Genomic DNA, 56,533 nt, shown 5'->3' with positions numbered 1-56,533 from the left:
TTGGCAAGATGTCAGTCGAACGCACAACCGGACGACCGTCTGCCGTGCGAGTGCGTTCGATCACAACAGCCTGTGCGCCCTCGGCAAGGCCGAGCGCGGTCCGCACCGTTGCCGTTGGAAGGGTAATCTTGGCGGTCCGGTCGACGGTCCCAGGCACGTGCCCCTCGGACCGAATGAGGTCGGTCACCCCGAAGTTCGCGTTGAGGTTGTTCCGTAGGAACGGCGCGCCGGCGACGAAAGTGCCGACTCCGCGAGTCCGCAGGAGCACTCCTTCTAACTCGAGCATCCGAATCGCCTCTCGCAGCGTCGCGCGACTCACGGCCAGCATCGCCGCCAGCGCCGGTTCGGGGAGCAACTGGTCACCCGGCTTCAAGTGCCGATCGGCGATCACTTCGAGAACGGCTTCGCGTACCAGGTCCGGCAATGTTCGCCGGTCGCGTGTGTGAAGTCGCCGCAAGGCTTTGTTAGACATCTGACATCAGTCATTTTCCACAGAATCCTCGTAAGTCCTGCTAACCGTATGGGGGTCTGGCGGGCAGCGCCTCGCTCGATCATGGCAGACCCGTCCTCAGTCGCGCTCCGGATCTCACCCTCGACGTCCGACTGACCAGGATCCTCGACCACCGGGGTGAGCGATGGAGTCGGGGATTCGCAGGACATCCTGCCCCGAGCCATCCCTTCTCGGGCTTGCGGCTATGTCGATCTCGCACCGGCCCGTTCGACTATCCACGAAACGAGGAAGAGAGGAGGACCGTGCATGGGCCGGCGTCTTAGCCATCCAGCATTCCTCGCCCAGTCCGTCTGCTGAGGTGGAGCATCGCGCTTCCTCAAGCGCAGGCGCTGAGCTCATCGCTAGGATGACCGGCAGAGCCCAACGAAAGGAGGGATACCCATGCGGAAGATCATCGAATCCACCTTGGTGACGCTCGACGGCGTCATTGAAGACCCAGCGGGATGGGTCGGACGCTACCTCGACGATGGGTTTCAGAAGGGCGCGTTTGAGCGGCTTTTGGAGAGCGACGGCATGTTGCTGGGAAGACGGACATATGAAATGCTGGCGAGGGATTGGGCCGGCCAACCCGGCGATTTTGCCGATCGAATCAACAGCGTCCGCAAGTACGTCTTCTCGTCGACCTTGCACGAGGCCGCTTGGAACAACTCGACCATCATGAAAGGCGACGTCGACGTCGTGGACTTGGTGAGCAAGCTTAAACGGGAAGCTGGCACAGATCTTGCCATATACGGCCATGGCCTCCTTGCACAGACTCTGCTGCAACACGGCTTGCTCGATGAGGTGCGGCTTTCATCTTTCCCCTCTTCGTGGGCCGCGGTAGGCTCCTCTTTCGGGAGGGCGAAAACATGCGGATGCGACTGATTGGCGCGACGAGCTTGCCGACCGGAGTCGTCGCGCTGCGCTACCAACCCGTCGCAGCGATGGGAGCAGCGGCGTCTGGGGCAAGATACCAGTAGCATGTTACGTCTGCCTCCTGATCTCATGACCGACCACTTTTCGTCCGCCGCGCGGAGGCGGTGGCCGATCGATACGTTCGGATGCGAACTCAGATTTGAACTCAGCAGGCGGTGCGATAGCCTAGGGGACCGCCACTGAGGGCGCGAGCATAAGAAGCCACATTCCTTGGCGGTAGAATGGGATCTCGCAACCGAACCCACAGAGAGGCTGAGATGAGCGCCGAAACAGAGTTGGGCATCGTCGCCTTTTCATCTGCCAAGGAGTGGAAACAGTGGCTTGCCAAGAACCACGCCAGGTCGAACGGCATTTGGCTCCGGTTGTTCAAAAGAGACTCTGCGGTCTCTACGGTCTCTTACGATGAGGCCCTGGACGAGGCGCTCTGCTGCGGGTGGATAGACGGACAGCTCAAGAGGTACGACGAGAGGTCCTGGCTGCGCAAGTTTACTCCCCGACGACCTAAGAGTGTTTGGTCAAAGAGAAACAGAGAGCGCGCCGAGCGCCTTGCTAAAGCCGGAAAAATGCGTGCAGCAGGGGTCAAAGAGATCGAGGCAGCCAAACAGGACGGTCGCTGGAACGCCGCGTACGACCCGGCCAGCAAGATGAGAGTGCCCGATGATTTGCGTCGAGGACTCGCCGAGAACACGAGAGCCCACGCCTTCTACACCACGCTGAACAGAACCAATGTGTATGCCATTGCCTGGAGGTTGCAGACCGCGAAGACGCCGGGAACGCGGCAGAAGCGTCTCACCAGAATCCTGGCGATGCTGGCCCAGGGACAGACGTTTCATGGCTGAGCACGCAGCCTTTCTGAGGGGCATTAACGTCGGTGGGCGTCGGGTCAAGATGGATGACTTGCAGCAAGCATTCAAATCGCTTGGATTTGCGGATGTCACAACATACATCGCGAGCGGCAACGTGGTCTTTGCGACCCGGGGGCAAAGCGCCACAGCGTTACGAACGCGAATCGAGCAAACACTGAGGAATCGGTTTGGCTTTGACGCTGGCGTGATCGTTCGCACGATCGGAGACCTGCAGGCGCTCGTTCACAGAAGGCCGTTCAGACAGGTACGCATCACACCCAAGACCAAACTCTATGTAACGTTTCTGGCCCACAAACCACAGACCGCGCTCAAGACCCCGTATAGATCGCCCGACAAAGACTTTGCCATTGTCTCTGTTTCAGATCGAGAGATATGCAGCGCTGTCACCCTTTCCCCCGACACCGGCACCCCCGATCTTATGACATTTCTAGAGAAGCAATTCGGCAAGGATATCACCACGAGGAACTGGGCGACGATTCTGAAACTGGTTGAGGGTCACAAAGCCGAAGCGATCGGATAGAGCAGGCAAGGATGCAACCGTGACGGCCACCCCTGCGCGTCCTTTCTCCGCGATCCGGGCGACCCGAACAAAGCCGGCGCCCCCAATGCCCAGCGACCGCGCCCACGCTTGATTGGTGGGCGGAATCGTCACGTCACGCGAGCCGCGCAAACACCTCCGTAATCCGGTCCAACGCACGCCGAGCGTTGGTATCTCCAGCGAGGTCCCGGGACAGACAGCTCCGCATGTTCGCCACGAACAGGCGGACGCCGATCTTTTCCAGTGCCGCCTTCGCCGCAAAAAGCTGCTGGGCCACGACCTCGCACGAGGCCCCCTCCTCCAGCAGGCGCTGCAGCCCGCGGATCTGTCCTTCCACTCGGCGGAGCCGCGCCACCAGAGCCTCGTGCTCTAACCGCACCTCGTCGTCCACTTGAACCAGCGTGTTCGCCTTCTCAGTTGTCGACAAGCGTCCCATGCTCAAAACCTCCAACGGTACGCGACGCCGAGCGAGTCCTCGCTCAGGTTGATGTTCGCGGTGCCGCCGCCGAACGCGGCGGGGATCGGGCCAGTGACCGAGTTCGCAAACGCGTGCATGTAGGCTACCGTCAGTTCCTGATTCGGCGACGGCGTCCACGTCAGGCCCACGGTCACGTGGTCCGTGACCACGCCCGGGGCCAGAATGTTAAAGAGCACACTTGCTCATCGACGTCACGGTCTGGTACGTCGCCCCGAGGGTCACGGTGGGACTGACCTGGCCGGTCCAGCCGATGCGCACACCCCAGCCGGTGGCGGTGTCCTGGCCGTTGTTCGTCACGTGCCCGGCGGCCGTCGAGATCGCGGCGTTGTCAAAATTCTGCAGGCCGTACGCTGAGAACATCTGATACGCAAAGTTCACCGACACACCGATCGCGTTTGACGGGTTGATCTTCCACGCGAATGTCGGCGCGATGATGAGCTGCTCGAGATCCACGCCCGCCGGCGTCGTCCCGAACAGCGGAATCGCCGTCGTGTATGAGGTATTCATGCCGCCATTACCGTACACCGAAATGCCGAGCGACATGGTGTCGTTCAGCATGCGGTTGTAACCGAACTGCGGGATATAGAAATCGTTGTACCCGTTCCCGTTGTAGGTCCCGTTCGCACCGGCACCGCTGCCAGTGATCACCGCACCCCGTTGCGGCCGGAAATAAGTCACCCCAAGCACGGTGCAGTTGCCGATCAGGACCATGCCGGCTGGATTGGTCGCGGCGGCCATGCAGTCTTGCGGGTAGGCGACGCCGGCGCCGCCCATCCCCGACTCGTACAGGCCGTATCCGTGGCTAAAGTACCCGTCCGTCGCATAGGCGGAAGGCGCAGCGAACGCAACCGCAATGACCAGGGCGACCAACGAGAGCCCAGTACTGAACGTTGTCTTCATGGAACTCCCCCCAATAGCGTTTGCCTCCGCTCACCGCTCCACCCGGTTACGCCGCCCGCGCGACCTCGTGCCGCCCATGAGGTACGTGGTCGCGCGCCTCGCGACTGTCATGAATCCACTGCGGCCCGGACGACCTTTCTGCTCAGGGTCCTGTGCGATTCTCTCCGATCGTGCGGGTCCGGCGGCCCAGGGCCCTCCCCTCCCCTCTCCTCTCCGGCCGCGCCTCCGCCCGTCAGGCCGCGTGTTCGCCGGGTGCGTGGACCTTGGCTTTCAGCCGCCGGTCGGGATCCGTGTACGCGAAGTACCAGTCGAACACCGGTTCAAGTGTCCCGCGCAGGCTCAGCCAGTAGATGTGCGCCATCATCATCTTCATCATGTGGTTCAGCCGGCTCGGCGGACACTTCAGGACGGGCGCCGTGTATGATCCAATGACGAACGTGCCCATGCCGTACGCCAGGTCAACTGCACAGTGCGTCCGGCCGTGGAACTTCAGCGGCGCGCCCTCCAGCAGGCCCGCCACGACTTTCGCCTCGAGATGAGCGCCCACGCCGGCCTTGGAGGTCGGCAGATTAGTGCCGTCGCCGATCGCGAACGCGTCGTCGACTCCCTTGATACGCAGCGTCTCCTTGTCGGTCACCACGAAGCGGTTGGCATCGAGAACGGCGGCCGGTTCGTACGCGATATCCGCGCCAACGAACGGCGGAATCAAGATCGGCAGGTCGTACTGAATCTCGTCGCCTTCGATCGAAGAGATCGTGCGGGTCGCGGGATCGATCCGGTCCAGATCGAAGAACGGGAAGATCTCGATCCCGCGTTTGCGCATGATCGGTTCGACGATCTGGTTCATCGGCTCCGCCGGGTAGGCGCGTGGATACGGTGAGATGAACACGAGCCGCGTCTTGCCTCGCAGGCCACGCTTGTGCAACAACTCCTCGAGCAAGAGCATGCCTTCCACCGGCGACGGCGGACACTTGATCAGCGGCGAGCTTTGTCCCAGCACGATGGTCCCGCCGCGGAAGGCATTGAGATGCGCCCACACCTTCTGGGCGTGGGCGATGCTGCTGTGGTAATCGCCGAACTGCCGGTTGACCTCGACGAGCCCAGGGATCTGCCCGGGATCGGTCCGCACACCGGTTGCGACGACGACCGAATCGTAGTCGTACCAGCTGCCAGCGCCCGTGGCGACAGTGTGCGCGGCGAGATCGATGCGCGTCACCGCCTCTTCGATGAATCGGACGTGGCGCGGCAGCAGCCGTCGTTCGTCGCGCACGATGCGCGGGTTCGCATTCTTGAACGCGACGTAGAGGAGCGCCGGCTGGAACATGTGCACCGCCGACTGGCTGATAACGAGGACCTCGAATCGCCGCCGGTCGAGCGCATTGGCCAGAATCGTCGCCCCGGCCCCGCCGCCGACGATCACCACTCGTTTCATGGGTATCGCCTCATCGCCTCAGAATGCGGACGACGGCCACGATCTTGTCGGCCTGGTCCTCAATGGACACGATCTGGTTGCGCGTTTTCGCCGCCCACGCCTGGACGTCGGGCTTGACCCCGGGGTCGGTCGCCCAGAGTTCGATGACGTCTCCGACCTTCGCGCGCCGGTAGGCGAGCGCAAGATCGGTAATCGGCCCGGGGCACGACGAGCCCCGGGAGTCGACAAACGTCCGTGGTGCGGCTGCCGGTGTGCCGTCCATCGGTATCACCTCAGATGAAGAGGGTTTGGCCACCGCCGGCCATCTCGAGGAACGTGGCGGCGCCAACGACATCGTCGACGAGGTCGTTGAAGTCGGCCTTGTCAAGTCCCATGACCCCGGCCATCATCGAGCACACGTACACCTCAGCGCCCAACTCCTTGGCCTGCCGCAGCATCGCATCCCACGGCTCGACGCGGGCCGCCTTCATACCCTGCGCCAGCGCCGGGGCCATCGAAGCGAACTCCGCGGGAAACGGAAGGTCGTGGGGCGTCTTGGTGAATCCGAGCAGCCCGAACCCCGTCACAAAGATGTTGACCTGCATCTCCATCGCCGCCGCGGCCTGTGCGATCACCCCAAGCGGAATGAACTTGTCGGCGGTGCCGCTGAACATGATGATCGAGACCTTGCCGGTCGCCACGGACCCGGCACTTTCTCTCGACCCGACATCCAACGTCTTACTCATCGCAGCGCCCCCTTTTCGATCGGCGCTATTGCGCCGTCACAGCAAAAGTAGCATACCCCATACGGTATGGACTATCGGGCGGTCGATGTATTCAAGTGTGATGTCGCGACCTCAACGGACGCCGTGCTTGAACGCACGCTGCCAACCCGTCCGCGTCGGCAGGCCGGTCGCGGACGACCGGTCCTGATGGTGGGGGGCCCGCCCGTAACCCCAACCACGGGGGGTCAAACCTGCGGGCCGTGCGCGTCGCCCATTGCGCGGTCGCCGCGTCAGGATCGTGCGAGGGGACGGCTATGGATCAGGCCACAGCCCGATAGCCTCCGGACCACGGCCCGGGAAACTTAGGCCAGAAGGGGCCAGGTGCGAGGTCGCCTCTAGTTCGGTCTACACGCTTCCCTCACCAGGACACCTCGGCGATGTTGTCTGTCTGCCACCCCCAACGTGCCGACTCGGCGAGGGCGTACATCAGAGATCCCAATTTCGACTCTAGTTCCCTGCGCCTACCGCCTTGAGGGCCGCATCGAGTTGGGGGTCCGCGCCATCCGACACGTCTTGTACTGTGAGCGACACAACCTGGTCTGGGCCAATCCCAACGCCCTCAACCTGCTCGTATTGGGGTCCGTTGACTTCCGCGATCGTCACACCCATCCCTCCGGCCGGTAGGAGCAAGGTAATGGTTTCTCCGAGGGCGCCCTGCGTCTTCTCACCGATCAGCGTTGCCCGGTGAGCGTCATGGAGTGCGAGGCTGAGCACTTCGCCGTTCGAAGCCGTATTACCATCCGTCAGCACAACAAGCGGAATCTGCGCCAGGAGCGGAGTCCCCGTCGCAACAAATTGAGAAGGGCCCTCATGACTAACGGCATGCGCAAGGAGCGTGCCGGTGGGCAGAAGCGTGCCTGCGACGCCTTGCATCTCCGAATACAGGCCTCCGCCATTCTCTCGAAGGTCCAAGATCACACCTCGAAGCGAGCCCTGCGCTTCAAGTGACCTTACCGCACTCCGAAATTGATCCGCGGCGCCCGTGGTGAACTGGAACAGGTGCAGGTACGCGATGCCCGGGCGAACCATCTCCGTTGACAGAACCGGAGCTTCGATCGCTTGCCGCGTTGCGGTGAGCATGACATCGCGTCCCTTCCGCCTGAGGGTGAGCGTGACCGTCGACCCGATCGGCCCCCGCACGATCCTGGCCACATCAAGAGGCGTGACAGCTGGGGCTATCGGTGTGCCATCGACTTGAACGATCTGATCGAAGCGCTGAAGCCCCGCAACGGCGGCTGGAGACCTTGGGAACACCGCCGCAACGTACACCATCAGGATTGTCCCAGCGCTGTCCTTGATTGATGCCAACAGAGAACCGACGCCAGCATAGCCAGGTTTGCCGGCATACCGGTCCTGCCATTCTTTGAATTGCGCGGGATCAAGATAGAAGGTGTGCGTATCGTGAAGCGATGCCAGCATGTCTCGCGTTGTCTGATACGCGAGCGTTCCGTCGTTCGCGGTGTCGGCCTGGGCAGCCCTGGCGAAATCCTGTCGGAACACTCCCTCCGCCTGAGCGCCGAGCGTACCGTCAGGAATCTCAGGTAGGTCCTCGTGGGTGGTCTTACGCAGCGAATCGACGGCGGCGTTCAGCAGCGTGACAGGTTGCACCGCCTTCACGTACCGTTGTTCCAAGACGTGCAAGGCCGCAATCGCCAACCCAGCATCCGCGTTGGCTCCCAACGCCGGACTTGCCGATGCGAGGAGACCAGCGAGCACGACGCTCAACATCATCTGTAGCGCTCGGGGCTTCATAGTCATTCCCCCTCTACCACACGAGCCACCATCGCGGGCGCGCTCGGGATCCGGGGCCGGTAGCATCCGACATTTATGCCCAAGGGCATGTCTCCTCAGTCGAGGCGCATCCTCTCGATCGCCCCAACCATCCAGTGGGTTTTCGGGAGATCCACGGTCGTGGTCTGGCTCTTACCGCCGCACCTCGTCGAGGTCGACGCCGTTCCGGAACCAAGAGGTTGCCACGAAGTGTCGGAGGGAATGCGGACATCCGGCTGTGTTCGGCGAGCCCCGCTCGCTGAGGGGCCGTGAGCCCCTGGCCGATCGCCGATCCCCTCCGTGAGCCGTTTGCCCGTCGGCTCGGGTTTGGGGCTCACCGATGGCTGAAAGCGTCATCTAGCAAGCATGGTGGGCGCGCGAGGACTTGAACCTCGGACCTCTTCCGTGTCAAGGAAGCGCTCTGACCCCTGAGCTACGCGCCCGGTTCGTCTCGGATTCTACGGTATCGTCCCCACCCCGTCAAGGAACGCGCCCGCGCGGGGCGGAACGCTGCGCGCGCGCTTGCGGTGGGTCAAGGCGTCGGCACGCGACGCGGCGAACTATCATCCGGATCGCGTGTCGGTGGGACACGATGTGGTCGAACAAATGACAACGCTGCTCAGGGTCCTGGCGATCTGCCTGGCGACGGCGCTCGTGGCGCCGGTCGCAGCGCTCCCCCAGTCGTATCCGATCAGTCCCTCGGCGACTCCCCTCGTGCGGACAGGGTTGGATGTCTTCCTCGAGAATCCGCCCGACGTCGTGCGCGGCAAGCGCGTGGGGCTGATCACGAATCCGAGCGGCGTGGACGCGCGTCTCCGCAGCACGGCGGACCTCCTCGCCGCGGACCACGATATCCACCTCGTCGCGTTGTTCGGCCCCGAGCACGGCGTCCGCGGCGACCAGGGCGCCGGCGCCCTAGTGAAAAACAGCGTGGATCCCAAGACCGGCCTGCCCGTCTATAGCCTGTACGGGGCGACGCGCAAGCCCACCGCAGCGATGCTCCGCGGCATCGACGTGCTCGTCTTCGATATCCAAGACGTCGGGGCGCGGTTCTACACATACATGTCGACGCTCGCCGTCTCGATGCAGGCGGCCGCGGCGCAAGGCATTCCGGTCGTCGTGCTGGACCGGCCCGACCCTCTCTCGGGCGACCTCGTCGCCGGCCCGGTGCTCGATCCGAAGTGGACCTCGTTCTTCGGCCTGTACCCGATCCCGATTCTGTACGGGATGACGATCGGCGAGCTGGCGCGCTTCTTCAACGGCGAGTTCGGCATCGGCGCAAACCTGGTCGTGGTCCCGATGGAGGGCTGGCATCGATCGATGTGGTTCGACCAGACCGGGCTGCCGTGGGTCATGACGTCCCCGGGCATCCCGCACTATCGGACGGCGGAGTTGTACCCCGTCACGGGGCCGATCGGCGACACGAACCTGTCCGTCGGGGTGCTGACGACCGAGCCGTTCGAGCTGGTTGGCGGCACCTTTATCCAGCCGTGGCATCTGCGCGCCGGGCTCGAGGCGCTGCGGCCGGGCGGCGTCGCGTTTCGGGAAGACTACTGGCGGGGCGAGCCGTGGACCTCCACAGGCGGACCGGAGTTCGGTGGCGTCGAGATCCGCGTCACGGACCGGGCCGTCTACCGACCGGTAGATCTGATGCTGCAAATTCTGTACGTGGTCCACCAGCTCTATCCCAGCCAGTTCCGTTGGGGCGCCGCCTTCGGGGGCCAGTACACGTTCGACCTCGACATGGGCACGAACCAGGTGCGCTTGGGGCTCGCCGCCGGCCGCACGCCGGAGCAGATCGAAGCGCCATGGGAACCGGGCCTCGCGCGATTCCTCAAGGCCCGGGAACGATATCTCCTCTACCACTGACGGACGCGTCGCGCTGTCCCGGCAGGCGCCGGGGCCGAGACCTGGTCGCCCGACCTCGTCACCCCGTCGGCGGGTCAGAGCAGCGGCTCGATTGTCTGACGCACCTCCGCGGACGACACGACCGGCACGATCTCGAACTCGATGAGGTCGCTCCAAAACGCGACCCATTGGTGCAGCAGGCGCGCGTCGTCACACTCCATGATCTGGAAACACCGGTCAAAGTTCGCCTCGATCCAGCTCCCAACGTACTTCAGGCCGTCCGGGATGCCGCGGCCTTCGTCGCGGAGACGACGGTACACCGCCCGCGCGTCACGGTTCCGGAAGCGTTCAACGATCATGAACTGCATGATGCGTCCCCCGCGCGTGATGTGACGGCGGCGCGCCGCCGTCCTCAGTGGGCTTCGACCGCCTCCTTCTGCTTTCGCGCCTCGGCGGTCACCTTGTCCGCGATATGCGACGGCACTTCCGCGTAGTGCGAGAACTCCATCTCAAAGGTGCCGCGCCCCCCCGTGAGCGACCGGAGGTCTGACGCGTACCGGAGCATCTCCGCTATCGGCACCTGCGCGCGGACCGTGGTGGTCCCATCGCCGCCGGGTTCCATCCCTTGGATATGCCCGCGCTTCGCGTTGAGGTCCCCGATGATGTCCCCCATCTCGTCTTCCGGCACGTGCACCGCGACGGTAGCGACCGGCTCCAGCAACACCGGTTTGGCCTCCTGCATCGCCTTCTTGAACGCCATCGAGCCTGCGATCTTGAACGCCATTTCGGATGAGTCTACGTCGTGGTAGGACCCGTCGACGAGGGTGACACGGATGTCCACCACAGGGTAGCCGGCGACGATGCCCTCGTCCATCGCGTCCTTGACGCCCTTCTCGACGGCAGGAATGAACTGTCGCGGGATCGCGCCGCCGAACACCTTGTCCACGAACTCGTAGCCACCGCTCCTGGGCTTGGGGTCGAGTTCGATCCAGCAGTCACCGTACTGGCCGCGGCCGCCCGTCTGCTTCTTGTACTTGCCCTGGACGCGCGCGTGCGCGCGCACGGTCTCGCGGTAGGGCACACGCGGCACCGACAGCACGACGTCCACGCCGAATTTCCGCCGGAGCCGATCGGCGACGATCTCCAGGTGTGACTCCCCCATGCCCGAGAGGATCGTCTGGTGCATCTCCGCGGCACGCCGCACATTGAGCGTGTGGTCTTCCTCAACGAGTCGGCCCAGCGCGGTACCGAGTTTGTCCTCGTCCGCCTTGCTCTTCGGCTGGATCGCCATTGAGATCGCCGGCTTCGGGAACTCGATCGACGGAAGGGTCAGCGCCTTGTCCTTCTCCGCGAGGGTATCGCCCGTCCCTGTGTCGGCGAGCTTGGCGACCGCGCCGATGTCGCCGGCCGGCACCTCCGCAACCGGCTCCTGCTGCTTGCCGCGGATCAGCAGCAACTGGCCGATGCGCTCCGTCTTGGCCTTGCCGGCGTTCCACACTTGCGCATCCGATCGAAGCGTGCCGGAGAAGACACGCAGGTAGGAGAGCTTGCCGACGTAGGGGTCGGCCATCGTCTTCCACACCTGGGCGGCGAGCGGGGCGGTCGGGTCCGGGGTCAGCGCGACAGCACCGCCTTTCGCGTCGCGCGCGGCGGCGGGCTCGCGCTCGGTCGGCGCGGGCAGCAGGCGCACCAACTCGTCGAGCAACGGCGCCACGCCGCGCCCCCGGTTGGCGGCCACACAGAATACCGGCACGAGCGACGCGGCGCGGACGCCCGCGCGGAGCCCGTTCGCGAGGGTTTCGTCGGACAGCTCGCCTTGTTCAAGGTACGCCTCCGTCAGCGCCTCGTCGGTCTCGGCGACCGCCTCCGTAAGCCGCTCCCTCGCCGCCTTGGCCGCCGCGAGGACGTCGGGCGGGACCTTCTCGATCGGGATCGGCCCGGCGTCACCGTACGCCTTCATCGTCAGCACGTCCACCACGCCGTTGAACGACGCCTCGCTGCCGATCGGCCACTCAAGCGCGACGACCTGTCGTCCGAACTTCTGCTGCAGATCCTCCAACACCCTCGGAAACGCCGCGTTCTCGCGGTCCATCCGCGTCACCGCGATGATCCGGCTGGCCCGCGCCCGCGCGGCGATCGCCCAGACCTTGTCGGTCTGCACCTCGATGCCGGCCACCGCGTCCACCGCAAGCAGCACGCTCTCCACGGCGGCCAACGCACCGGTCACCTCACCGATGAAGTCGGGATAGCCCGGGGTGTCGATGAGGTTGATCTTGTGATCCTGCCACTCCAGCGGGGCCAGCGCCGCGCTGACCGTGATCTTGCGGCGCACTTCCTCGGGGTCGAAGTCGGTCGTGGTTGTCCCGTCCTCGACCCGGCCGAGGCGATCGATCGCTTTCGCGGCAAACAGCATCGCCTCGACGAGCGAGGTCTTCCCGGTCCCGCCATGGCCGGCGACGGCGACGTTCCGAATGCGATCACTCGGGTATCGCTTCACGGTACGTCCTCCCTGTTCGGGCGTTTTAGTAGCCCAGGGCCGTATCGACGACGTTGCGGAGTGGCTGTCCCGTCAAGTACCTCCGAAGGTTGTCGCAAAACAACGCGATCATCTGGTCGGTGTACCCGGGGAATCCCCCCGAGGTGTGAGGTGACACGATCAGATTCGGCGCGGTCCACAGCGGGCTCGTGGCGGGGAGGGGTTCCTGCACGAACACGTCCAGCCCCGCGCCCCCGAGCCGCCCGCTGCGCAGGGCGTCGATGAGGGCCGGCTCGTCGATGATCGGGCCGCGACCGATGTTCACGAGGAACGCGCCGCGCGGCAACAGCCCGAGCTCGCGCGCGCCGATGAGACCGCGGGTCTCACGGGTCAACGGCAGCGTCACCGCCAGCACATCCGAGACCCGCAGCACATCGTCGAGCCCGCTCGGCGGCAACACGCGCTCGACGCCCTCGACAGCCGCCGGGTGTCGCCGCGTACCCCAGACGCGCATCCCAAATGCGGCGGCGCGCCGGGCGACCGCCTGTCCGATCGTGCCGAGCCCCAGAACGCCGATGGTGTGTCCGGCGAGCAGCCGGTGTGCGCGGACGGCGTCGTGCCCCCACTCCCGGCGGTCCTGGTACTGAAACAGTTCCCGCAGCCGGCGCGTGTGCGCGAGCATCAGCGCGAGGACGTGCTCGGCGATCGTGTCCCCATGGACATGGGTGTTGGTCACCACGATCTCCGTCCCGGCGACGTCCTCGGTGAGGTTCTCGACGCCGGCTCCCCCCTGGTGCACCCACTTCAGGGCCTGGGACCGTGTCGCGCCTTCGCGCAGCGGCCGAAAGCCCAGGATGACCTCGGCGTGCGGCGCCTCCTCGTACCACGTGGTGCGATCGGTCACGGGGACGACACGGACACGCGGATCCACCGCCCCGATCTGCGCGACACGTCGCGCGTCCAGGCTCTTCAGCACGGCCACCACGCAGGCGCGACCGCCGCTTCCTTCAGGCTGCATCACGCGCTACCTCCCTGAGCCGGTTCAACACGAACTGCGGATCGAGCGCGGCGAGCAGCCACCCCGCCTGCGGTCCCGAGTCCTTCCCGAGGAACGCCTGATAGATCGCGCCGAACGCCTCCCGCGGGCTCAGCCCGATCTCCTCCTTGAGCTCGTGGAGGCGCGCGTGCAGTTGCTCTCCCGTCCAGGGCGGCGCGCCGGCGGGCGGCCGGCGATCGTCGAGGGTCATGGCGCGCCCACGCGTCTCCGCTGGCGCGGTGGGACGGCCGCCAACAGGCGCGCTCGATGGCGAGGTGTCCGCGCTGCCCGCGCGGGGGCCGGTCTCGATGGCGTCGGCCACCCGCAGCAGGTAGCGTCGCTGCGTGGGCGTGAGCACGGCGGCGCTCGACGGTACCGAGTCGCGCACCTCGAACTTGTAGTGTTCCGGGGCGTAGGTCGCGAGCCACCGTCGGGCGTCCGCGACGCGGTGCGCCAGTTCCCCGCGATCGTCATCGGTCAGCGGCGCCCCCTTGTCGCGTGCGACCGCCCGCGGGAGATCGACCGATGGCATCTGGGTCAGGTAGGCGACCTTCACGAATCTCGGCCGGTAGCAGTGCGGTGGCGGAGCATCGACGCGCGCGAAGTAGAACGTGCGCGCAAGATCCGGGTTGTCGGTCTCCTTGAAGAAGGCCGCGGCCGCGCGATCGTACTCGTCGTACAGGTTGGGGATCGTGTCGCCGCCGGGATCGAACTCCACCTGGCGGCGGGGCAACGGACGGACGATCAAGAACCGCGCCAGTTCGGCCCGCAACACCTGGAGGATTTCCGACGCGGTGGTGCCGACGGCCTTGGACGTGCTCATCTTCTTGCCGCCGTACAGCAGAAACTCGTAGGCGAACGAAAACGGCGCCGACCGTCCGAAGACATGGACGCTGACCTCGCGCGCCACGTCGTGCGTCCCGCCGCGCGTCATGTGGTCTTTCCCGGCCCCTTCCACCGTGACCCCGAGCGCCGACCACTTCGCCGGCCACTCGACGCGGTACAGCAGCTTCGCGCCGCCGCGGAACGGCGAGCGCTTGCCCCGATACCCGCAGCCCTGGGCCCACGCGACCTTGTCCGGCGCGCACACGTACTCGACCTGGTCCCCGTCCCACGCCAGCACGTTCGTCGTCCCGATGCGCCCGCAGCGCTCACAGAGCACCTGAACGGGCCACCAATGGTCGTCGATGCGCTTGCTGTGCGTCACGTCCCGGTAGACGGTCCGGATCGTCTCCACCCGATCCAGCGCGCGGCGGATCCCGTCGTCGAAACCGCCGCTGCGGTACATCTCCGAGGTGCGATAGATCGTCGGGTGCGCGCCGAGCCGGTTGAACGCGTCGGCAAACTCGGCCGCATAGAAGTGGCCGTAACTCGGGGCGCGGCCGTCGGGCGACGGGATCATGGCAAAGGGCATGCCCATGTACCGGGCGTAGTCCGGCAGCGCCGGCGGGAGATCGTCCATCGGGTCGTAGTCGTCGAACCCGTAGAGGAACGTCGTCGGGGCGCCGGCATCGCGCAGCGCCCGCGCGACGCAGTCGTGCATCAGCACACCCCGCAGATGCGCGACCGGCACGTGGCCGGACGGCGTCTTCGCGTCGTTCACCACGTGCGGACCCGGCGACGACTTGCGCAGCTCTTCCGCCAGCAGGTCAACCCACATCTCGATTCTACCTTCTCGCCGGCGCCGCGGCCTTCCTCCGGAGCAGCCGTTCGCGGGCCTCGCCGACGAAGTAGAAGGAACCGGTGACCACGAGCACGTCCTCGGGCTGCGCCAGCCGCTTCGCCTCGGCCAGGGCGAGACGCCAGTCGTCGATCGCAACCACGTTGGGCGTGTACCGGCGAACCTCGTCCGCGAGATCGGCGGCCGGCAGCGCGTGAGGGTTGTCCGGACGGGTCGTCACGGTTTGATCGGCGAGCGGCGCGATCAACGCCGTCACGGTGCGGTAGTCCTTGGTGGCGAGCATCCCGAAGACGAGCACGAGCCGGCGATGTCCGAGGAGTTCGTGCAGCGTCTCGCGCAGCGCGGCCATCGACGCGGGGTTGTGGCCTGCGTCGACGATCGTGTACGGATGGGTCCCGACCAACTCCACACGGGCCGGCCAACGCACCGAGCTCAACCCGGCGCGGATTGCGTCGGCGGGCACGTCGACGCCGACGTCGCCGAGCAGCTCGACCGTCGCGATCGCCGTGGCGGCGTTCTGCGCCTGGTGCCGTCCCAGGAGAGGTACCCGCACGTCGTACCGGCCGCGGAGGCCGTCGATCGTCGCATGCACGCCGTCGAGGGACGCCTCGTGCAGCGCCACCCGGACATCCCGGCCGACCCGGACGAGCCGCGCGCCCTGCGCCGCGCACGTCTCCGCGATCACGGCACCCGCTTCGTCGGGCTGCGGCGCCGACACCACGCGCCCCTGGGCACGAATGATCCCCGCCTTCTCACGGGCGATCGCGTCCAGCGTCGTGCCGAGTAGCTCGGTGTGATCGTAGCTGATCGGCGTGATCACCGAGACGGCCGGGTCCAGCGTATTCGTCGCGTCGAGGCGGCCGCCGATCCCCACCTCGACGACCGCAACGTCCACCTCTCGACGGACGAAGTACGTGAACGCCATCGCGACGGTCGTCTCGACGTACGTGGCGAGGCCCCAGGGCTCCACGCTACCCGCCTCGACAGCCGGGCGAACCGACGCGACCAACGCGGCGAGCTCGGCCTTCCCGATCATCTGGCCGTCGACCTGGATGCGCTCCCGGTAGTCTACGAGGTGCGGCTTCACCGCCAAGCCGACGCGGTACCCCGCCGTCTTGAGCATCTCCGCGATCATGACCGCCGCCGAGCCCTTTCCCTTCGTGCCGGCGACGAGAACGGCGCGCAGGCGCGACTGGGGATCGCCGAGACGCGCGAGCAGGTCACGCATGCGGGCGAGCTTCACCTCGGTGTAGGGCCGCCGCGGCCGGTCGGGTTTGATGAGGTCCTCGAGATACCGCAGCGCCTCGGCGTAGGTCACGCGGACGCCTCAAGTTGCCACCGCGCCGCGGCCAGCGTGTTCTCCAGCAGCATCGCCCTCGTCATCGGGCCGGTCCCGCCGGGCATCGGCGTGATCGCCCCCGCGACTTCCCGGACCGCCTCGAAGTCCACGTCGCCCACGAGATCGCCGCCGACGCGACTGATGCCGACGTCGATCACGACCGCGCCGAGCTTCACCATCTCCCGCCGGACCAACCGGGCCTGCCCCACCGCGCTGACGAGGATGTCGGCGCGGCCGATGTGCCCCGCCAGGTCGGCGGTGCGCGAGTGACACATCGTCACGGTCGCGTGTCGCTGCAGCAGCAACAGCGCGGTGGGCTTCCCGACGATCGTGCTGCGGCCGACGACCACCGCCTCCCGCCCCGCGAGGTCGACCCCGGCGGCATCGATCAGCGCCATGACGCCGAGCGGCGTGCAGGGCACGAGCCGGGCGCGCCCGATCACCAGACGCCCGAGGTTCGCCGGCGTGAGCCCGTCCACGTCTTTCTCGGGCCGCAGCCGTTCGAACACGAGATCCGGATCGATCTGTCGCGGTAGCGGCAGTTGCGGCAAAATCCCGTGCACATCGCGCCGTGCGTTCAGATCGTCGATCAGCGCGAGCAGCTCTGCGGGCGTCGTCGACGCCGCCAGGTGAAACGTCTCGGACCGCATCCCGACGCGGCCCGCGTCGCGGGCCTTGCTCTTGACGTAGGAGTGGGACGCGGGGTCGTCGCCGACCAGGATCGCGGCGAGGCACGGCGCGACGCCGTGTTTCGCGATGAACGCCTCCACCTCCGCCGCGAGTCCGGCCCGGCGCGCCCGCATCAGCGCGTTGCCGTCGAGGATCTTCGCCGCCACGTCGTCGCTCCGGGATTCCCGTCGTTGAACGCGCGGCGGGCCGTCGCTGCGGCCCGCCGCACAACCGTCCTCGTTCCGCGTCGCGTCAGTTGACCTCGGCCTTCAGGTCCTTGCCCGCCGTGAAGGCCGGTACCTTTCGAGAGGGGATATGGATCTTGTCGCCGGTCTTGGGGTTCCGGCCGTCGCGCGCCGCGCGGGACTTGACTTGGAACGTCCCGAACCCCACGACGGTGACCTTCTCGCCGCGCCGCAGCGCGTCGGCGATGCTCGCGAACACGGCATCGACGATCACCATCGCCTGCTTCTTCGTCTGACCCGTCCCTTGGGCCACGTGGTCGACCAGTTCTTCCTTGTTCATACCGCCTCCTCAGCCGTTGGCCGGCACAGGACGCGCACCCGGGCAGGATGCGCGCGCCCCTATTTCGCCGCCCCGCCCGTTCCTCCCTGGCGATGCGCCCGAATCTTCAGGTCTGCTTCGCGGCTGCCCCCGCCTCGCGACACGCCGGTCGGGTGGCTCGCCGCATCCTGCAACGCCCACACCGAAGACGACGTTGGAGCGGGAGACGGGAATCGAACCCGCATCGCCAGCTTGGAAGGCTGGCACTCTACCATTGAGCTACTCCCGCATCGACCGATCGCGAACTCCGGCCATTACTATAGCAGATCGGGGCGGGAATTTCCCGCGATGGGTGCCGCGACCGGGACCCAACAGATCGTCGCCGTCGACGCTGCGCGTCGACGATCCGCGGGACGAATGTGGCGATGTCCGTGATGGCGCCCGAGCAAGGCGGGCACCGAGGGGCGGCACGCCGTAGACGTTGTGGGGAGTCGGTATCGAGACCAATGCCGCACCCGGCGCCGCACCCGCGGCGCCCGGAGTTATGTCGCGGCGATGATCGAAGTTGGGAACATCATCTCGCCGGCCAGCGGTGACGGCGAGGGCTCCTGCGCGTCCGGCGGCGTGAGCGGGGGAAGTGCGGGCGGCATCGGCGCGTCGACGGACGGGTCGGCCATCGTCAGCGGTGGCAGTTGAGAGGAGAACACAGGTTCGCCGGCGGCGTCCCACCTGGCCCGCTCGGCGGCGGCGAACTGTTCGTAGTGCGCGGGACACACGAACACGATGTGGCGCCGCAAGGAACCACGCAACCGCGAGGGGTCGAGGAAATACCACCCGGGTTCGTCTTTCCCGCGTTCTCTGGGGCACTTGAAACAGCGTATCGGTTCCTGCTGCTCCTGCCCCTGTCGCTGCTGGCTGTCGACGTCCGTGACGCTCGCGAGTTCCGGCACGGCCCCCCCGCCCCGTTCACGCCTGCGCAACCGTTGTGCCCGGAACTGTCGGGGGCTAGACCTTCCGCACCGAGTTCGCCGGGTGCGAGCGAGCGGGAGCATGGATGGGCACGGGCGAACACCCGGAGCCACGGGGCGGATCGGCCCCGCCGCCGTGCCCGCGATCACGGCACGCTGTCCGGACCGGCTCATACACGGTCACCGTGACCGACCAGGCGTCGGATCGCGTGGCGGCTTGGGCGCGCGCGTCGCCGCCGGACGCTCACCGACGCGCAGTCGGCGCTCACCGAAGGGTTACGTGCGTACCCCAACGACGACCAGCGGGTCGCGCTGACCGGGCGGCTGGAGAACGCCCGATCGACCTGCGCTGAGCGGGCCCAGCGGAAACGCCCGGCCGGTGGCCGGGCGTCGCGTCTCGCTGGGTTTGGTGGGGAGGGAAGGATTCGAACCTCCGAAGGCATTCCGCCAGCTGATCTACAGTCAGCCCCCTTTGGCCGCTTGGGTACCTCCCCGTACTGGCACTCCTGCGTGATTGTAGTGGGCCATCGCCGCGCCTGTCAACGGGACGCCGCCCGGTGCGCAGGCGCCAGACACCGATCGATGCGATGGGGCCTAGGCGCTACGACAGCGGCGGCCGCGTCGCCGTCACGTTGCGAAGGCGCGGGATCACCTGCTCGCCGATCAAGCGTAGCGCGTCCAGGTCCTCCTGATCGAAGTACTGCAGCATCACGCGCTCGATCCCTTCGGCCGCCAGCGCAGCCACCTGCTCGACGATCTCCCCGGGCGTCCCCACGAGCCACCCCGTGGACCGGAGCGTCTCCGGAAGTTGGTGAGGCGACTCCCCCGCGCGGGTGATCACGTACTCTTGAATCTTACGCGCCCGCGCGTCCAAGGCGGCGCGGGACTCGCCGATGATGAACGCCCCCATCCATGAGTAGCGGATGGCGGTCGGATCTCGTCCCATCGCGCGGCACGCGGTCTCGAGAATCGCCCGGCGCGCTCGGACGGCCGCAGGGGGCTGCGACCCACCGCAGTTCCACTCATCGGCGTGCTTCGCGACGACCTCGAGCAACCGCGGGCCCTTGCCGCCGATGACGAGCGGCGGCGCAGGTCGCTGCGTCGGCTTCGGCCACCCCACGGCGCCGGCCAGCCGGTAGTACCGCCCGTCGAACCGTGCCGGCCCGTCCCCCCACAGGGCGCGGATCACGTGCGCGGCTTCGTCCAACCGCCGGATCCGCTCACCCACCCGTGGGTATGGAACGCCGAACGCTTCGTGCTCGCGGTCGTGCCACCCCGCGCCGATGCCGAGTTCCAGCCGCCCGCCCGAGAGCACATCGACGGCAGCCGCGTGGCGCGCGAGGACGGCGGGATGGTAGAACGTGATCGGCGACACGAGCGGACCGAACCGGAGGCGGCGTGTCATCGTCGCGAGCGCGGCGAGCGACGTCCAGGCATCCAGCCCCGGCCTCGTCTCCACACCGAATAGCGAGAATAAATGGTCGGAGCGCCACAGCGACTCGAACCCCGCCGCCTCCGCGGTCTCCGCGATCCGCCGCCAGCGGTCCCACGTCAGCCCTTCCTGTCCCTCCACCATCACGCCGACCCGAATCACGGGACCGCCTCCTTGGCACATGGTGAATGCAAGTTCCGCTCCGGAGGGCCACCCCCGGCCACGTGCGCGGGGCGGGCGACGCCCGCCCCGGACCGATCAGGCCCCGGGAGCGTCGCCCAGCCGCGTGACGCTGTCGAACTCACGCCCGCGCTCGCCCGCGATCAACTCCCTCGCCTCCGCACCCGTGGCGCCGCGGTGGACCACCGCAGCCGTCGCCACGGCCAGCGCGCGTGGATCTTCGTTCGGCGCGAAGGAAATGTTTCGGCCGACGAGCGCCCCGCGAACGGTCGGGCCGGCCGCCATACCGGCGGCGAACTCGTCCAGGACGATCTGGGGATCGTCCCGCACCTCTCCGCCCAACATCAAGATCGGCAGGGTGGTCGCGGCGGCGACGCGATCGTACCCCGCGCCGTACGGGAGCTTGAGCCAGGTGTGCGCGGTCGAGGTGCCGAGGCCGGCCGCCACGCCCGCCGCGCGAATGAGGCTCTCCGCGTCGGTGCGCGGGCGCGGCCCCGCCGGCGTGCGGTCCACGAGGAACGCTTCCAAGAAGACGGTGAGGCCCGCCGCATGGCACGCGTCGATCGCGTGCGCGCATGTCTCCAGGGTCACCGGCGTGACCGCATCCTGAGGATCGACCCGCACCATGAGTTTGGCGCCGTCGCAACGCAGGCGCACCATGCCGTCGACCGTGAACGCCGTCATGCGATCGTCGATTTCGAACACCGTTCCGGACAACCCACCGCGGTTCATGCAGCCGAGGATCACCTTGTCGTCGAGCCAGCCACGTCCGGACCGCCGTCGGGCGAGGTGGCTCAGGAGCAGGATTTCCTCGGCGACGTCGGGCGTCGCCATGAGCCCGTCCACCCCCGGCGCCGTCAACACGCGCAGGACGCGGCTCAACAGCATCCACCGATCCCCCATCGCCACCGGATCGGCGCCGGCCCGCGTGACCATGCGCGCGGGATGGTCGGCCGCGAGCACCAGGAGCCGGCCGGTCGGCGCCGGCACCGCCCGGCGGGTGCGCGCCTCCGCCTCGGCCAGCGCGGCCTCGGGGTCGCGCAGTCGGAGATCGATCAGCGCCTCATACCACGCCCGGGGCAGAAACGCCGCGGGATCGAACCCCCGGCCCGCGCCCGCCGTGGGAGTCGACCGCGTCCGCCGCGGTTCGCCGCGGCTCGCATCGTCGTGCATCATCCGCGGCTGTAGGGGAGGAAGAACCGCCCCGCGCTGGATCCGCCGTCCACATCGAGCACCGAACCGGTGACGTACGACGCGCCGGGTGACGACATGAACAGCACCGCCTCGGCGATCTCCAGAGGCTCGCCCATCCGTCCCCACGGAATGTTCCGCAACAGCGTCTCCTTGTAGTTGGGGTTGACGTCGCCGCGCCGGCCGACGTCGATGAGGCCCGGGGACACCACGTTCACGCGAATCTGATGTGCCGCGAGCTCCTGCGCCAGGACCTTGCTGAACATGACAATGCCGGCCTTGCTGGCGCAGTAATGCGACGCGCCGCGGCGCGCCGACTTGTATGCGCCCGAGGCAATGTTGACGATGGAGCCCGCGACGCGCTGCTCGACCATGCGGCGCGCAACCGCGCGGCACATCAGGAACGTCCCCTTGAGGTTCGTGTCGATCACGCGATCCCACTGGTCCTCGGGCATCTCGATGACCGGGCAGTTCGGGTACACGCCGGCGTCGTTGACCAGCACCTCGATCCGGTCGAGGCGGCGGGTGACTTCCGCCATGATGCGCTCAACCCCCTCCGCGGAGCCGACGTCGCCGGCGACGGCGCACGCCGTGCCCGGTCCTGCGGCGAGAGCCGCCGCCGTCTCCGCCACCGTCTCGGCGTTGATATCCACGACGGCGACGCACGCTCCCTCGCGGGCGAACGCCGTCGCGATCCCGCGACCGATCCCCGCCCCCGCCCCCGTGACGATCACCCCGCGCCCCGCAAACGATCCTCCGGCCATGCCGTCACCTCGTCTCCGTCACCGCGCTCACCCGGCGCGAACGCGTCCTTGGGTAAGGAGATTCGTCGCAACACCGCGAAATACCACCCGGAGGCGGCCCGGCCGCCGAGATTCGAGGATCGACGAGGTGTGCGTGTGGAAGCGTCGGCGATCGCGACGTTCGGCCTTATCCTGTTCGGTCTGCTGGTCTTCTTCATCTGGCTGACGCAGGCGTTGTCGCACTACCAGCCGCTCAGGGTCGGTGCGTCGCCCACGGAGTTCGTGGCGCGGGACGTGCTGGGTCACGTGACGCCGCCGAAGCTCGGCTGGAACTGGTGGGCGTTCTTCCTCGGCCCGGTGTGGTTCATCGCGGAAGGCATCTGGTTCCACGGGATCATCCTGCTCCTGCTCGCGACACTCTCGGGCGGCGTCCTGTTGCCGTTCGTCATGGTCTACTCGGCCATGAAATCGCGCGAGACCCTCGAGGACCGGCGCATCGCCAGGCACACCTTCTACTGAGGCCGAGGGCGCCGCGGCTACGCGATCCGGAGCACGATCTTCCCGAACTGTGCCGCCTGCGCCATGTGCGCGAGTGCCTGCCCCGCCTCGGCCAGGGGGTAGACGCGGTCCACGACGGGGCGGAGCCGGGCTTGATCGAATAAGGCCAGCATCCCTCGGAAATCCTCGGGGGACCCCATCTTCGTCCCGAGCACGTCGAGGAGTTTCCAGAAGATCCGGCGCACCGTCAGTTGGGGCACGGGACCAAGCGTTGCCCCGTATGTTACCACGCGTCCTCCGGAACGGACCGCGTCCAGCGCTTGATCGAACGGCGCGCCACCGGTGCCATCCACGATCAGGTCCGGCCCGGCGCCTCCGGTGGCCTCCTTGGCCAGCGTGACCCAATCGGCTGTCTGATAGTTGAACCCGGCGTCGGCGCCCAAGGCCCGCGCGCGTTCCAGTTTGGCGTCGCTGCTCGACGTCACGAGCACCCGCGCGCCGGCGTGCTTGGCAATCAGCAGCGCGAACGTCGCGACGCCGCCGCCGATCCCGAGCACGAGCACCGTCTCGCCTCGTTGCACGCGGCCTCGCGTCACCACGGCGCGGTACGCGGTCAGCCCCGCGAGCGGAAGCGCCGCCGCCGCCTCGTCCGACAGGCCGGCCGGCACGGGGAAGACGTTTGCGGCCGGCACGGTGACCATGCCCGCAAACGTGCCGTTCTCGGGCAGTCCAAGGATGCGCCACCGGGGGCCCTCGACGCGCGTGTCGTCGCCCCACTCGAGACTGGGGTTGATGACGACCGGGTCTCCCTGCCGCACCCCCGTCACGCCCGGGCCGACCGCGGCGACCACACCCACCCCGTCGGAACCCGGAATGATCGGGAAGCGAAGCCCGGCATACTGACCTTGGCAGATGAAGAGATCGCGGTGATTCAGCGCGGCGGCCCGCAGGCGCACCACGACCTGTCCCGCCGACGGAACCGGATCCGGGACGTCCTCCAAGCGGAGCATATCGGGGTTGCCCACGCCATGCAGCACGATCGCTTTCACGGTCCGTCCCCCTCTCGCGTGCCTCCGGTTAGACCTTCACCGAGACAAGCGTCGGTTCCCGCGCAACCGGCAGCGCAGCGCCTCCGCGCCCGCCGGTCGAGGGCATCCGCGACGACGAAGGGCGGGGCCCCAAGGGAGCCCCGCCCTCATGTTTCCTCGGTCGCGCGACAGGCGACCGCGGCGATCCTACCGTGCCGCGACCGACGCGGCCGCCACCGCCTCGATATCGAACGTGAACTGCACATCGTCGCCGACGAGCCACCCGCCCAGCTCCAACGCCTTGTTCCAGTTCAGCCCCCACTCCTTCCGGTTCAGCTTTCCCTTCCCGGTCGCAGCGGCACGGGTGTTGCCCCACGGGTCCTTGACGGGGTCTGTGACGTCGACCTCGAAACTGACCGGGCGCGTCGTGTCGCGGATCTTCAGATCCCCGCTGACGAGATATCGTCCCTGACCGCGAGACGACACCGCCGTGCTCCTGAACCGGATCTCAGGATACTTCTCAACGTCGAAGAAGTCTCCCGAGCGCAGGTGTTGGTCCCGCTGAGGCTCACCTGTATCGATGCTCGCGGCGTCGACAGCGATGTTGAGGCCACGCAGCGTACTGTTCGCCTCGGCGATCTCTGCGTTGAACTTCTTGAACCGTCCCCGGACGGTTGAGATCCCCATGTGTCTGATGGAAAAATCGAGGTGCGAGTGGCTCGGATCGATGGTCCACGGCATTGACGTCCCTCCCTGTCTGGTCCGTTTGTCTATGTGCACAGTATCATGGAGTACTCGAAATAGTCAAGTACTTGATATTTGTGCGACGGCGTGCTACCGTTGCGTGGAGATGGCACACGACGACGCGGCATTCTGCCCGGCCTCCCGGGCCATCAATCTCCTGCAGGAGAAATGGGTGCTCCACATCGTGCGCACCCTCCTGGACGGCCCACGGGGGTTCAACGACCTGAGCCGGGCGATCGGCGGATGCAACACGACGACGCTGGCGCAGCGGCTGGACGGGCTGGAGTCGCTCGGGGTCGTGAAGAAGACCGTCCACTCCGTGATGCCGCCGAAGACGAGCTACGAGCTGACCCCGCGGGGCGTTGAGCTCGACGCCGTGATCCAGGCGATCGATCGCTGGGCCCGCCGTCACCTTGCGGCGGAGGCCGCGTCTGAAAACCGCCAGCCGGTCCCACGCGCCGCCGTCTCGGCTCGCGCTGGGATGCTGCCCGCGCGCAGCGCAGGGATGAACCGCCGGCGAGCCTGAGGGCGTGGCGGCGCCTCCGAGGGGCGTGGTGCCGCGCGGTCGCGGGCGGCGTTCCTCCGGGGCTACGGCTCCGAGTCCTGCGGCACCGCGTGCGACGCGCGTCGCCAGTGCCTGCTTACGGACCGTACCGGGCGCGCCGAGACGGTCCCTCCTCCGCGAATCCCAATCGCGTTGATCAGCGCCCCAAGGGACAACAACGCGGCCCCGAGCAGCATCGCGAGATGAAACCCGAACGCCGACGCCGCGCGTGCGGCGGCCGCCGCCGCGGCGGGAGCGCCCGGCGCCGGCGCGTTCAGCGGGGCCAGCAACTGGCGCACATGGGGTGACCCGACCTCCAACCCAGGCGCGCGGGCCGCGAGCGCCGAGTAGAACGCCGCGGTGATCACGACGAACGCGATCGCGCCGATGAGTTGCGGCCCAAGTTCGGCGACCGCGTTGTTGATCGCGGAAGCCAGTCCCGCGTGCCGCGCCTCCACCGACGTCATGAGGGTCGTCGTCAGCGGCGCGACCATGATCATCAGCCCCGCGCCGAACACGAGCAGCCCAGGCAGGAAGTCGACCGCGTATCCCCACGGCGGAAGATACGTCCCAGGATCCGCGGGGCGCAACCGCCACATCGGGCTCGACGCGGGCACCCGCGCGAGCCACAGCACGCCGAGCGCAATCAACGCCGGGCCGCCCGCCATGAACCAGCGCGGGCCATACCGCGCGGCGAGCACGCCGAACCGCGCCGAGAACAGCGCCAGCAGCACGCTCACGGGCAGCGTCGCGAGCCCAACCGCGGCGGCGGTATACCCGAGCGTCCCCTGCATGAACAGCGGCAGGCAGTAGAATACGACCGCGAACGCGCCGTAGATGACGAACGTCGAGAGATTGGTCACCGTGAAGTTACGCGACCGGAACAGTTCCGGCGGCACCAGAGGGTGGGGACGGCGCGTCATCAACGGCACCAGCGCCACCGCGGCCGCGACGCCGACCGCGAGCGCGACGAACGCCATGGGATCCCGCCAGGCCCGCTGCTGTCCGTAGATCGCGCCGAAGACGAGACCGCCGATCGCGAGCGCGGCCGTGATCGTGCCCGGGATGTCGAACCCGCGGGCCGCCTGCGGATCGCGGCTCTCCCGGACGTGGCGTGCCACCACCCACACCGCGAGCGCCACGAACGGGAGGTTCATGAGAAACGCCGCCCGCCACGTCAGCGTGTCGACGAGCACGCCGCCGATGAACGGCCCGAGGATGGTGATCGCGGCCGCCGCGCCGGACCAGATGCCGAACGCGCGCCCCTGCTCTTCCCCCGTGAACGTCGTCGTAATCAGCGAGAGCGCGCCCGGCACGAGGAACGCGCCCGCCGCGCCTTGGAGCACGCGAAACACCACCAACAGTTCGAGCGTCGGAGCGAGGCCGCAGAGGAGCGACGTCGCGCCGAATCCGAGAATCCCGATCGCGAACATCCGCCGGCGGCCGTAGTAGTCAGTCAGGGCGCCCGCGAGAATGAGCAGCGCGCTCAACGTGAGCAGGTAGCCGTTGTAGACGTACGTCTGTCCCTCGAGCACCCCGAGGTGTGCATGCGGGAGTTCGCGCCCGATGCGGGGAAGCGCCACGGTCACCACGCTCGAGTCGAGGTACGTGATGCCCGACCCGAGCACCGCTGCGACGAGCGTCCAACTCTTCGACGTCACTGCCTCATGATACCATCGGGGGGCCAACGTTGACGGAGGTGTCGTTGACGCACGTCGGGGCATACAATCCCATGAACGAACGTTCAGTCATGGTGCCGCAGCCCGCGGGCGAGATCGGATGGATCGAGGCGTGCCCAACGCGTTCCGTTCGTGGGAGAGTGGCCATCATGTCGGGTCGGAACGCCACCAGATGACGCCAGAACACCCAGGGACCCCAGGAGATCGGTCCGGCGCGCCCGCATCCGGTCCCCCCTCTCCCGCTCCAGGAGGGACCGCGCAGACGAGCCGAAACGGAGTGGCGCGCCGGACTTGGGTCTTCGTCGTCGCGCTGATCGTCGTCGCCGCCGCGGTCGTCTATGCGATGCACTACTTCAGCGACGCCGCCGTTCATCCGAGCACCGATGATGCGTACGTCCAGGGCGACACGGTGCTCGTCAGCGCCAAGATCGCCGGCCGCGTCCTGCGCGTCTCCGTGCAGGGGTCCGAGCGCGTCGCACAGGGACAGGTTCTGGTCGAGCTCGACCCCACCGACGCGCGGATCGCGGCGGAACAGGACCTCGCGGCGATCCGGGCCGCCGAAGCGAACGTGGCCCAGGCCCGCGCCGCGCTGGTCACGCAACAGAGCCAGACCGCGGCGAGCGTGGCGCAGGCCAACGCGACGCTCGCCGCCGCGGACGCGCACGTGCCGCAGACGCAGACCACGGTCGCCATACAGGAGCGAACCCTCCGGCAGGCCGTGTTGCAGGCGGAGGCGCAGTTGAGCGCGGCGCAGGGGCAGGCGGTGTCCGCGCGCTCGGCCCTTGCAACCGCGCAGCGCACGCTGTCGCGGGACAAGACGCTGCTGGCCCAGGGGGCGGTCGCGCAGCAGGATGTCGATCAAGCGCAGGCGGCGTACGACGCGGCCGTGGCCCAAGACCGGGGCGCGCGGGATGCCGTCACGCAGGCGCGCGCCGCGCTCGCATCCGCCGAGGCCAACCAGATGCAGGTCGAGATCAGCCGTCAGGACATCACCGGCGCCCTGGCCCAACGCCGGCAGGCCCAGGCGGGGGTGGCGAGCGCACAGACCGGCTTCGATGTGACGCGGGAACGGCAAGCCCAACTCGCGTCGGCCGAGGCGGCGGTCGCTCAAGCGCAGGCACAACTCGCGGCCGTGCAAGAGCAACTACAGGATACCCGTATCGTCGCGTCGGTGGACGGCGTCGTCGCGAACCAGGTTCCGGTCCAGCCCGGCCAGGTCGTCCAGCCGGGGCAGACGCTCCTGACCATCGTGCGGCTGCACAAGTGGGTGGAAGCGAACTTCAAGGAAACCCAGCTCACGAGGGTCCGCGTCGGCCAGCCAGCCACGGTACGGGTCGATCTGCTGCGACAGACGTTCCACGGCCGTGTGGAGCGCCTCGGCCCCGCGACCGGCGCCGCGCTCTCGTTGTTGCCGCCGCAGAACGCGACCGGGAACTTCACCAAGGTCGTGCAGCGTGTGCCGATCAGGATCGCGCTCGACGACGCGCCAACCGACCTGCAGCTTGGGCTGTCGGTCGAGGTGACGATCGATACGACGCGGAACCTAGCAACGAACGCCGCACGCTGACGGGGCACTGGGGCCTGTTCGGGGGGAAACCGATGGCGGACGTGGCCGGCATCGCCGGTGTCCTCATCATCCTGATCGTCCTGTGGGATGCGTTCGAAACCATGATTCTGCCGCGCCGGGTGACGCGGCGGGTCCGGCTGACCCGGATGATCATCGTCTCCGGGTGGAAATTCTGGAGGATCCTCGCCCGACGGACCCTTCACCGTCCGCGCCGCGAGGCGCTGCTCAGCTATTTCGGGCCGCTCGCCGTGATTGCGCTCTTCGGCACCTGGGCGCTCGGTCTGATCGTCGGATTCGCGTTGGTGCAGACCGCGTTTGGATCTCGGTTGGCGACGCCCGAGGGCGCGGTGCGGTTCAGCACCGATCTCTACATGAGCGGCACGACGTTCTTCACCCTCGGCCTCGGCGACGTCGTGCCCCGTTCCGGTCCGGCGCGCTTCATCACCGTGCTCGAATCCGGCCTCGGCCTCGGGTTCCTCGCCTTGGTGATTTCGTACCTGCCGGTGCTGTACCAAGGGTTCTCGCGGCGTGAGACGCGGGTATCCCTGCTGGATGCCTGGGCGGGCTCCCCGCCCACGGCCGGCGAGCTGCTGCGGCGGCTGGGCCCGGACGGCCGGGACACGCTGCTCGCGCCGTTCCTCCAGGAGTGGGAGCTGTGGTCCGCGCAACTGCTCGAGTCGATGATCTCCTATCCGATCCTCGGGTACTTCCGATCGCAACACGACAACCAGTCGTGGTTGTCGGCGCTGACCGCGGTACTCGACGCGTGCGCGGTGCTCATATCCAGCGTCGAGGGCGCGCCGGTGAGAAGTGCGTCGCTCACGTTCGCGATGGCGCGCCACGCCGTCGTGGATCTCTGCCAGATTCTAGGTGCGCCACCGCGGTTCCCGAGCCGGGACCGCCTTCCGCCAACGGATCTCACGCGTCTCTGGAAGCAACTGGGCGACGCCGGGGTGGCGATGCGCAACGACGCGGCATCGGCCGCGCGGTTGCAAGAGCTTCGCGAGATGTATGAACCGTATGTGCACGGCCTGGCGCGACGCCTGCTCCTCCCGCTCCCGCCCTGGCTCCCCGCGGACGGCGTGCGGGACAATTGGCAGCGCACCGCGTGGCGAAGCATCGGCACGGAGCACGACGAGCCGGACGACCGCTGAGCGGCGCGCTACGCCCCCCGCCCGCGCACGCGTCCGAGTGACGCCAGCACCGACAGGCCGGCGAGCCCCACGACCGCGCCCGCCATCGCCCAGAATCTGGACCCCGTCATGAAGCTGCCGGGCAGGATGCGGATGCCCTGCAGGAACCACACCCCGCCGATCGCCATCATCACCACGCCCAGCACCGCGCGTCCCCAGCGCATCGCCCTGCCCCCTCGCCCGCCCTGCACGCCCGTCCGCGCCGTGCACGGATCGGTCAGTACCGCGACCGGGGCGGCGGCCGCGTGGCCGTGCGCACTACGAACCTGCCTCCGGCGCGACCGCGGCGGGGGCGGTCACGACGCGCCGCTCCCTCGCAGAGGACGCCATCCACATCAGCAGCACGAAGAGCACCAAGAACTGCTTGAGCATCAGCGCGTAGTCCGCGAACGCGGTGAACTCCACGAAGGTCAGGACGAAGACGCCGTACAAGATCACCCCGATAGGAGAGGGAGCGCCCGGGCGCGCCGCAATGAGATAGGTGTAGACGAGCCGCGCGAGCACGCCTTCGATCCACATCCCGAGCACCACCCCCGGCAGCCAGAAGTCGAGATACAGCTCGCCGAGACGCGTCGGCGCGACCGACGTCAGGGTGTCCCCGGGATGAATGAGGTGGTACTGGTGGGCGAACGCCACGCCGCCAACGCTCGTCGCGGGTTTGCGGATGAGGAACCTCGGCGGCGCCAACGAGGTCCAGAACGGTTCGAACGTGCGGCCCCACGCAAACGGCCACTCCGACGGCGTCCGGCGAACGATCGCGGCCACGATCTGGACCATGTTCAACCGCTCGGCGAACGTCCGCACCGACAGCGAGGCGAGGTGCACGACCCCGAGCCCGGCCAAACTGTGCCAGGTGTCGACGGCGGCGTGCCGCAACGCCCCGACCGACGCGGAGGATGGATGGAGCAGGTTCGTGTTGGCCTCGCTGGCTAAGGCGGTCCGGTAGACGTTCAAGACGGGGAAGATCAGCAGCACGGCGACGAGGCCGGCCGCCACGACGAGGTTCCACCGGATGCGTCCGAGCATGTAGTGCGCCGCGATTACGGGCACGAGCAGCGCTGCCAGTGCCGGCTGCCGCCAGCCGCTCGGGAGGGCGTACGCGAGCTGGGCGACGAGCAGAGCCAGAAACGCCGCCTGCCAGAGCCGCGACGGCCGTCCGGCGCGGACACGCTCGTAGTGTCTCGTCGCGGCGAACAGCAGCGCAACGATGGCGAATCCCGCGAGCCAACCCGCGGTGGTCGACCACTGCGTCGCGATCTGGGTGCGAAACGTGTGGAGGTAGCCTCCCTTGAGCACGAAGAGGATCTGCGCGGACCATCCGACCAGCGCGAGCACGGCCGTCCCCGCGGCAACCTTCGGCCCATCCCAGCGGGGCGGCACCGGCGGAAGCGCCCGCGCCACCCCCGCACCCGGTCCGGTGTAGTAACCGAGAAGCCAGGCGGCGAGTCCTATCGCGGCGACGCCGAGCGCCGCGGGGAACCACGCCAGCGACACCGCGGGATCGAACTCGAGCCCGACCGCGAGCGCCATTACCGCCCCGACGGGAAACCCCATGCCATAGAAGAAGCTGACGAGGATCGCGGGCTCGAACGGATCGATCCGCCCCCGACCGGCCGCGACCACGATGGGCACCCACAGCAGCGCCGTGACCGCCGCGACGCCGAGGGCGAGGGGCGCGTGGGCGGGCCATACGCAGCCCCAGAGGAGGATGCCGATCACGCTGCACGCGCCGGACCCCGCGGCGGCGACCACGCCGGGCGTCCGGGCCGGTGCGGAGACGCTCACTCCGTCGCCGTGCGGCGGAGTCCGTCGCGGACTAGGACCACCGCGATGGCCAGGACGAACCCGGAGGTGGCGCCAAACCATGCGTACAGCACGCGCCCGGCGGTGACCGGGGCGACCGGCCGGGCCGCCCGCTCGACCATGGTCGCCTTCGGCGGCGACGCCTTCTGGTTGGCCTCAAGGAGCACGATCTGTTGCTCCAACGTCTTGGCCGCGTCGAACGCGGCCTGGCGTCGAACCTGCGCGGGCGCCGTGCCATCGGCCGGAGATACCCCGGTCGCGGCGGGCGCGGCAAGCAGCGCGTTGGTCTCGACCAGGGTGCGACGGAGCCGGGTCAGCGTCGCGTCCTGCTCGAGCGCGACAAACCGCGCCGCCCGGTCGGCGAGCACCGCAGCCGCGGCGTCGGCGATCCGCGGAGCGAGATCAGGCGAAGCGCTCCGGGCGGTGACCTCGTACAGACCGATATCGCCGGCCGGAATCACAAGCAGATCGCGCCGGAGTGCGGCGGGCGTCACCTGTCCCTGCGCGCCCGCGAGCGCGACGATGCGGTCGAGCACGTCCGCCCCGCCGAGCCACTTCTCCAGCACGTCGACATTGAGGCGGGGCCGCACGGAATGCGGGGTATCCCACGAGACCGAGCCGCCGATGTCGGCGAGTTGCTCGACCTGAAACACCGCGGTCGCCTCGTACGCGGGGCGGGTGAGCACGCCCGCGATCACCCCGGCGGCCGTGCACACCGCGAACACCGCCGCACCCAGCCGCCAGGAGCGGCTCAGCGCTGCCCAGAACTCGCTGATCGTCATCGCAGCGGCGCTCCGCGGGTCACCCGGTTCGGGGCGCGGCCTCGCACCGGGCCGCGCCCGCGAGGTCGCACAGGGAACACACCCTCGACGGGAGCCGAGTCGGGGACCTCCCTCATGGCGAGCATGGCCACCCACTTCGTCAGGGTCGGTCACTCCCCTTCCCACGGCGGCCGCCGGATGCGCGCGCGCGGGGAACGCGTTATCCGTGGTGGCGTCGACGATCCGACGGTGCTCGATCGGGGCGGGCGCGCCGCCACGATGAGACAAGATGCTCGCCGACGTGGACGTTAGCGTGTGATCGTCGTGTTCGATGTCATGCCGTGGGGTCGTCTTTTGGTTCCCGTTGAGTGGGGAAGCGACAATCCCTTGCACTGCACGTTGGATAAGCGGGAAACGATTAACGTCGTGACGGTGCGTGGGGAAGTCGATCTCAGCAACGTGCACACCCTGGAAGACGTCTGCGACCAGGGACTCCGGAGCAGCAGCTTGCCGCTCATCGTCGATTTGTCGCGCGTGGCGTACATCGATAGCACCGGCCTGAACACGCTGATCAAGGTGCACGACCGGTGTCACGCCCGACGAGTCGAATTCGCGGTCACGTTCACGTCGACGTTGATGTGGCGGATCTTCTCGGTCTTGTCGCTCCAACAGAAGATACAGATTTTTCCGACGGTGCAGGCGGCGACCGAGGCGTTACACTGGAGCCCTCCGCCGAAGTTGAACCGGTAGCCCCTCGTGTCGCACACTCGGCGTTGTTCGCGGCGCTGACGAGGCTATCGGATATTCCAGATGGCCAGGGGCGCACGTCTACGGACGGTCGAACGGCCTGCACAACGGCCAGGCACATCGGACCGTCCACGCCCCCTCCCATGCCATGGGAACCGCAGGTTTCGGCGGCTCCGTTCGTTGCGGATCGCGTCCCTATAGATCCAACGGGTGTTCTCTCTCCGTCATCGCCTCCCGAATTGCCACCAGCGTGTTACCGATCCGCTCGAGATGACGGTTCATATTCTTTAGTTCGATCACGACTTGCGCGAAGTCTGCAACCTGCTCGTGTTGTGCCCGGACACTTCGGGACGCTGCAGTCTGCGGTTCTTTCGCAGCCGGAATCGCCATCTGCTGTTCCCTCCCCTGCCCTCTCTGCTGTGTCTTGTGCCCGCGCCCACGATGCCCTAGACGTTCGAGCGTCGACGGACACCCTGATCGGGATCGCACGGCAGCCCGTGGTGGTCCCCTCCCGAGTTTGTCCGCCACCCCGGCGGTCGAACCTCGTCCCGGGGCAGTCCTCGGGCGTTTCACCCGGTGGCCGTGCAGCGTTGCATGAGCACGCGGGACGTTAGGCAATTACGCTGCAGAGAAATCCGTTACTCCCTGAGGGGAAGAATATTCTGAGGTCGGTGGTGGAGCCCTCGACCGGAGTTGAACCGGTAACCCCCTCATTACAAATGAGGTGCTCTGCCGATTGAGCTACGAGGGCCAGAGCGCGCATTGGTAGCATAGCAGAGACCGCAACGCCAGGGCAAGGCAGGGACGTCGTGTCGCAACGGACGCCTCTCGGCGGCCATGCCGGGGGGCGCCCGGGGCGGGACGCCGCCGGGTGTTATAATGGATAGGTGCGGTCGCCGACCCGAAGCCGTGCACACGCGGCGCGGCTGCCCCGATGGGAGCTACGATGCAGGATCAGTATGGTCGGGACATTCGAGATCTGCGCATCTCGCTCACGGACCGCTGCAATCTGCGGTGCGTATATTGCATGCCCGAGGAAATGGTCTTCAAACCTCGCGAGGAGATCCTCACCGACGACGAGATCTTGACGATCCTGCGTGCGGCCGCGGAGCTCGGCGTGCGAAAGGTGCGCCTCACCGGCGGCGAGCCGACCGTGAGGCCGGCGCTCGCGGATCTGGTGAGGCGGGTCGCCGCGATCCCAGGTATTCAGGACGTCGCGATGACGACGAACGGCGTCCGGCTCGGCGCGCTGGCCCGGCTCCTTGCGGAGGCGGGCCTCAAGCGCGTCAACGTCAGCCTGGACAGCCTCGACCCCGAGAAGTTTCGCCGGATCACGCGCTGGGGCAACCTCCAAGACGTGCTCGACGGCTTGGATGCCGCCGAGGCCGCGGGGCTCAGGCCCATCAAGTTGAACGCGGTCGTCGTCCGCGGGTACAACGAGGGCGAGGTCGTCGACCTCGCGCGCCTGACCCTGCAGCGTGACTGGGCCGTGCGATTCATCGAGATGATGCCGTTCGGTAGCGTCGCGGGATTTCAGCAGAACGCGTACGTACCGACCGCCGAGACGATGGCGACGATCGAGGCCGCGCTCGGTCCGCTCGTGCCGCTGGACGTGACCGGATACGACCCGGCGCGCACGTACCGTCTCGGGGATGCCCCCGGGACGCTTGGGTTCATCAGCTCGGTCAGCCAGCCGTTCTGCGCGCAATGCGGGCGGTTGCGGCTCACGGCCGAGGGAAAGCTCCGACTGTGCCTGCTGAGGGACGACGAAGTGGACCTGCGCACACCGCTGCGCGCTGGGGCCACCTACGACGAGATCCGTGAACGGTTTCGCGCCGCGGCGTACCGGAAACCGTGGGGACACGGACTCGCTAGGAACGTGATCCCGCGGCGCCGGGTGATGTCCCAGATCGGCGGCTGACCGGCGGCGGCGCGCTCCTGGTCGCGTATGAAACAGCACCGGCCCCGCGAGTCGCGGGGCCGGTGCTGCTGTTGAGATCGAGAGGGTGGGACCCTCGAACCGGCCGGCGCCGGTTGCGAACGACCCTACTCTTCCTCGCCCTCCAGGTTCCGTTCCAGCTTGCGCTTGACCCGCTGCAGCGCGTTGTCGATGGACTTCACGTGCCGGTGCAGCTCGGTGGCCATCTCCTGGTACGACTTGCCTTCCAGGTAGGCCGTCAACACGCGGCACTCGAGATCGCTCAGATTCTTCCGGATGCGCTCCCGCATCGTCTGGGAGGCTTCCTGGTTGATCACCAACTCCTCGGGATCCGACACCTTGATGCTGCTGATCACGTCGAGCAGCGTTCTATCGGAGTCCTCGTCGTAGATGGGCTTGTTCAGCGAGATGTACGAGTTGAGCGGGATGTGTTTTTGCCGGGTCGCTGTCTTGATCGCGGTGATGATCTGGCGGGTGATGCACAACTCAGCGAACGCGCGGAACGAGGACAGCTTCTCCCGGCGGAAATCCCGGATCGCTTTGTAGAGGCCGATCATGCCTTCCTGGATGATGTCCTCGCGATCGGCGCCGATCAGGAAGTACGCTTTGGCTTTGACGCGGACGAAGTTGCGGTACTTGTTGATTAAGAACTCAGCAGCGAACTCGTCTCCACTCTTCGCGCAATCCACGAGCTGTTCATCGACCATTTCTTGGTATGACGGGATCACGACTGGCCTGCGCGCAACTACCACGCCTCTCGCCTCCGCCCGGACTGTCGCCCTGTCGCTGGCCTGCTCTGCCACGTCATGCCTGGCTCGCTCGAACCTCGCTACGGGGACCTGGAACCGCCCGATTGTGTCGGGCGACCGCCGGGGATCCCATCAGGTGCTCGTTTGGGTCGCTCCCGAACGCCACCGTCATTATACGAACGCCGCTACACCGAGTCAATACTAACATGATACATTCCGACGATCACCGAGACATTCCGGACTGCGTCCGCGCCGCATCGCGTCGTCGCGCCACCTCGTACAACAGGAGCGCGGCCGCGACCGAGACGTTGAGCGACTGGACACGCCCCCACAGCGGGATGCGCACAACGCGGTCGCATCGCTCCCGCACGAGCCGGTGAAGCCCACGCCCCTCTCCCCCGACCACGAGTGCAATCGGCGGAACGAGGGACCCACTATCGTATGACTCCGCGGCGCCCGCGTCCGAGCCGACGACCCACACGCCGTCCGCCTTGAGACGCTCCAGTGCGGCCACAAGGTTGGCCACGCCGGCGACGGGCAGGTGCGCGGTCGCGCCGGCGGCCGCCCGCACCGCCGCGGGACCAAGTCCAGCGGCGCGCCGCCGCGGCACGATCACCCCGTGCGCGCCAGCGGCCTCCGCGGTCCGGATCACCGCGCCGAGGTTGTGCGGATCCTCCACGCCGTCGAGCGCGATCAGAAACGGGGCCTCCCCGCGCCCGCCCGCACGCGCGAGCACCTCATCGAGGCCCACGAGCGCCTGCTCCGCGGCGATCGCGGCCACACCTTGATGCCGGACACCGCGGGCCAACAGCTCGAGCCGCCGTCGGTCCACAGACTGCACGGGCACGTGCCTGGCCCGCGCCTCCCGCACGATCATCTCGAGCGGCCCACGCACGTGCGAGCCCGCGGACAGGAGCACTCGCGACATCGGCCGACCCGCCCGCAGCGCTTCGAGCACCGCGTGAGGGCCCAGCAGGACGTTGTCCTCCGGCCGCTCCGACGGCTTCAGCGCACCCGCCACTTGAACCCACCCGGCGTGTCCTCGAGCAGCACGCCGAGTTCCGCAAGACGCGCCCGCACGCGGTCGCCGGTGGCCCAGTCCTTCGCCTGCCGGGCGCGCATGCGCCCCTCCGCGATCAGCTCCACGAGCGGCTGAAACACGGCGTCGGCCGACGGCGCCTGCGCGCCGCCAGCGTCGGCGCCGTCGTCGCCCACGGCAGCGGGCGCTGGCATGGCGGCGAGCCGCGCGGGGTCGAACAGGTCGGGGCGTTCCTGCGCCAACTCCCGTGCGAGCCGGTACAGGGACGCGGCCTGCACCGGGGTCGCAGTCGCGACAAGGCGCAGGCCCAGGACGGCCCCGAGCTCGCGCAGCAGTGCGACCCCGCCGGCAAGCGTCGCCCGCCCGTCCGGCCCGAGCGCCACGCGGCGCTTGGCCACCGCATCCACGACCCGGTTGATCGCGCTCGCGAGGTCGAACAGCGCCGCGAGCCCGCCCGGGGTGTTGAAGTCATCGTCCATCGCGGTCTCGAACCGTGCGCGGATCGCGTCCGGTCCCGCGCGGAGCGCGGCGCCAAGTTCCGCAAACACCCGATCCGGCTCGGCGGCGCCGTCCCGCGGCGCGCCGGCCTGCGATGACGGACCGGCGAGCACATCGTCCGCGTTCTCGAGCGCGGTCCGAAGACGCTCCGCCCCGCGCGTCGCCGCCTCGAGCGCCTCGTCGCTCCACAACGTGGGACTGCGGTAGTGCGACGACAACACGAACACGCGGATCGTGTCGGGATGGAAGCGCTGGAGGGCCTCGCGGATCGACACGATGTTCCCGAGGTGGCGGGTCATCTTCTCCTGGTCGGCGGTCAGCCGGAGGAGCCCGTTGTGCACCCAGTACCGGACGAACGGATGCTTGCCGGTGTATCCCTCCGACTGCGCGATCTCGTTCTCGTGGTGCGGAAACACCACGTCCTGCCCGCCGCCGTGGATGTCGAGCTGCGGCCCGAGCAGCGAGATCGACATCGCCGAGCACTCGATGTGCCATCCGGGGCGCCCCGCGCCCCAGGGGCTGTCCCATTTGGGCTCGTCCGGCTTCGCGGCCTTCCAGAGCACGAAGTCCATGGGGTGCTCCTTGCGAGGATCGACCTCGATCCGCGCGCCCGCCTGCATCTCGTCGAGCGACCGCCCGGAGAGGCGGCCGTAGCGCGGGAACGCCGCGACCCGGAAGAACACGTCTCCGTCCACAGCGTACGCCAAGCCGCGCCGTTCGAGGCCTTGGATGATCTCGATCATCTTCGGCACGGTCTCGGTCGCGCGCGGGTAGTGGTCCGCCCGTCGGATCCCGAGCCCGTCCATCTCTCGGAGAAACCGGTCGATGTACCGCGCCGCGAGCGCTTGGATCGTGGTGCCTTCCTGCCGCGCCGTCTCGATGATGCGGTCTTCAACGTCGGTGAAGTTCTGCACGTGGGTGACGCGATACCCGCGGTATTCGAGATACCGGTGGACCACGTCGAACACCAGGAAGGACATCGCGTGCCCGACGTGTGACGGCCCGTACAGGTTGGGTCCGCACACGTACATCGCCACGCGGCCCGGGACGAGCGGGGCGAACTCCTCTTTCCGTCGGGCCAGCGTGTTGTAGATCTTGAGCGTCATTGCGCCCTCCACCCGCTCACGGCGAGCGGTGCCTCAGTGGAATCGCGGTGAGCTCGGCGACGAGCTCCCACCGGCCTTCGGAGCGCCACGTCTCGGGGTCCGCGGCCGTCACCCGCCGGAGGTCGTAGCACCCACGATCGGCAAGCACACGGAGGTAGCTGGTGCCCAGCTCGGAGCGGCGCTCCAGGATCCGAACGATGTGGTGAAACCTGGTTCCCCGCCAGAATCCGGCCGGTTGCGGACGGCGGGTTCCGGGTTCGAGCTCGACGGTCACGGGTTCGCACACCGCACAACGCTCGATCAGCACGAGGTGTGCGCTCCGGGAGTACTTCTCGCGGACACGCGCCGGTCCCCGCGGCCCTTGGATCCGAGGCGCACGCGTCGACGCCATCACCCGGCCCGGCCGCCGATCGCCGTCGGCGCGAGGGTCGCCACCGCCTGAGCCGCGATCCCCTCTTCGCGTCCCAAGGCGCCCATCCCCTCCAGCGTCGTCGCCTTCAGGTTCACGGCGTCCGCGCCGAGGCCCAGCACCCCGCCGATCGCCGCGCGCATCGCGGGGATGTGCGGCGCGAGCCGCGGAGCCTCCGCCATCACGACGACGTCGACGTGGGCGGCGCGCCACCCGCGCGCGGCCAGCAGGTCGCGCACGTGTCCGAGCAGCGCCAGGCTGTCCGCGCCCGCGTACGCGGGATCGCCAGGCGGAAAGTGTTGCCCGATGTCGCCGCACCCGGCGGCGCCGAGCAGTGCGTCCATGATCGCGTGCACGACGGCGTCCGCGTCCGACCATCCTGCGAGTCCGCGAGGCCACGGGATCTCGACGCCGCCGAGCATGAGCGGGCGACCCTCCACGAACCGGTGTGCGTCGAATCCTAAGCCGACCCGCGCCGTCTGCGCCGGCGCCCCCGCGCGACGCAGCAGCGCTTCCGCGACGGCGAGATCCTCGGGCACGGTGACTTTCAGATTCGCCGGCTCACCCGCGACGAGCCGGACCGGGTGGCCGAGCCGCTCGACCAGCGAGGCATCGTCGGTCCCATGAAACCCCGCGCGCGCAGCCTCGCGGTGCGCGCGTTCGAGCAGCGCGCGATGAAACGCCTGCGGCGTCTGAATTCGGTACAGCTGCGAGCGGTCCAGCGTGGACGCGACCCATCCTTCCTGCCCCCGCTTGATCGTCTCCTCGACCGCCACAGCCGCCGTCGCCGCGCCCGCGGTGGCGGCCGCCGCCGCGACGGCGCGAGCGAGTGACGGTGAGGCGCACGGACGGGCGCCATCATGCACGAGCACCAAGTCCGCGGCGACGGGCAGCGCCTCGAGACCTCTGGCCACGGACGCCTGCCGGTCGGCACCGCCGGGAACCACCGCCGTGACCTTGTCCAGGCCCGCGCTCGCCACCAATTCCCGCATCGCACCGAGCGCGTATGCGGGTCCGACCACCACGATCGCGACGACCTCCTCGACGCGGTGCAGCGTCTCGAGCGCGTACTGCACCAGGGGACGTCCGTGTAGGGGCACGAGTGACTTCGGGACGGCTCCGCGGAAGCGCTCGCCGCGTCCCGCCGCCGGCACGACCGCGCCGACCGCGGCCGGGAGGAGGCTCACCGGGTCACGCCGATCCGTATACACGCCGTCGAACTCATCAGGATCATCCGACAATCGATCACCACGCACACCGTCGCGAACAGTAAACGGCCCGCTCACCGGCGCCCGCCCACACCATCGGCGCGGGGGGGACCGCGACGGGCAGCCCAAGGATTGGATCGCGCGGCCCCCATTATATCACGGCCTCGCGGCGCCCGGAGCCCCACGCGCATCAACAACCGTCCGCGCGGTGCGAACCCGCCGGTTTGCTTGACACTGGGCCGACGCCGCCGCATAATGGGGCCGTTCGAACAGGGGGGGTGTCCCGGTGATGAAGGAAACTCGGCCGCGGTTCCAGGAACAGGTGGACGAGTACTTGATCCGCCACCGCAGCATCCTCGACGTCCTCAGCAAGCTTCAGGAATCCACGGCGCGCGTGAGCCGCGCCGTGGCCAAGGCCGTCACGAGCTGCGGCTGCGTGACCGTCAACGCGGCGAAGCAGCAGTTTCCGACCGACCTGAGTCTCGCGGAGGTCCGAGCTTACCTCGACACGCACGTGTCTGGGACGCTGTGCGAACGGTGCCGCGAGGCGGTGGAAACGGAGATCGGCGCGGCGCTGTTTTATACGGCGGCGCTGTGCAGCATCTTCACACTCGATCTGGACGCGATCCAGAAGAAGGAACACAGCCGGGTAAAGAGCCTCGGCATCTTTACGCTGAAGTAGGGCGGCCGCCGCACCCCGCAGCGGGCCGCGTCAGCCCAGCAACAGTTCCAGCGCCTGGCCGATCCGTGCAACGCCCACGAGCTCGACCCCGGTCGCCTCGTCCGCGTCCATGCCGGCGAGGTTGGCCTGGGGCAGCACCACTCGCCGGAACCCCAGCTTCGCCGCCTCCGCGACCCGCCGGCCGATCTGGCTGACTGCGCGGATCTCGCCCCCGAGTCCCACCTCGCCGACGACCGCGGTGGATCCCTCCACGGCGCGGTCGCGATGGCTTCCCGCGACGGCACAGGCCACGCCCAGATCCGCCGCCGGCTCGTCCACCCGCACCCCGCCCGCGACGCTGACGTACACGTCGCACGCGCCGAGGTGGAGCCCGGCGCGCTTCTCGAGCACCGCGAGCAACAGCAGCATGCGGTTGTAGTCGACGCCGGACGCCGTCCGGCGCGGCATCCCGAACGGCGTCCGCGTCACGAGCGCCTGGACCTCAAGCAGGATCGGACGCGTGCCCTCGATCGCGCAGACGACGGCGGACCCCGGGGCATCGGCGGGACGTTCCGCAAGAAACAACGCCGACGGATCCGGCACCGGCGAGAGCCCGCGCCCGCCCATCGCGAACACGCCGATCTCGTTCGTCGAGCCGAACCGGTTTTTGGTCGCGCGCAACACGCGATACGCGTGATGTCGTTCGCCCTCGAAGTAGAGCACCGTGTCCACCATATGCTCCAACACCCGGGGGCCCGCGATCGCGCCGTCCTTGGTGACGTGGCCGACGATCAGGATCGCGGGGCCGTCCTCGGTCTTCGCCACGCGCAGCAGATCGCCCGTGCACTCCCGGATCTGCCCGACGCTGCCCGGCGCGCCCGGAAGGTCCGGCCGGTACATCGTCTGGATGGAGTCGATGATGACGAGCGCCGCGCGGGTGTCCGCGATCTGCGCGATGATCCGGGTGAGATCCGTCTCCGCGAGCACGAGCAGGCGAGGCGCGTCCACCCCGAGCCGGCCCGCCCGCATCTTCGTCTGCCGCGCCGACTCCTCGCCGGACACGTACAGGACGGCGCGGGCCGCGGCGATGTGATGCGCGATTCCCAACGCGAGCGTGGACTTGCCGACGCCCGGATCGCCGCCGATCAGCACGAGCGATCCCGGCACAAGTCCGCCGCCGAGCACGCGGTCGACCTCGCCGATGCCCACGGCAACACGGGGCTCGTCCCCGAGCGCCACCTCGGTGATCGGCGTCGCGACCGCTGCCGCTCCTCCCCCGGCAGACCCGGTCGCGCGGGCCCGGCCGCCGGCACTCTTCGGGAGTGCCGGCAACACCTCCTCAACGAGTGTGTTCCAGCCGGTGCAGTTCGGGCAGCGCCCGAGCCATTTGGGTGACTCGTAGCCGCAGGCTTGGCATACGTAGACGATCCGCCCAGGCTGCCCGGCATCGCCTCCCAGTCTCGCCACGACACGCTCCCTGTGGATCGGTGTCAGGAGAAGCGGCGGCCCGGGCTGCTCGCCCGGGCCGCCGCACGCTCATCTGCCCCGCGCTGTGTTATGATCCCGTGTCGGCGGATACCGGCTCCGGTTCCCGCTTCTTCTCGAACACCACCTGTCCGTCCCGCGCGTCCAGCACGATCTTGTCGCCGGCGCTGAACTTTCCGCGCAGCATGTCGTCGGACAGCGGGTCCTCGACCAGGCGCTGGATCGCGCGCCGGAGCGGCCGCGCGCCGTACTGCGGGTCGAATCCTTCCTGTGCCAGCACCTCGCGCGCCGCGTCGGTCAGGATCAGCTCCATTCCCTGTCCGCGGATCTCGCGACGCACCCGCTCCATCAGGATGTCCACGATCAACGCGATCTGCTCGCGCGACAGCGGCCGGAACACGATGATCTCGTCCACGCGATTCAGGAACTCCGGCCGGAACGTGCGGCGCAGCTCCTCCATCACGTGCGTCTTCATCCGGTCGTACGAGCGCTGCGTCTCCGCCGCCTCCGTGTCCGGCGCACGGAATCCGAACGTCGTGTCCCGCTGAATCTGCGGCGCGCCGACGTTGCTCGTCATGATCACGACGCAGTTCTTGAAGTCCACGGTGCGCCCCTGCGCGTCCGTGAGCCGCCCGTCCTCCAGAATCTGGAGCAGCACGTTGAAGATCTCGGGATGGGCCTTCTCGATTTCGTCCAGGAGCACGACGCAGTACGGCCGCCGACGCACCTGCTCGGTGAGCTGGCCGCCCTCCTCGTACCCCACGTACCCCGGAGGGGCCCCGACGAGCCGGGACACGGTGTGGCGCTCCGTGTACTCGGACATGTCGATGCGGATGACCGCCCCCTCGTCCCCGAACAGGAACTCGGCGAGCGCGAGCGTCAGCTCCGTCTTCCCGACGCCCGTGGGGCCGAGGAAGATGAACGACCCGATCGGTCGGCGCGCGTCCTTGAGCCCGGCGCGTGCACGCCGGACCGCGCGCGACACCGCGCGCACGGCCTCTTCCTGTCCAACGATCCGCTTGTGCAGCGAATCCTCCATGCGGAGGAGCTTCTCGGTCTCCTCCTCGACGAGGCGCATCACGGGGATCCCCGTCCAGCTGGACACGATGTCGGCGATGTCGTCCGCGCTGACCGTCGTGATATCCCGCCCCTTGTCGGTCTTCCAGGAGCTCTCGAGCTCCTCCAGCTTCTGGCGGAGCACCTTCTCCTTGTCACGGAGGCTCGCGGCTTTCTCGAAGTCCTGCCCCTTGATCGCCTCTTCCTTTTCCCGGCGGACCCGGTCGGCCTTCTCAAGCGCCTGCCGCACTTCCTGAGGCAGGAAGCTCGCCTGCAGGCGGATCTTGCTCGCAGCCTCGTCCATGAGGTCGATCGCCTTATCGGGCAGGAACCGGTCCGAGATGTACTTGTCGGCCAGCGTCGCTGCGGCGACAAGCGCCTCGTCGCTGATCTTGACGCCGTGGTGAGCCTCGTACCGCTCGCGGAGCCCGCGCAGGATCTCGATGCTCTGCTCCACGGTCGGCTCGGCCACAAGGATCGGCGCGAACCGGCGCTCCAGCGCCGCATCGCGCTCGACGTACTTCCGGTACTCGTCCAGGGTCGTGGCGCCGATGCACTGGAGCTCGCCCCGCGACAGGGACGGCTTGAGGATGTTGCTCGCGTCGATCGCGCCTTCCGCAGCCCCGGCGCCCACCAGCGTGTGGAGCTCATCCACGAACAAGATGACCTCGCCCTGGGCCTTCCGGATTTCCTCCATCACTTTCTTCATCCGCTCTTCGAACTCGCCCCGGTACTTGGTACCGGCGACGAGCGCCGCGAGGTCGAGCTGCACCACGCGCTTCGTCCTGAGCACCTCGGGGACGTCACCCCGAACGATTCGCTGGGCGAGCCCCTCGGTGATCGCGGTCTTCCCCACGCCCGGTTCGCCGATCAGGGCCGGGTTGTTCTTGGTACGCCGGGAGAGCACCTGGATCACGCGCTCGATCTCCCGCTCGCGCCCAATCACCGGGTCAAGTTTGTTGTCACGGGCATGCTTCGTCAGATCGCGGCCAAATTCGTCGAGCGTCGGGGTCTTGCTCGCCTGCTTGGTGTACGACGCCGTGCCCTCTTCCCCGAGGAGGTACACGACCTGCGAGCGAACTCGCTCGAGGTCCGCGCCCATGGCCTCGAGCACGCGCGCGGCTACGCCCTCGCCCTCGCGGATCAACCCGAGTAGCAGATGCTCGGTGCCGATGTAGTTGTGCCCCAACCTCCGGGCCTCGTCGAGCGCGAGCTCCAGGACCTTCTTGGCCCGCGGGGTAAACGCCACCTCTTCGTAGGGCGTCCGCTCGCCCCGGCCGATCGCGCTCTCGATCTCCGCGCGGACACGGTCCGGGTTGATGTTGAGGGACTCGAGGACCTTGCTGGCCACGCCCTCGCCCTCGCGGATGATACCGAGGAGGATATGCTCCGTACCGACCGCGCTATGATTGAGCCGCTTCGCCTCCTCCTGCGCGAGGATGATGACGCGGCGGGCACGTTCGGTAAACCGTTCAAACATTTCGCGGGTGACCTCCCCTCTGCCGGGATCTCTCCATCGCGAACCGGCGCCGACGTCTGCGACCGCTACCCACTGGTACGAGTCCTGCCATGATCGTTGTTCGCTGCTCCGAACGCTCCGTGTCCCCGATCCGGCCGGCCGGCAGAGCACGAGGGAGAGATCCTGTTGAGCACTACGCTCAGCGTCCCCCCCGCCATTCCCACCCCCGGCCGTCGCGTCGACGGTCGGGCGAGAGTCTGGGCTTCTTTTCTTCGCTCCGCCACGGACTCCTGCCGTCTCGCACTTTCTCGGGCGCGAGACGCCCCTACTCTAGTATGTTCCCCATCCGTGGGTCGCCCACGACGTGTACTTTGTCGGGTCGACGCGGCAGGGGCGGCCGAACCGCCGCGGCCCCGCCGCAGCACCGTGACGCCGAGTACAGCGGAGGCGGGACGCAAGAGCGACGGAAACCGGCGGAAGACGGAGGAACGCGTGTCGGTTGATCGAGTTCCGCCCGATCACACCGGGCGGGCCCTGTCGTGTCCGGTCGACGGGGCGCCCGCGTGCAACGTCCCGGGCGCTCCGACCGCCGAGTTCACCGCTTGATGCCCCGAATCGTGTAACGAATGGTGCCGGCCGGGACCTGGACCGTCACGACCTGCCCCTTCCGCTTGCCGAGGAGTGCACGTCCCACCGGCGACTCGTTGCTGATCTTGTCGCGCAGCGGGTCCGCCTCGGCGGATCCGACGATCGTGTAGGTGAGATCTTCGCCGGACTCGTCGGCGATCTTGACGGTGCTCCCGATCGTCACCACGTCCGAGCGGACTTCGTGGTTGTTGATCACCTTTACGCTGCGGAGCATTCCCTCGAGCGTGAGAATCCGGCCTTCCGTGAACGCCTGCTCATTCTTGGCGTCCTCGTACTCCGAATTCTCGGCCAGATCGCCGAACTCTTTGGCCTGCTTGATTCGTTCGGCGACTTCCTTGCGCTTCACCGTCTTGAGGTGATCCAGCTCTTCCTCAAGCTTGCGCAAGCCTTCGGGCGTCAGGATGGTTTCCTTCTCGTCCATGACCGGTCAACTCACCTGGGGGCGGCCGGCCCCGTTACCGGAGGCGGCGCAAACCCCGTTATAAGAGGATACGAGACTGAGGGACACCCCTCAGCCTCGAACTTCCGCCTCGAACTCCCGCGAGTATACATAACGGTGGACACCTTGTCAAAGGCCTTCCGGGACCACGGCGTCCCGCGCCCCGGTCCGGGGCGCGGCGACGTGAGGCCGGGCCCCGCGGGCCGCGGCGCGAATCGCGTCGAGTTCTTCATCGGAAATCTTACGCTCGAACCGGCGCAATCCGGACAGGCGGAACCCATGCTTGCGCATGAGGGCGTGAATCTCCTCCGCCTTGGCCAGCTCGATCTCTGGGCCCACGGTGTAGTCCTCGTAGCGCTGCTCGAGGGCCAGCAGGATCGTCTCGGCCATGCAGGCCTCGCACGCGCCCGGCGGAAACCCGAAATCGAGACCGAAATCGACGGGCCCCGGCACCTCGATGACCCCGCCGTCGATCACGAGTACGTCCCGCCGGCGCTCGTACACCAGGCGCGAAACGTTCCTGGGACGCGCGACGTCGCAGACGACGGCGCCGGGCCGGATGTCCTCCGGCTCGATCAGCACGTCGATCGCGGAGCTGACCGTGATGACGACGTCCGCCGCGCCGACCGCCGCGCGGACGTCGGACGTGATCGAGACGGGCGTCGCGGCGATCTCGCGCAGCCGGCCGGCGAGACGCTCGAGGCGATCACGGGTCCGTGCAACCAACATGAGCTCGCCGACCTGCGGCGCGAGCATCTGGCTGCACGCCCCGCCGATCGAGCCGGTGGCGCCGATGACCGCCACCCGGGCCGCGCGGGCGTCCAGACCCATCCGGGACGCCGCGACCAGCGCACCCTCCACCGCGGTCGCGGCGGTCAGGCTGTTGCCGGTGGTGACACCGGCGGTGAGTGCGCGCGCCACCGACACGCCCCGATCGCCGACGACCTTCGTGAACGCCGCGAGCCCGACGATGCCGGCGCCCAAGCGTTCGGCGATCCGCCCGGCCTGGATCAGCCGAGGATACGTCAGCTCGGGCGGGGTCGCCAAGAGCACGCGGGGCGTCCACGGCAGCGCGATGAACCAACCCTCCGCCCGCGCACCCGTGGCCGATACCACCCCGGTGATGTGCGACGCCTCGAACGGCGGCACCACCTGGAAGATCCGCTCCACGAGGCCGCCCGGTAACAGACGCGTGAGCGGAAACTTCTTGGTGAAGTCCGCGATGTTCTGGGGGTGGATCACCAGTCCAAACCGGCCGATCGAACCGCTCATCGCCGTATCCCGCGTTCAGGACGCCGCGAGGCGCTCCACGCGCGGACGGAATCCCGCGCGGAGCATCCACTGCACGAAGTCGTCCGGGGTCAGATCCTCGCTGCGCCGCCCGGAGAGCGCCACGACGATCCCCTCCAGGACGTTGGTTGCGAACGACCGTCCCTCGATGTCCGGGGCCGCCGTGATCAGCGCGGCCGCCCCGCGATGCCCAAGCGCGGCGCGGTCCTCCGGCGTGATGGTCTGGGTGAAGATCGTCTTGCCGGCCAGATCGTCCGGCATGTACCGGCGAATGAAATGGAAGTCCCCGGCCACGACCTCCGCCCACCGGAAGAGCTGCGGGTACTTCGGCGTCGTCCGTTCCTGCTTCGCCCCGGTCGGGTAGAGCATCTGAAACGGCAGCTTCGTCACCACCGGAAGCATGGCCGCCGCGAGCAGCCGGACGGTGCCGAGGCGGCGCATCGGCACCGGGATGCCGAGGGCGAAATAGAAATCGCCGAACAGCGTCTCGGCTCCCGCTTGCGTAAACGCCTCCGCCATCCCGTACCGGTCGACGCTGCTCACCAACAGCACGCGGCGTCCGGCGAACGAGACGCCGGCCTGCGTCGGCAGATAGTCGAGGATGAGATACTTTTCCCACGAGGTCTTGATCCCGCCACCGTCCACGACCGGCGTGCGGTGCACACCAGCGATCAACCGCGCCGCGTCGCGGATCTGGTATCGGCGGTCGCCGGCGCGGAGGTAGAGATCGATCCCTCCCATCCCGATCGCGTCCACCCGGCCGTCGAGCTCTTCCACGAGCGCCTTGAACCGCGTCATGTCGCCGTTCGTCCCGATGCGCTCGACGACGAACGGCTCCCCGAGGATCTCGATCTCGACGCGCTTGTCGCGCGTGCTACTGCCGAGGCTCACGCTGACGACCCGCTTCATCGCACCGTGTCCTTAGACTCGCTGCCGCGCCTCTCCTCCCCGCTGTTCCGCTCGTAGAGCAGCCGCAGCCCCTCCAGCGCCAACAGCGGGTCGACGTGGTCGACGCAGCGGCACTCGGCGCCGATCAGTTCGGCGAACCCGCCGGTCGCGACCACGGTCGCGCGCGTTCCGAGTTCCTGTTGCATCCGCGCCACAATCCCCTCGATCTGGCCCACGACGCCGTACAGCACGCCGGCCTGCATCGCGGTGACGGTGTTGCGGGCGATCACCTGCGGCGGGCGCACGAGCTCGACCTTGCGGAGCTGCGCGGCGTGCCGCACCAGTGCCTCCACGGAGATCCCGACCCCGGGCGCGATCGCGCCGCCGACGAAGTCGCCCTCGTTCGACACGACCGTAAATACCGTCGCGGTCCCCAACGCCACGATGATGACGGGGCCGCCGAATCTCGCGTACGCGGCGATCGCGTTCGCGATGCGGTCTGCGCCGACCTCGCGGGGGTTCTCGTACAGGATCCGCATCCCCGTGCGAATCCCCGGCCCCACCTCAAGGGGCGAGCGGTGGAGGTACTCGCGACACAACTGGCGGAGCGTCTCGGCGAGCGAGGGCACGACGCAGGCGACGACCACGCCCGACACGTCGGCGAACCCGTGCCCGCGGAACTCGAGGAACTGCCGCCACAGCATCGCGTACTCGTCGGCCGTGCGCTCCCGATCGGTCGCCGTGTACCAGTGGGCGATCCGCACGTCGTCACGAAACAATGCGAGCTTGATCAAGGTGTTCCCAACGTCGACGGCGAGAAGCATCGGGGATCCCTCCCGTTCCAGTCTGCCCGGCAGTACCGGACGGTATCGCGCGCGGCCCTGGACACGGCAGGCATCGTCGCCGGTCCGATTCCTCTCGGGATATCGGCCAGAGGTAGCGTACCAGGAGCGAACGTCCCGGACAAGCCCCTTCCCCCCGTGGAAGCGGCGCCTACCCCGCGAGCCCGGGCACCCCGCCGAGCGTCACCGCGGCGCGGACCGACCGCAGCACCGCCGCGGCGACCACATCTGCGACGGCCGCCTCAAGCACGAGGAGATCCACCTCGCGGTCTCCGGCGCCCATGACGAAGAACGTGTCTCCGTCCACCATCGTGTGCGACGGGCGCACGACCCGCGCGAGGCCTGTGTGCGCGGCGATCGCGAGCCTGGCCGCCTGCGCCTTCGTCAGCGCGGCGTCCGTAGCGACCACACCGATCGTGGTGTGCTCCAGCGCGTCGCCGCCCCGCCGCCCGCCTCGGTCGGGATCCTCGCCCGCCCGCAGGCGTGCCGCGGTGTCCACGAAGCGCCCCGTCGCCGGATCGCGCGCACCGGCCACAATCGTCCCGGTGCGATCGTCCACGACGTCGCCGAACGCGTTCGTCGCCACGAGCGCGCCCACCACGATGCCGCCCCCGGCGCGCACGCTCCAGGTCCCGATCCCGGACTTCATGGCGCCCGCCGCCCCAAGCAATTTGCCGACCGACGCGCCCGTCCCCGCACCGATGCACCCTTCTTCAACGACCCCGCCGTGTGCGGCGCGGCACGCATCCTCGCCCATGTTCACATCGGGACGGACGTTTGGGCTCCCGAGCCCGAGATCGAAGAGCACGGCGGCCGGCACGATGGGGACGCGGGCGACAGGCGTCTCGTACCCGACGCCGCGGCGTTCCAGGTATCGCATCACCCCGTCGGCGGCGGCCAGTCCGAACGCGCTGCCGCCCGAGAGCAGTGCCGCGTGCATCCGATCGACGCGGTTCTCCGAACGGAGCAGATCGGTCTCGCGGGTCCCGGGCGCGCCCCCGAGCGCCGCGCCGCCGCACACGGCGCCGCCCTCGCACAGCACCACGGTGCACCCCGTGAGGTGGACAAGGTCCGTGGCGTGCCCCACGGCGATCCCGGCGACGTCTGTGATCCCGCGACGCGGTGCGCCGCGCTCACCCGCGGTCACAACGCCAACCGGCCGGTTCGGGTCGCGGCGACGCGCGCCAGCGACGGCGCGACGATCGCAGCCGCCACCGTCTTCAACGCGTCGCCGGGGAGAAACGGGAGCACCCCGACAAAGAACGCCCGATGCGCGCTCATCCCCGTCGTCGCAGCGAGCCAGGGAACGCCGGGCACGTAGATCACCGCGGCGGCGGCCGCCGCCGCCCAGGCCGCGCGCCGTGACCCGATCGGGAGCGGGCCTCTCAGCGCCCCCGCGACCGCGGCCGCCAGCACGAATCCCACGAGATATCCGCCCGTCGGCCCTGCGAGCACTGCACCCCCTCCGCGCAGCCCTGCGAAGACGGGCAGGCCCGCCACGCCGGCGAGCGCGTAGGCGACCTGGCTCATCGCGCCGAGTCGCGCCCCGAGCGTCAAGCCCGCGAGCACCGCGAAGAAGTTGCTGAGCACGACCGGGACCGGCGAGAACGGCAGCGGCGTTTCGACCTGCGCGCCCACGGCCGTCAGTGCCGCAAACACCCCCCCGAGAACGACGTCGCGCGTGGACCACGCGCCGCCGCGCGCTTCCCCTCCCGTCGTGTGATCCGGCCTCATCCGCGCCCCCTCACGGTGACCTCGCCCGCCACGACCCGCTCGACGCGGCCGTCGGGCAGTCGCACCAGCAGGGCCCCATCCGCGTCGACGTCGGTCGCCAGCCCCTCGAATTCGCGCGTGGCGCCGTGCACTCGCACCACTCGGCCGATCGTCTCCGAAAGCTCCCGCCACGCCGTCAGCACCGGGCCCGCCCCCTCGTCTTGCAGCGCGTCGTACGCCTTCTCGATCTCGCACAGCAGCGTCCGGACGAGACCCACGCGGTCGACCGGGCCTCCGGAGCATTCGGCCAGCGACGTGACCGGGTAGCCCGTCTCCTTGGGCAGGAGGACCCGCGGCACATTCGCGTTGATCCCGACACCGAGGACGACCCACGCCGCGCCAGACCCGGTCTCGGAGAGAATCCCCACCACCTTGGCGCCCCGCACCAACACGTCATTGGGCCACTTGACCCGCGCCGCGAGCCCCGTGCTCTCGCCAATGGCGCGCGCCGCCGCAACCGCCGTCGCTAGCCCGACGAGCGGCACCTGGGACACCGCGAGTCCCGGCCTCAGGATCACGGACAGCCACACCCCGCCGCGCGGCGAGGCCCAGGCGCGTCCGAGCCTGCCCCGCCCCGCCGTCTGCTCTTCGGCGACGATCACGACGCCCTCCGGCTCGCCGAGGTCGGCCAGGCGCATTGCGACGTCGTTCGTGGACGGGAGGGTCCGGTACCAGCGCAGGCGCCGGCCGATTCTGCGGGTGTCGAGAGCCCCGGCGAGCCGCTCGGAGGTGTACTCGTCCATCGTGTTGTGCCGCCGAACGGCGGGGACGCTCAGGTCCGCTGTGCGGCGCCCTCTCGCGGCGCCGCCTCCACCGGCGTGATCGCGGTCCGCTCGGGCAGCGCTTCCAACAGCGTAGCGACCACCCGCCCGTCCGGCAGCGTCAACTGCGGCCGCAGTTCGAGCAGCGGCACGAGCACGAACGCCCGCCGGTGCAGTTCCGGGTGGGGCACGACGAGATCGCGCAGGCGGATCGTTGCGTCGCCGTAGAGGAGCACGTCCACATCGATGTTCCGGGGGCCCCACCGCTCGCCCCGGACACGTCCGAGCGCACGCTCCACGGCTCGGCATCGCGCCAGCAGGTCGCGCGGCGCGAGTGCGGTCTCCACCTCGACGACCTGGTTGAGGAACGGCCCTTGGTCGGTCTTTCCCCACGGGGGTGTCTCGTAGACGCGCGAACGCCGAACGACGCGGACGCCGCCCGCGTTCAGACCCTCGACCGCGGACGCCAACCAGTACGCGCGGTCCCCGACGTTGGAGCCGAGACCGAGGAAGGCCCGCACGAGCGGGCGTTCGCGTTCATGCACGCGCCCCCACGCCTCGACGCCTTCGCGGGCGACCAGCGCGCCGATCACGAGCGCGGCGGCGGGGTCCGCCCACCGCACCCCCCACCGCTGCGCCACGAGCCCGCCGAGCAACACCAGCGCCATCGCGCCGCATGCGAGGTTGCTCACGCCGTCCTCGCGCAATGCGCCGCTGCCGATCTCGGTCGCCGCCCGCGCCTTTACCGCCCAGAGCGCCGGCATGGCAACCGCGGCTGCGATCGCCACCACCACCCCCCACAGGCTCGCCCTGGGCGTCGCCCCCAGGAGGAGCGCCCGGCCGGCGCCGATCAGGATGTACAGTGCGAGCGCGCCGAGACTCAGCGCGACGAACCGAGCGGCCCGGTGCTCTGCGTCCTCCACCAGCTCCGCGGCGCCGTCCACGCGACCCGCCATCTCCTCGACCCACAACCGCCACAACACGACCGACGCCGAGCACAACTCGATCAGACTGTCCAACCCGAACGCCATGAGCGACAGCGAGCCGGCCGCAGCGCCCGCGGCCACCGCGACACCGCCCTCGGCGAGCATCCAGAAGATCGACCCCACCTCGAGCCAAACCGCTCGACGCACCCAGGCGCGTCGAGCCGCGTCGATCATGCCCGTCGACGCTCGATCTCGACGGCGGCGTAGGCGAGCGGGCCGCCGAGCCGCACGTGCGGCTTCCGGACGCGCACGGTCACGCCCCGCACCCGCTCGATCTCCAAGATTCGGTGCGCCACGGCCTCCGCGACGGCTTCGAGGAGACGGTAGGGCCCGCCAGCCATCACGTCGCGCACCCGCGCGTAGAGGTCCCGATAGTCGAGCGTGTCGCCCAGATCGTCGGTGTGGCCGGCGCGGTGGAGATCGGTGTCGACCGTGAGGTCCACGATGAAGATCTGGCCCTCCGCCTGCTCTTGTGCGAGGATGCCGTGATGCGCGTAGAACGCCATCTCGGCGAGCACGATGCGTTCACTCACGCGGGCCCCTCCGGCGGTGCCGTCTCGGGCACGCCTCGCACGATCGCGTCGGTCATCCGGGCGACGCGGACCATCGCCCCGACGTCGTGCACGCGCACGATGTCGGCGCCGTGGGCGATCGCGATGGCCACGGTCGCTGCGGTGCCCTCCAGGCGATCATGAACCGGAAGGTTCAACACCTTTCCGATGCTCCCCTTGCGCGATGTCCCGATCAGCAGCGGGCGGCCGAGCGCGCGCAGCTCGCCGAGGCGGCGCAGCAGCTCCATGTTTTGCCGCAGCGTGAGGCCAAACCCGTACCCGGGATCCACGATGAGCCGGAGCTCGTCGATCCCGTGTGCCGCCGCCGCGGCGACGCGTTCCCGGAGAAACCGCGCGGTCTCGGCGGTGACGTCGGCCGCGTCCCGCCGGTCGTCCCAATCCATCAAGACGACGGGGACGCCTGCGCGCGCCGCGAGCGGCGCCATTCCGGGGTCGCCGCGGAGTGCGGTGACGTCGTTGATCATCGACGCCCCCGCGTCCAGCGCCGCGGCTGCGACCGCGGCGGAAAAGGTGTCCACGCTGATGGGCAGGCCAACGGACGCCAGCCGGCGCACCGCGGGAATCGTCAGCCGGAGCTCCTCCTCCACGGCCACCGGCGGCGCGCCCGGACGCGTCGAGCGCCCGCCCACGTCGAGCACGTCCGCGCCCGCCTCGCGCCACGCGTGGCCGCGGGCTTCCGCCGCGCCGGGGTCACCCGCCAGTCCGTCGCCCGCGAACGAGTCGGGGGACATGTTCACGATACCCGCCACGAGCGTCCGGCGACTGAATTCCAGGACCGCGGCGCCGCACCGAATCGGAGGGGGTGGAGCGCTGTGCGTACGCTCAGACGACATGGACGGAATGGGTCCCCGGCGAGCGGGGCGGGGCGGCCGGGCTAATCGTCGCGCGCGTCGGTCACGCGCGAGAAGTGGATGACGGTCACGAGGTCTTCCTGTCCGACCCGCCGAGCGTAGATCTTCGAGAGGAACTCGGTCAGCTCCGCGTGCTCCCGCGTCGCCGGGTTGTCGCGCTCGATCTCGCGGGGGGATACATCGCGGAGGAGCTTGGTCTCCACACGGTCGATCACCGCCGTGAAGATCCGCTGGCGCGTGCCGTAGCGCTGGCCGACGGTCACCCAGACGAGCTGCCCGGCTTGGTACTTGTCACGCTTGTCGCCCAGACGGATCGTTAGGGTCTTGCTCCCGTCACGCAGCGCGTGCGCAAACACCGCGGAGTAGAAGTTCAACGCGAACATGAATCCCTCCATCCCAGGATACCATCGACAGGTCCGGATGCCGACACGCTGCTTCGTGTCGGCGCCGGACCTTCCCTCCCGCGCCGCGGACGGCGCGGGAACCTTCGGCTCCCCCGCCGCGTTTACGATGCGGCGCACAGCCACCACCCGCAGCCGGCCAATGCAGGCGGCGGGTTCAGACGCTCGACCGGGAGGACACGAATGCGATCATTCGCGAGGACGACCACCGTGCTCGGAATCGTGGGGGTAGTGGCCCTCTTGGCCGCGACGCCCCCGGTGTCTCAGGCCCAGGGGGCGCCCGTGATGGGCGGCGGCGGAGCCCGCGTCATCGTCGTCACCGGCGAGGGCTCGGTCGACGCGACGCCGGATCAGGCGACCGTCACGGTGGGCGTGCAGACGGTCCGCCGAACGGCGCAGGACGCGCAGAACGCCAACAACGCTGCGATGACCCAGGTGATCCACCAGGTCACGGCGCTCGGCATTCCGAAGGACCGGATACGGACGAGCGGCGTGGAACTGGCGCCCCAGCGGGCGCCCGGACCCGGCACCGGCCCGATCACCGGCTACGCGGCGACGAACCGGGTGACGGTCACCGTGGACGACCTCGGCCTGACGGGTCGTGTCATCGACGCCGCGGTCGGCGCGGGCGCCAACGAGGTCGAGGGTCTATCGTTCGGTCTGCGCGATGCGTCAAGCGAGCGGACGCGTGCGCTTCAGTTGGCCGTGCAAAACGCGCAGGCCATGGCCACGACGCTGGCCACCGCCGCCGGCGTGGGCCCGATCCACCTGGTCCGGATCGAGCAGGTCGGACAGACCGTCGCGCCGCGGTTTGCCGCGGCCGAGGTGTCTACACCCGTGCTGCCCGGCACCGTGTCGGTTGCGGCGAGCGTGCGGGCCGTGTACGCGTTCTGACGGCTACTGCAACCCCGGGGCGAACTGCGTCGTCGGCGCTTTCGCCCCAGGTGTGAGGCTCACGGTCGCGAGCGCGCGGGCACCGTTCACGATGTGCAGCGTGATGGCCTTCATCGGCATCTTGCCCTGGATGAACTGAATCGCGAGGGTGCCCTCGGCGGCTACGTTCTTTCGCTGTTCGTCGCGCGACTGGCCGGACTTGATCAGCACGTCCTGCACGGTCATCTCGAGCGTCCCGGTCTTTTGATCCAGGGACACGGCCTTGACCGTGTTGGGGCCCACGATGTCCTCGACCAGATTCTTCGCCAGCACCGACGGCGGCGGGGGCTGGAACAGCGCCGCCTGCCGCGCTTCGTAGGCGTGGTCCCACAGCGCCACCGCGATCGCGACGACGATCACGATGGCCGCGTACACCGCGGTGTGCTTCCACGGAATCGTTCGTCCCTGGGTCTTGAGCAGCCTGGCGGAACGGCTCAGCGCGTGCCGCTCGGCGTGTGCTCCCTGGGGCTTCGCCTTCCCGGTGGCGGCGGACGCTCTGCGGATCTTGAGCACGTCGACTCCCCCTCTACCCGCCCCGCGCGGGGTTGTAACCAGCCCCCATGATAGCACAGCCGGCGTGCCTGACGGCGCTCAACGGGCGCGCACGGCGATCCCGCCGCTTGGGACGAGCGTGCCGCGATAGAGAAACGCGATCTGGCGGAACGTCGCGTGCTGGTCGAACTCCGTGAGCGCCGATACCGCGTCCACCGGCACGATCACGCGGAACCACCGCAGCGCCGCGCTGCCCGCCGTGTGCAGCACGCAGATGTTGCTCACCGTGCCGACGACGATGAGCGTGTCGATCCGGCGCCGGTGGAGCTCATGCTCCAGCGGGGTCCCATAGAACCCGTCGTAGCGCACCTTCCGGACGACGAGCTCGCCCGCCCTGGGCGCGAGCGCCGGGACGATCTCCGCGCCCCAGGTGCCTGCCTCGGCGTGCGGGCCCCACAGCGCCGCCTCCGGATCGTCCGGCTCGTGCCAATCCTGCGTGTAGATCACGGACATCTCGTGGGCGCGTGCGGTGGCCAGCAGCCCCGCGATCACGGGGACGGTGTTCTGGGCGCCCGGCACGTAGAGGCGCCCCTGGGGATCGACAAAATCGTTCTGCATGTCGACGATCAGCAACGCCGTGGTCGCAGCGGCCACCTCGACGCGCGGCTCGATCGTGTACTCGGGAATTTGGATCATCGCGCTCCCCCTCTCCGGCCCGAGCCTTCGCACCACCGCAGCGAATTCGTGGGGCCCGAGCGTGCTCGCGAGGGACATCCCGGATGCGGTTCATTGTTCGGCGGGGGAGGAGCATATGCTCCTCCCCCGCCGCCTTCCGAAACTGCCGCTCAAGAATGTCTGATCCGTACCCTCAACCGGTCGTCTTCGGCGCGAGCGCCGGCGGGACCGGCGCCTCCGGCCGAGGGAATGAGGTGACCTCTTGGGTCACCGCGGGCGTCGGCGTCACCGACGTCGGCAGATCGGGCGGCAGGGGCTGACCTGCGATGAGCGCATCGAGCTCGTCGCTCTCGAGCGACTCCCGCTCCAGCAGTGCCTTGGCGATCCGCTCCAGCAGGACCTTGTGTTCGGTCAGGACCTGCCGCGCCCGGCTGTAGCACTCGTCGATGATGCGGCGGACCTCCTTGTCGATCTCGTAGGCGATCTCGTCCGAGTAGTTCCGGCTCTCCACGAGGTCCCGCCCCAGGAACACCGGCCCGTGCTTCGTCCCCAGCGTCAGCGGCCCGAG

58 protein-coding genes, 4 tRNA genes and 1 pseudogene (1 of these 63 cut by a window edge) are annotated in these 56,533 nt (G+C 68.6%); 12 read left to right on the top strand and 51 right to left on the bottom strand.

What is annotated here, in order from left to right; translation table 11 throughout:
* Positions 1 to 424 carry the 5' portion of a GntR family transcriptional regulator gene (locus VKZ50_01395; GenBank protein HLJ58366.1) on the bottom strand. It extends 293 nt beyond the left edge of the window, so the window shows 424 of its 717 coding nt (coding positions 1-424); the start codon lies at positions 422 to 424; the stop codon falls past the left edge of the window.
* 468 nt (positions 425 to 892) lie between these two features.
* Between VKZ50_01395 and VKZ50_01390 the strand changes: the two genes are divergently transcribed.
* From VKZ50_01390 to VKZ50_01380, 3 genes are all read left to right on the top strand, one after another.
* The gene (locus tag VKZ50_01390) at positions 893 to 1,375 is read left to right on the top strand and encodes a dihydrofolate reductase family protein (GenBank protein ID HLJ58365.1); all 483 of its coding nucleotides are present in this window, start codon (positions 893 to 895) and stop codon (positions 1,373 to 1,375) included.
* Positions 1,376 to 1,683: 308 nt separating this feature from the next.
* A complete protein-coding gene (locus tag VKZ50_01385; GenBank protein HLJ58364.1) occupies positions 1,684 to 2,265 on the top strand; it encodes a YdeI/OmpD-associated family protein in 582 nt (193 codons plus the stop codon).
* Positions 2,258 to 2,812 carry a DUF1697 domain-containing protein gene (locus VKZ50_01380; protein HLJ58363.1) on the top strand — a complete coding sequence of 185 codons (555 nt, stop codon included), beginning with the start codon at positions 2,258 to 2,260 and terminating at the stop codon, positions 2,810 to 2,812. Before VKZ50_01385 ends, VKZ50_01380 begins: the two co-directional genes overlap by 8 nt.
* 133 nt (positions 2,813 to 2,945) lie before the next feature.
* Here VKZ50_01380 and VKZ50_01375 read toward each other — a convergent pair whose 3' ends face one another.
* From VKZ50_01375 to VKZ50_01340, 8 genes are all read right to left on the bottom strand, one after another.
* Positions 2,946 to 3,266 (bottom strand): metal-sensitive transcriptional regulator, encoded by a 321-nt coding sequence (locus VKZ50_01375; protein HLJ58362.1) that lies wholly within the window; start codon positions 3,264 to 3,266, stop codon positions 2,946 to 2,948.
* Between the two features lie 2 nt (positions 3,267 to 3,268).
* Positions 3,269 to 3,484 (bottom strand): hypothetical protein, encoded by a 216-nt coding sequence (locus VKZ50_01370; protein HLJ58361.1) that lies wholly within the window; start codon positions 3,482 to 3,484, stop codon positions 3,269 to 3,271.
* The gene (locus VKZ50_01365; protein ID HLJ58360.1) at positions 3,474 to 4,208 is read right to left on the bottom strand and encodes an outer membrane protein transport protein; all 735 of its coding nucleotides are present in this window, start codon (positions 4,206 to 4,208) and stop codon (positions 3,474 to 3,476) included. Before VKZ50_01365 ends, VKZ50_01370 begins: the two co-directional genes overlap by 11 nt.
* A 232-nt stretch (positions 4,209 to 4,440) precedes the next feature.
* Positions 4,441 to 5,640: an FAD-dependent oxidoreductase gene (locus VKZ50_01360; GenBank protein ID HLJ58359.1), complete on the bottom strand. Its 1,200-nt coding sequence runs from the start codon at positions 5,638 to 5,640 to the stop codon at positions 4,441 to 4,443.
* A 10-nt stretch (positions 5,641 to 5,650) separates the two neighbouring features.
* On the bottom strand, positions 5,651 to 5,902 hold the full coding sequence (locus tag VKZ50_01355; protein HLJ58358.1) for a sulfurtransferase TusA family protein: 252 nt from the start codon (positions 5,900 to 5,902) through the stop codon (positions 5,651 to 5,653).
* Positions 5,903 to 5,912: 10 nt separating this feature from the next.
* Positions 5,913 to 6,365 (bottom strand): DsrE/DsrF/DrsH-like family protein, encoded by a 453-nt coding sequence (locus VKZ50_01350; protein HLJ58357.1) that lies wholly within the window; start codon positions 6,363 to 6,365, stop codon positions 5,913 to 5,915.
* A 486-nt stretch (positions 6,366 to 6,851) separates the two neighbouring features.
* Positions 6,852 to 8,135: a S41 family peptidase gene (locus VKZ50_01345; protein HLJ58356.1), complete on the bottom strand. Its 1,284-nt coding sequence runs from the start codon at positions 8,133 to 8,135 to the stop codon at positions 6,852 to 6,854.
* Positions 8,136 to 8,541: 406 nt separating this feature from the next.
* Positions 8,542 to 8,617 (bottom strand) — tRNA-Val (locus VKZ50_01340).
* Between the two features lie 163 nt (positions 8,618 to 8,780).
* Here VKZ50_01340 and VKZ50_01335 point away from each other — a divergent pair.
* Positions 8,781 to 10,043, top strand: a complete 1,263-nt coding sequence (locus VKZ50_01335; GenBank protein HLJ58355.1) for a DUF1343 domain-containing protein — start codon at positions 8,781 to 8,783, stop codon at positions 10,041 to 10,043.
* Between the two features lie 74 nt (positions 10,044 to 10,117).
* On the opposite strand, the gene VKZ50_01330 is transcribed toward VKZ50_01335, so the two are convergent.
* The 13 genes from VKZ50_01330 to VKZ50_01270 all read right to left on the bottom strand — a co-directional run bounded on the left by VKZ50_01330 (position 10,118) and on the right by VKZ50_01270 (position 22,262).
* Positions 10,118 to 10,390 carry a DUF3303 family protein gene (locus VKZ50_01330; GenBank protein HLJ58354.1) on the bottom strand — a complete coding sequence of 91 codons (273 nt, stop codon included), beginning with the start codon at positions 10,388 to 10,390 and terminating at the stop codon, positions 10,118 to 10,120.
* 44 nt (positions 10,391 to 10,434) lie between these two features.
* A complete protein-coding gene (gene fusA, locus VKZ50_01325) occupies positions 10,435 to 12,519 on the bottom strand; it encodes an elongation factor G (GenBank protein ID HLJ58353.1) in 2,085 nt (694 codons plus the stop codon).
* A 25-nt stretch (positions 12,520 to 12,544) separates the two neighbouring features.
* Positions 12,545 to 13,516 carry a D-2-hydroxyacid dehydrogenase gene (locus VKZ50_01320; GenBank protein ID HLJ58352.1) on the bottom strand — a complete coding sequence of 324 codons (972 nt, stop codon included), beginning with the start codon at positions 13,514 to 13,516 and terminating at the stop codon, positions 12,545 to 12,547.
* Positions 13,506 to 15,194: a lysine--tRNA ligase gene (gene lysS, locus VKZ50_01315; protein HLJ58351.1), complete on the bottom strand. Its 1,689-nt coding sequence runs from the start codon at positions 15,192 to 15,194 to the stop codon at positions 13,506 to 13,508. The genes VKZ50_01320 and lysS overlap by 11 nt, the downstream gene beginning before the upstream one ends.
* 7 nt (positions 15,195 to 15,201) lie before the next feature.
* Positions 15,202 to 16,533, bottom strand: a complete 1,332-nt coding sequence (locus VKZ50_01310; GenBank protein ID HLJ58350.1) for a folylpolyglutamate synthase/dihydrofolate synthase family protein — start codon at positions 16,531 to 16,533, stop codon at positions 15,202 to 15,204.
* Entirely contained in the window at positions 16,530 to 17,390 is an 861-nt protein-coding gene (locus tag VKZ50_01305; protein HLJ58349.1) for a tetrahydrofolate dehydrogenase/cyclohydrolase catalytic domain-containing protein, read from the bottom strand. Before VKZ50_01305 ends, VKZ50_01310 begins: the two co-directional genes overlap by 4 nt.
* Positions 17,391 to 17,475: 85 nt before the next feature.
* Positions 17,476 to 17,748, bottom strand: coding sequence for an HU family DNA-binding protein (locus VKZ50_01300; GenBank protein ID HLJ58348.1), 273 nt, complete (start codon positions 17,746 to 17,748; stop codon positions 17,476 to 17,478).
* Positions 17,749 to 17,942: 194 nt separating this feature from the next.
* Positions 17,943 to 18,016: transfer RNA gene (locus VKZ50_01295), tRNA-Gly, on the bottom strand.
* A 253-nt stretch (positions 18,017 to 18,269) separates the two neighbouring features.
* Entirely contained in the window at positions 18,270 to 18,677 is a 408-nt protein-coding gene (locus tag VKZ50_01290; protein ID HLJ58347.1) for a hypothetical protein, read from the bottom strand.
* Positions 18,678 to 19,102: 425 nt separating this feature from the next.
* Positions 19,103 to 19,189: transfer RNA gene (locus tag VKZ50_01285), tRNA-Tyr, on the bottom strand.
* A 107-nt stretch (positions 19,190 to 19,296) separates the two neighbouring features.
* Positions 19,297 to 20,289 carry a TIGR03560 family F420-dependent LLM class oxidoreductase gene (locus VKZ50_01280; protein HLJ58346.1) on the bottom strand — a complete coding sequence of 331 codons (993 nt, stop codon included), beginning with the start codon at positions 20,287 to 20,289 and terminating at the stop codon, positions 19,297 to 19,299.
* Positions 20,290 to 20,385: 96 nt separating this feature from the next.
* Complete coding sequence (locus tag VKZ50_01275; protein HLJ58345.1) at positions 20,386 to 21,483, bottom strand: hypothetical protein; 1,098 nt, start codon at positions 21,481 to 21,483, stop codon at positions 20,386 to 20,388.
* Positions 21,480 to 22,262: a glucose 1-dehydrogenase gene (locus VKZ50_01270; protein ID HLJ58344.1), complete on the bottom strand. Its 783-nt coding sequence runs from the start codon at positions 22,260 to 22,262 to the stop codon at positions 21,480 to 21,482. The genes VKZ50_01275 and VKZ50_01270 overlap by 4 nt, the downstream gene beginning before the upstream one ends.
* 135 nt (positions 22,263 to 22,397) lie before the next feature.
* Between VKZ50_01270 and VKZ50_01265 the strand changes: the two genes are divergently transcribed.
* Entirely contained in the window at positions 22,398 to 22,760 is a 363-nt protein-coding gene (locus VKZ50_01265) for a DUF2628 domain-containing protein (GenBank protein ID HLJ58343.1), read from the top strand.
* Positions 22,761 to 22,777: 17 nt separating this feature from the next.
* Here VKZ50_01265 and VKZ50_01260 read toward each other — a convergent pair whose 3' ends face one another.
* Positions 22,778 to 23,788, bottom strand: coding sequence for a zinc-binding dehydrogenase (locus VKZ50_01260; GenBank protein HLJ58342.1), 1,011 nt, complete (start codon positions 23,786 to 23,788; stop codon positions 22,778 to 22,780).
* A 186-nt stretch (positions 23,789 to 23,974) separates the two neighbouring features.
* Positions 23,975 to 24,508, bottom strand: coding sequence for a YceI family protein (locus VKZ50_01255; GenBank protein ID HLJ58341.1), 534 nt, complete (start codon positions 24,506 to 24,508; stop codon positions 23,975 to 23,977).
* 109 nt (positions 24,509 to 24,617) lie between these two features.
* On the opposite strand from VKZ50_01255, the pseudogene VKZ50_01250 reads away from it, so the two are divergent.
* Positions 24,618 to 24,932 (top strand): annotated as a pseudogene (locus VKZ50_01250) (helix-turn-helix domain-containing protein).
* 167 nt (positions 24,933 to 25,099) lie between these two features.
* On the opposite strand, the gene VKZ50_01245 reads toward VKZ50_01250, so the two are convergent.
* A complete protein-coding gene (locus VKZ50_01245; protein HLJ58340.1) occupies positions 25,100 to 26,716 on the bottom strand; it encodes an MFS transporter in 1,617 nt (538 codons plus the stop codon).
* Between the two features lie 295 nt (positions 26,717 to 27,011).
* On the opposite strand from VKZ50_01245, the gene VKZ50_01240 reads away from it, so the two are divergent.
* Entirely contained in the window at positions 27,012 to 28,301 is a 1,290-nt protein-coding gene (locus tag VKZ50_01240; protein ID HLJ58339.1) for an HlyD family efflux transporter periplasmic adaptor subunit, read from the top strand.
* Positions 28,302 to 28,333: 32 nt separating this feature from the next.
* Complete coding sequence (locus tag VKZ50_01235; protein ID HLJ58338.1) at positions 28,334 to 29,455, top strand: potassium channel family protein; 1,122 nt, start codon at positions 28,334 to 28,336, stop codon at positions 29,453 to 29,455.
* An 8-nt stretch (positions 29,456 to 29,463) separates the two neighbouring features.
* Here the strand turns inward: VKZ50_01235 and VKZ50_01230 are convergent, their stop codons facing one another.
* The 3 genes from VKZ50_01230 to VKZ50_01220 form a co-directional block, all read right to left on the bottom strand.
* The gene (locus tag VKZ50_01230) at positions 29,464 to 29,658 is read right to left on the bottom strand and encodes a hypothetical protein (protein HLJ58337.1); all 195 of its coding nucleotides are present in this window, start codon (positions 29,656 to 29,658) and stop codon (positions 29,464 to 29,466) included.
* 94 nt (positions 29,659 to 29,752) lie between these two features.
* A complete protein-coding gene (locus VKZ50_01225; GenBank protein HLJ58336.1) occupies positions 29,753 to 31,279 on the bottom strand; it encodes an O-antigen polymerase in 1,527 nt (508 codons plus the stop codon).
* On the bottom strand, positions 31,276 to 32,079 hold the full coding sequence (locus VKZ50_01220; GenBank protein HLJ58335.1) for a hypothetical protein: 804 nt from the start codon (positions 32,077 to 32,079) through the stop codon (positions 31,276 to 31,278). The genes VKZ50_01225 and VKZ50_01220 overlap by 4 nt, the downstream gene beginning before the upstream one ends.
* Before the next feature lie 294 nt (positions 32,080 to 32,373).
* Here VKZ50_01220 and VKZ50_01215 point away from each other — a divergent pair, with 294 nt between their 5' ends.
* A complete protein-coding gene (locus VKZ50_01215) occupies positions 32,374 to 32,808 on the top strand; it encodes an STAS domain-containing protein (protein ID HLJ58334.1) in 435 nt (144 codons plus the stop codon).
* Positions 32,809 to 33,000: 192 nt separating this feature from the next.
* On the opposite strand, the gene VKZ50_01210 is transcribed toward VKZ50_01215, so the two are convergent.
* A complete protein-coding gene (locus tag VKZ50_01210; protein HLJ58333.1) occupies positions 33,001 to 33,195 on the bottom strand; it encodes a hypothetical protein in 195 nt (64 codons plus the stop codon).
* Between the two features lie 285 nt (positions 33,196 to 33,480).
* Positions 33,481 to 33,556, bottom strand: a tRNA-Thr gene (locus tag VKZ50_01205).
* Between the two features lie 195 nt (positions 33,557 to 33,751).
* Here VKZ50_01205 and moaA point away from each other — a divergent pair.
* The gene (gene moaA / locus VKZ50_01200) at positions 33,752 to 34,726 is read left to right on the top strand and encodes a GTP 3',8-cyclase MoaA (GenBank protein ID HLJ58332.1); all 975 of its coding nucleotides are present in this window, start codon (positions 33,752 to 33,754) and stop codon (positions 34,724 to 34,726) included.
* 125 nt (positions 34,727 to 34,851) lie between these two features.
* Here moaA and sigH read toward each other — a convergent pair whose 3' ends face one another.
* From sigH to ispD, 5 genes are all read right to left on the bottom strand, one after another.
* The gene (sigH, locus tag VKZ50_01195; GenBank protein HLJ58331.1) at positions 34,852 to 35,496 is read right to left on the bottom strand and encodes an RNA polymerase sporulation sigma factor SigH; all 645 of its coding nucleotides are present in this window, start codon (positions 35,494 to 35,496) and stop codon (positions 34,852 to 34,854) included.
* 220 nt (positions 35,497 to 35,716) lie between these two features.
* The gene (rlmB, locus tag VKZ50_01190) at positions 35,717 to 36,514 is read right to left on the bottom strand and encodes a 23S rRNA (guanosine(2251)-2'-O)-methyltransferase RlmB (GenBank protein ID HLJ58330.1); all 798 of its coding nucleotides are present in this window, start codon (positions 36,512 to 36,514) and stop codon (positions 35,717 to 35,719) included.
* The gene (cysS, locus tag VKZ50_01185; protein HLJ58329.1) at positions 36,499 to 38,136 is read right to left on the bottom strand and encodes a cysteine--tRNA ligase; all 1,638 of its coding nucleotides are present in this window, start codon (positions 38,134 to 38,136) and stop codon (positions 36,499 to 36,501) included. The genes rlmB and cysS overlap by 16 nt, the downstream gene beginning before the upstream one ends.
* A 16-nt stretch (positions 38,137 to 38,152) precedes the next feature.
* Positions 38,153 to 38,443: a hypothetical protein gene (locus tag VKZ50_01180; GenBank protein ID HLJ58328.1), complete on the bottom strand. Its 291-nt coding sequence runs from the start codon at positions 38,441 to 38,443 to the stop codon at positions 38,153 to 38,155.
* Positions 38,444 to 38,526: 83 nt separating this feature from the next.
* Positions 38,527 to 39,756, bottom strand: coding sequence for a 2-C-methyl-D-erythritol 4-phosphate cytidylyltransferase (gene ispD / locus VKZ50_01175; protein ID HLJ58327.1), 1,230 nt, complete (start codon positions 39,754 to 39,756; stop codon positions 38,527 to 38,529).
* 286 nt (positions 39,757 to 40,042) lie between these two features.
* Here ispD and VKZ50_01170 point away from each other — a divergent pair, with 286 nt between their 5' ends.
* The gene (locus VKZ50_01170; protein HLJ58326.1) at positions 40,043 to 40,435 is read left to right on the top strand and encodes a DUF1573 domain-containing protein; all 393 of its coding nucleotides are present in this window, start codon (positions 40,043 to 40,045) and stop codon (positions 40,433 to 40,435) included.
* A gap of 30 nt (positions 40,436 to 40,465) precedes the next feature.
* On the opposite strand, the gene radA is transcribed toward VKZ50_01170, so the two are convergent.
* The 13 genes from radA to VKZ50_01105 all read right to left on the bottom strand — a co-directional run bounded on the left by radA (position 40,466) and on the right by VKZ50_01105 (position 53,985).
* Positions 40,466 to 41,881 carry a DNA repair protein RadA gene (gene radA, locus VKZ50_01165; GenBank protein ID HLJ58325.1) on the bottom strand — a complete coding sequence of 472 codons (1,416 nt, stop codon included), beginning with the start codon at positions 41,879 to 41,881 and terminating at the stop codon, positions 40,466 to 40,468.
* Between the two features lie 88 nt (positions 41,882 to 41,969).
* Positions 41,970 to 44,435 carry an ATP-dependent Clp protease ATP-binding subunit gene (locus VKZ50_01160; GenBank protein ID HLJ58324.1) on the bottom strand — a complete coding sequence of 822 codons (2,466 nt, stop codon included), beginning with the start codon at positions 44,433 to 44,435 and terminating at the stop codon, positions 41,970 to 41,972.
* Positions 44,436 to 45,009: 574 nt separating this feature from the next.
* Entirely contained in the window at positions 45,010 to 45,483 is a 474-nt protein-coding gene (gene greA / locus VKZ50_01155; GenBank protein HLJ58323.1) for a transcription elongation factor GreA, read from the bottom strand.
* A gap of 147 nt (positions 45,484 to 45,630) precedes the next feature.
* Positions 45,631 to 46,773: a shikimate dehydrogenase gene (locus VKZ50_01150; GenBank protein HLJ58322.1), complete on the bottom strand. Its 1,143-nt coding sequence runs from the start codon at positions 46,771 to 46,773 to the stop codon at positions 45,631 to 45,633.
* Between the two features lie 15 nt (positions 46,774 to 46,788).
* Entirely contained in the window at positions 46,789 to 47,700 is a 912-nt protein-coding gene (locus tag VKZ50_01145; protein HLJ58321.1) for a quinate 5-dehydrogenase, read from the bottom strand.
* Entirely contained in the window at positions 47,697 to 48,503 is an 807-nt protein-coding gene (locus VKZ50_01140) for a type III pantothenate kinase (GenBank protein ID HLJ58320.1), read from the bottom strand. Before VKZ50_01140 ends, VKZ50_01145 begins: the two co-directional genes overlap by 4 nt.
* Positions 48,504 to 48,672: 169 nt before the next feature.
* Complete coding sequence (locus VKZ50_01135; protein HLJ58319.1) at positions 48,673 to 49,668, bottom strand: P1 family peptidase; 996 nt, start codon at positions 49,666 to 49,668, stop codon at positions 48,673 to 48,675.
* The gene (locus tag VKZ50_01130) at positions 49,665 to 50,255 is read right to left on the bottom strand and encodes a biotin transporter BioY (protein ID HLJ58318.1); all 591 of its coding nucleotides are present in this window, start codon (positions 50,253 to 50,255) and stop codon (positions 49,665 to 49,667) included. The genes VKZ50_01135 and VKZ50_01130 overlap by 4 nt, the downstream gene beginning before the upstream one ends.
* Positions 50,252 to 51,037, bottom strand: coding sequence for a biotin--[acetyl-CoA-carboxylase] ligase (locus VKZ50_01125; protein ID HLJ58317.1), 786 nt, complete (start codon positions 51,035 to 51,037; stop codon positions 50,252 to 50,254). The genes VKZ50_01130 and VKZ50_01125 overlap by 4 nt, the downstream gene beginning before the upstream one ends.
* Before the next feature lie 29 nt (positions 51,038 to 51,066).
* A complete protein-coding gene (folK, locus tag VKZ50_01120) occupies positions 51,067 to 52,188 on the bottom strand; it encodes a 2-amino-4-hydroxy-6-hydroxymethyldihydropteridine diphosphokinase (GenBank protein ID HLJ58316.1) in 1,122 nt (373 codons plus the stop codon).
* 23 nt (positions 52,189 to 52,211) lie between these two features.
* On the bottom strand, positions 52,212 to 52,574 hold the full coding sequence (gene folB / locus VKZ50_01115) for a dihydroneopterin aldolase (protein ID HLJ58315.1): 363 nt from the start codon (positions 52,572 to 52,574) through the stop codon (positions 52,212 to 52,214).
* Positions 52,571 to 53,350, bottom strand: a complete 780-nt coding sequence (folP, locus tag VKZ50_01110; protein HLJ58314.1) for a dihydropteroate synthase — start codon at positions 53,348 to 53,350, stop codon at positions 52,571 to 52,573. Before folP ends, folB begins: the two co-directional genes overlap by 4 nt.
* A 137-nt stretch (positions 53,351 to 53,487) precedes the next feature.
* A complete protein-coding gene (locus VKZ50_01105) occupies positions 53,488 to 53,985 on the bottom strand; it encodes an ASCH domain-containing protein (GenBank protein HLJ58313.1) in 498 nt (165 codons plus the stop codon).
* Positions 53,986 to 54,048: 63 nt separating this feature from the next.
* Between VKZ50_01105 and VKZ50_01100 the strand changes: the two genes are divergently transcribed.
* Positions 54,049 to 54,759, top strand: coding sequence for an SIMPL domain-containing protein (locus VKZ50_01100; GenBank protein ID HLJ58312.1), 711 nt, complete (start codon positions 54,049 to 54,051; stop codon positions 54,757 to 54,759).
* 3 nt (positions 54,760 to 54,762) lie between these two features.
* Here the strand turns inward: VKZ50_01100 and VKZ50_01095 are convergent, their stop codons facing one another.
* The 3 genes from VKZ50_01095 to VKZ50_01085 form a co-directional block, all read right to left on the bottom strand.
* On the bottom strand, positions 54,763 to 55,311 hold the full coding sequence (locus tag VKZ50_01095) for a hypothetical protein (protein ID HLJ58311.1): 549 nt from the start codon (positions 55,309 to 55,311) through the stop codon (positions 54,763 to 54,765).
* Positions 55,312 to 55,389: 78 nt separating this feature from the next.
* Positions 55,390 to 55,986, bottom strand: a complete 597-nt coding sequence (locus tag VKZ50_01090) for an isochorismatase family cysteine hydrolase (protein ID HLJ58310.1) — start codon at positions 55,984 to 55,986, stop codon at positions 55,390 to 55,392.
* Between the two features lie 172 nt (positions 55,987 to 56,158).
* The coding region (locus VKZ50_01085; GenBank protein ID HLJ58309.1) for a cell division protein FtsH at positions 56,159 to 56,533 on the bottom strand (375 nt) is incomplete at its 5' end.

The sequence above is a fragment of the bacterium genome (assembly GCA_035295165.1).
Lineage (GTDB): Bacteria > Sysuimicrobiota > Sysuimicrobiia > Sysuimicrobiales > Segetimicrobiaceae > JAJPIA01.
The sequence above is the reverse complement of the archived record's forward strand: the minus strand, read 5'-3'. Positions and strand labels throughout refer to the sequence as shown.

Bases quoted from the DNA above. Each gene is read 5' to 3' on its own strand.
- VKZ50_01390 (HLJ58365.1), top strand. From the start codon at position 893: ATGCGGAAGATCATCGAATCCACCTTGGTGACGCTCGACGGCGTCATT.
- VKZ50_01385 (HLJ58364.1), top strand. From the start codon at position 1,684: ATGAGCGCCGAAACAGAGTTGGGCATCGTCGCCTTTTCATCTGCCAAG.
- VKZ50_01380 (HLJ58363.1), top strand. From the start codon at position 2,258: ATGGCTGAGCACGCAGCCTTTCTGAGGGGCATTAACGTCGGTGGGCGT.
- VKZ50_01375 (HLJ58362.1), bottom strand. From the start codon at position 3,266: ATGGGACGCTTGTCGACAACTGAGAAGGCGAACACGCTGGTTCAAGTG.
- VKZ50_01365 (HLJ58360.1), bottom strand. From the start codon at position 4,208: ATGAAGACAACGTTCAGTACTGGGCTCTCGTTGGTCGCCCTGGTCATT.
- VKZ50_01360 (HLJ58359.1), bottom strand. From the start codon at position 5,640: ATGAAACGAGTGGTGATCGTCGGCGGCGGGGCCGGGGCGACGATTCTG.
- VKZ50_01355 (HLJ58358.1), bottom strand. From the start codon at position 5,902: ATGGACGGCACACCGGCAGCCGCACCACGGACGTTTGTCGACTCCCGG.
- VKZ50_01350 (HLJ58357.1), bottom strand. From the start codon at position 6,365: ATGAGTAAGACGTTGGATGTCGGGTCGAGAGAAAGTGCCGGGTCCGTG.
- VKZ50_01345 (HLJ58356.1), bottom strand. From the start codon at position 8,135: ATGATGTTGAGCGTCGTGCTCGCTGGTCTCCTCGCATCGGCAAGTCCG.
- VKZ50_01335 (HLJ58355.1), top strand. From the start codon at position 8,781: ATGACAACGCTGCTCAGGGTCCTGGCGATCTGCCTGGCGACGGCGCTC.
- VKZ50_01330 (HLJ58354.1), bottom strand. From the start codon at position 10,390: ATGCAGTTCATGATCGTTGAACGCTTCCGGAACCGTGACGCGCGGGCG.
- VKZ50_01320 (HLJ58352.1), bottom strand. From the start codon at position 13,516: ATGCAGCCTGAAGGAAGCGGCGGTCGCGCCTGCGTGGTGGCCGTGCTG.
- lysS (HLJ58351.1), bottom strand. From the start codon at position 15,194: ATGTGGGTTGACCTGCTGGCGGAAGAGCTGCGCAAGTCGTCGCCGGGT.
- VKZ50_01300 (HLJ58348.1), bottom strand. From the start codon at position 17,748: ATGAACAAGGAAGAACTGGTCGACCACGTGGCCCAAGGGACGGGTCAG.
- VKZ50_01275 (HLJ58345.1), bottom strand. From the start codon at position 21,483: ATGATGCACGACGATGCGAGCCGCGGCGAACCGCGGCGGACGCGGTCG.
- VKZ50_01270 (HLJ58344.1), bottom strand. From the start codon at position 22,262: ATGGCCGGAGGATCGTTTGCGGGGCGCGGGGTGATCGTCACGGGGGCG.
- VKZ50_01255 (HLJ58341.1), bottom strand. From the start codon at position 24,508: ATGCCGTGGACCATCGATCCGAGCCACTCGCACCTCGATTTTTCCATC.
- VKZ50_01235 (HLJ58338.1), top strand. From the start codon at position 28,334: ATGGCGGACGTGGCCGGCATCGCCGGTGTCCTCATCATCCTGATCGTC.
- VKZ50_01230 (HLJ58337.1), bottom strand. From the start codon at position 29,658: ATGCGCTGGGGACGCGCGGTGCTGGGCGTGGTGATGATGGCGATCGGC.
- VKZ50_01220 (HLJ58335.1), bottom strand. From the start codon at position 32,079: ATGACGATCAGCGAGTTCTGGGCAGCGCTGAGCCGCTCCTGGCGGCTG.
- VKZ50_01210 (HLJ58333.1), bottom strand. From the start codon at position 33,195: ATGGCGATTCCGGCTGCGAAAGAACCGCAGACTGCAGCGTCCCGAAGT.
- moaA (HLJ58332.1), top strand. From the start codon at position 33,752: ATGCAGGATCAGTATGGTCGGGACATTCGAGATCTGCGCATCTCGCTC.
- cysS (HLJ58329.1), bottom strand. From the start codon at position 38,136: ATGACGCTCAAGATCTACAACACGCTGGCCCGACGGAAAGAGGAGTTC.
- VKZ50_01170 (HLJ58326.1), top strand. From the start codon at position 40,043: ATGAAGGAAACTCGGCCGCGGTTCCAGGAACAGGTGGACGAGTACTTG.
- VKZ50_01160 (HLJ58324.1), bottom strand. From the start codon at position 44,435: ATGTTTGAACGGTTTACCGAACGTGCCCGCCGCGTCATCATCCTCGCG.
- greA (HLJ58323.1), bottom strand. From the start codon at position 45,483: ATGGACGAGAAGGAAACCATCCTGACGCCCGAAGGCTTGCGCAAGCTT.
- VKZ50_01150 (HLJ58322.1), bottom strand. From the start codon at position 46,773: ATGAGCGGTTCGATCGGCCGGTTTGGACTGGTGATCCACCCCCAGAAC.
- VKZ50_01145 (HLJ58321.1), bottom strand. From the start codon at position 47,700: ATGAAGCGGGTCGTCAGCGTGAGCCTCGGCAGTAGCACGCGCGACAAG.
- VKZ50_01140 (HLJ58320.1), bottom strand. From the start codon at position 48,503: ATGCTTCTCGCCGTCGACGTTGGGAACACCTTGATCAAGCTCGCATTG.
- VKZ50_01130 (HLJ58318.1), bottom strand. From the start codon at position 50,255: ATGAGGCCGGATCACACGACGGGAGGGGAAGCGCGCGGCGGCGCGTGG.
- VKZ50_01125 (HLJ58317.1), bottom strand. From the start codon at position 51,037: ATGGACGAGTACACCTCCGAGCGGCTCGCCGGGGCTCTCGACACCCGC.
- VKZ50_01100 (HLJ58312.1), top strand. From the start codon at position 54,049: ATGCGATCATTCGCGAGGACGACCACCGTGCTCGGAATCGTGGGGGTA.
- VKZ50_01090 (HLJ58310.1), bottom strand. From the start codon at position 55,986: ATGATCCAAATTCCCGAGTACACGATCGAGCCGCGCGTCGAGGTGGCC.